General features: G+C 66.9%; 53 protein-coding genes (2 of these 53 running past the window's edge). 29 read left to right on the top strand and 24 right to left on the bottom strand.

Features of this window, described 5'->3' with window-relative positions; translation table 11 throughout:
- Together CR918_RS17295 and CR918_RS17290 are read left to right on the top strand one after the other, a co-directional pair.
- Positions 1-265, top strand: partial view of a roadblock/LC7 domain-containing protein gene (locus CR918_RS17295; protein WP_032976421.1) — the 3' portion only. It extends 152 nt beyond the left edge of the window; 265 of the gene's 417 nt are visible here — the last part of the coding sequence; its start codon lies off the left edge, out of view; it ends in the stop codon at positions 263-265.
- A gap of 52 nt (positions 266-317) precedes the next feature.
- Entirely contained in the window at positions 318-677 is a 360-nt protein-coding gene (locus CR918_RS17290) for a hypothetical protein (RefSeq protein ID WP_025878601.1), read from the top strand.
- Between the two features lie 63 nt (positions 678-740).
- Here the strand turns inward: CR918_RS17290 and CR918_RS17285 are convergent, their stop codons facing one another.
- Positions 741-1,487: a KilA-N domain-containing protein gene (locus CR918_RS17285; protein WP_025878602.1), complete on the bottom strand. Its 747-nt coding sequence runs from the start codon at positions 1,485-1,487 to the stop codon at positions 741-743.
- A gap of 177 nt (positions 1,488-1,664) precedes the next feature.
- On the opposite strand from CR918_RS17285, the gene aceK reads away from it, so the two are divergent.
- The 3 genes from aceK to CR918_RS17270 all read left to right on the top strand — a co-directional run bounded on the left by aceK (position 1,665) and on the right by CR918_RS17270 (position 5,309).
- A complete protein-coding gene (aceK, locus tag CR918_RS17280; RefSeq protein ID WP_099843915.1) occupies positions 1,665-3,395 on the top strand; it encodes a bifunctional isocitrate dehydrogenase kinase/phosphatase in 1,731 nt (576 codons plus the stop codon).
- A gap of 62 nt (positions 3,396-3,457) precedes the next feature.
- Complete coding sequence (locus tag CR918_RS17275) at positions 3,458-4,351, top strand: energy transducer TonB (RefSeq protein WP_099843913.1); 894 nt, start codon at positions 3,458-3,460, stop codon at positions 4,349-4,351.
- 82 nt (positions 4,352-4,433) lie between these two features.
- On the top strand, positions 4,434-5,309 hold the full coding sequence (locus CR918_RS17270) for an energy transducer TonB (RefSeq protein WP_312308373.1): 876 nt from the start codon (positions 4,434-4,436) through the stop codon (positions 5,307-5,309).
- Positions 5,310-5,367: 58 nt separating this feature from the next.
- Here CR918_RS17270 and CR918_RS17265 read toward each other — a convergent pair whose 3' ends face one another.
- The 3 genes from CR918_RS17265 to trxA all read right to left on the bottom strand — a co-directional run bounded on the left by CR918_RS17265 (position 5,368) and on the right by trxA (position 9,505).
- Complete coding sequence (locus CR918_RS17265) at positions 5,368-6,942, bottom strand: sensor domain-containing diguanylate cyclase (protein ID WP_099843909.1); 1,575 nt, start codon at positions 6,940-6,942, stop codon at positions 5,368-5,370.
- Between the two features lie 223 nt (positions 6,943-7,165).
- Entirely contained in the window at positions 7,166-8,947 is a 1,782-nt protein-coding gene (rho, locus tag CR918_RS17260) for a transcription termination factor Rho (protein WP_099843907.1), read from the bottom strand.
- A 228-nt stretch (positions 8,948-9,175) separates the two neighbouring features.
- Positions 9,176-9,505, bottom strand: a complete 330-nt coding sequence (gene trxA / locus CR918_RS17255) for a thioredoxin (RefSeq protein ID WP_025878607.1) — start codon at positions 9,503-9,505, stop codon at positions 9,176-9,178.
- Positions 9,506-10,017: 512 nt separating this feature from the next.
- Between trxA and rhlB the strand changes: the two genes are divergently transcribed.
- From rhlB to rpoH, 6 genes are all read left to right on the top strand, one after another.
- Positions 10,018-11,748 carry an ATP-dependent RNA helicase RhlB gene (gene rhlB / locus CR918_RS17250; protein WP_025878608.1) on the top strand — a complete coding sequence of 577 codons (1,731 nt, stop codon included), beginning with the start codon at positions 10,018-10,020 and terminating at the stop codon, positions 11,746-11,748.
- Between the two features lie 126 nt (positions 11,749-11,874).
- Positions 11,875-12,561 (top strand): cell division ATP-binding protein FtsE, encoded by a 687-nt coding sequence (ftsE, locus tag CR918_RS17245; RefSeq protein WP_025878609.1) that lies wholly within the window; start codon positions 11,875-11,877, stop codon positions 12,559-12,561.
- Between the two features lie 2 nt (positions 12,562-12,563).
- Positions 12,564-13,511, top strand: a complete 948-nt coding sequence (ftsX, locus tag CR918_RS17240; RefSeq protein ID WP_025878610.1) for a permease-like cell division protein FtsX — start codon at positions 12,564-12,566, stop codon at positions 13,509-13,511.
- A gap of 7 nt (positions 13,512-13,518) precedes the next feature.
- On the top strand, positions 13,519-14,361 hold the full coding sequence (locus tag CR918_RS17235; protein ID WP_025878611.1) for a response regulator: 843 nt from the start codon (positions 13,519-13,521) through the stop codon (positions 14,359-14,361).
- 9 nt (positions 14,362-14,370) lie between these two features.
- Positions 14,371-15,096 carry a uracil-DNA glycosylase gene (gene ung, locus CR918_RS17230; RefSeq protein WP_033832381.1) on the top strand — a complete coding sequence of 242 codons (726 nt, stop codon included), beginning with the start codon at positions 14,371-14,373 and terminating at the stop codon, positions 15,094-15,096.
- 254 nt (positions 15,097-15,350) lie between these two features.
- Complete coding sequence (rpoH, locus tag CR918_RS17225) at positions 15,351-16,226, top strand: RNA polymerase sigma factor RpoH (protein ID WP_025878613.1); 876 nt, start codon at positions 15,351-15,353, stop codon at positions 16,224-16,226.
- 129 nt (positions 16,227-16,355) lie between these two features.
- Here rpoH and purD read toward each other — a convergent pair whose 3' ends face one another.
- From purD to purH, 3 genes are read right to left on the bottom strand one after another with little or no spacing between them, the layout of a single operon-like run.
- The gene (gene purD / locus CR918_RS17220) at positions 16,356-17,639 is read right to left on the bottom strand and encodes a phosphoribosylamine--glycine ligase (RefSeq protein ID WP_099843905.1); all 1,284 of its coding nucleotides are present in this window, start codon (positions 17,637-17,639) and stop codon (positions 16,356-16,358) included.
- Between the two features lie 58 nt (positions 17,640-17,697).
- Entirely contained in the window at positions 17,698-18,576 is an 879-nt protein-coding gene (locus tag CR918_RS17215) for a hypothetical protein (RefSeq protein WP_099843903.1), read from the bottom strand.
- A 17-nt stretch (positions 18,577-18,593) separates the two neighbouring features.
- Complete coding sequence (gene purH, locus CR918_RS17210) at positions 18,594-20,177, bottom strand: bifunctional phosphoribosylaminoimidazolecarboxamide formyltransferase/IMP cyclohydrolase (protein ID WP_025878616.1); 1,584 nt, start codon at positions 20,175-20,177, stop codon at positions 18,594-18,596.
- A 213-nt stretch (positions 20,178-20,390) separates the two neighbouring features.
- Between purH and CR918_RS17205 the strand changes: the two genes are divergently transcribed.
- The 6 genes from CR918_RS17205 to CR918_RS17180 are packed head-to-tail and all read left to right on the top strand — an operon-like array spanning position 20,391 to position 26,201.
- Positions 20,391-21,011 (top strand): CDP-alcohol phosphatidyltransferase family protein, encoded by a 621-nt coding sequence (locus tag CR918_RS17205; protein ID WP_099843901.1) that lies wholly within the window; start codon positions 20,391-20,393, stop codon positions 21,009-21,011.
- Positions 21,012-21,050: 39 nt separating this feature from the next.
- Positions 21,051-22,802 carry a bifunctional alpha/beta hydrolase/class I SAM-dependent methyltransferase gene (locus tag CR918_RS17200; protein ID WP_099843899.1) on the top strand — a complete coding sequence of 584 codons (1,752 nt, stop codon included), beginning with the start codon at positions 21,051-21,053 and terminating at the stop codon, positions 22,800-22,802.
- Entirely contained in the window at positions 22,802-24,136 is a 1,335-nt protein-coding gene (locus CR918_RS17195; protein ID WP_099843897.1) for a phosphatase PAP2/dual specificity phosphatase family protein, read from the top strand. The genes CR918_RS17200 and CR918_RS17195 overlap by 1 nt, the downstream gene beginning before the upstream one ends.
- Complete coding sequence (locus CR918_RS17190) at positions 24,133-24,570, top strand: hypothetical protein (RefSeq protein ID WP_099843895.1); 438 nt, start codon at positions 24,133-24,135, stop codon at positions 24,568-24,570. Before CR918_RS17195 ends, CR918_RS17190 begins: the two co-directional genes overlap by 4 nt.
- Positions 24,571-24,582: 12 nt before the next feature.
- Entirely contained in the window at positions 24,583-25,212 is a 630-nt protein-coding gene (locus CR918_RS17185; RefSeq protein WP_025878621.1) for a lysophospholipid acyltransferase family protein, read from the top strand.
- A complete protein-coding gene (locus CR918_RS17180; RefSeq protein WP_033832372.1) occupies positions 25,209-26,201 on the top strand; it encodes a phosphatidate cytidylyltransferase in 993 nt (330 codons plus the stop codon). Before CR918_RS17185 ends, CR918_RS17180 begins: the two co-directional genes overlap by 4 nt.
- Positions 26,202-26,325: 124 nt before the next feature.
- Here CR918_RS17180 and fis read toward each other — a convergent pair whose 3' ends face one another.
- The 3 genes from fis to prmA all read right to left on the bottom strand — a co-directional run bounded on the left by fis (position 26,326) and on the right by prmA (position 28,429).
- Positions 26,326-26,601 (bottom strand): DNA-binding transcriptional regulator Fis, encoded by a 276-nt coding sequence (gene fis / locus CR918_RS17175; RefSeq protein WP_006397198.1) that lies wholly within the window; start codon positions 26,599-26,601, stop codon positions 26,326-26,328.
- A 115-nt stretch (positions 26,602-26,716) separates the two neighbouring features.
- Positions 26,717-27,466: a DUF3426 domain-containing protein gene (locus CR918_RS17170; protein WP_099843893.1), complete on the bottom strand. Its 750-nt coding sequence runs from the start codon at positions 27,464-27,466 to the stop codon at positions 26,717-26,719.
- Between the two features lie 42 nt (positions 27,467-27,508).
- Positions 27,509-28,429, bottom strand: a complete 921-nt coding sequence (gene prmA / locus CR918_RS17165; protein WP_059065374.1) for a 50S ribosomal protein L11 methyltransferase — start codon at positions 28,427-28,429, stop codon at positions 27,509-27,511.
- Between the two features lie 150 nt (positions 28,430-28,579).
- On the opposite strand from prmA, the gene CR918_RS17160 reads away from it, so the two are divergent.
- Together CR918_RS17160 and CR918_RS17155 are read left to right on the top strand one after the other, a co-directional pair.
- Complete coding sequence (locus tag CR918_RS17160; protein WP_025878625.1) at positions 28,580-29,545, top strand: hypothetical protein; 966 nt, start codon at positions 28,580-28,582, stop codon at positions 29,543-29,545.
- A complete protein-coding gene (locus CR918_RS17155) occupies positions 29,542-29,916 on the top strand; it encodes a hypothetical protein (protein ID WP_025878626.1) in 375 nt (124 codons plus the stop codon). Before CR918_RS17160 ends, CR918_RS17155 begins: the two co-directional genes overlap by 4 nt.
- Positions 29,917-30,060: 144 nt before the next feature.
- On the opposite strand, the gene accC is transcribed toward CR918_RS17155, so the two are convergent.
- From accC to aroQ, 4 genes are read right to left on the bottom strand one after another with little or no spacing between them, the layout of a single operon-like run.
- Positions 30,061-31,428: an acetyl-CoA carboxylase biotin carboxylase subunit gene (accC, locus tag CR918_RS17150; RefSeq protein ID WP_025878627.1), complete on the bottom strand. Its 1,368-nt coding sequence runs from the start codon at positions 31,426-31,428 to the stop codon at positions 30,061-30,063.
- A gap of 12 nt (positions 31,429-31,440) precedes the next feature.
- Entirely contained in the window at positions 31,441-31,932 is a 492-nt protein-coding gene (accB, locus tag CR918_RS17145) for an acetyl-CoA carboxylase biotin carboxyl carrier protein (protein ID WP_025878628.1), read from the bottom strand.
- A 54-nt stretch (positions 31,933-31,986) separates the two neighbouring features.
- The gene (locus CR918_RS17140; RefSeq protein WP_059065320.1) at positions 31,987-32,409 is read right to left on the bottom strand and encodes a lysozyme inhibitor LprI family protein; all 423 of its coding nucleotides are present in this window, start codon (positions 32,407-32,409) and stop codon (positions 31,987-31,989) included.
- Positions 32,406-32,858 (bottom strand): type II 3-dehydroquinate dehydratase, encoded by a 453-nt coding sequence (aroQ, locus tag CR918_RS17135; RefSeq protein WP_025878630.1) that lies wholly within the window; start codon positions 32,856-32,858, stop codon positions 32,406-32,408. Before aroQ ends, CR918_RS17140 begins: the two co-directional genes overlap by 4 nt.
- 268 nt (positions 32,859-33,126) lie before the next feature.
- Here aroQ and CR918_RS17130 point away from each other — a divergent pair, with 268 nt between their 5' ends.
- Together CR918_RS17130 and CR918_RS17125 are read left to right on the top strand one after the other, a co-directional pair.
- Entirely contained in the window at positions 33,127-34,467 is a 1,341-nt protein-coding gene (locus CR918_RS17130) for an acetamidase/formamidase family protein (RefSeq protein WP_207759529.1), read from the top strand.
- 46 nt (positions 34,468-34,513) lie between these two features.
- Complete coding sequence (locus tag CR918_RS17125) at positions 34,514-35,341, top strand: isocitrate lyase/PEP mutase family protein (protein ID WP_207759528.1); 828 nt, start codon at positions 34,514-34,516, stop codon at positions 35,339-35,341.
- Positions 35,342-35,352: 11 nt separating this feature from the next.
- On the opposite strand, the gene CR918_RS17120 is transcribed toward CR918_RS17125, so the two are convergent.
- Complete coding sequence (locus CR918_RS17120) at positions 35,353-35,754, bottom strand: response regulator (RefSeq protein ID WP_025878633.1); 402 nt, start codon at positions 35,752-35,754, stop codon at positions 35,353-35,355.
- A gap of 190 nt (positions 35,755-35,944) precedes the next feature.
- Between CR918_RS17120 and CR918_RS17115 the strand changes: the two genes are divergently transcribed.
- Positions 35,945-36,541: an NAD(P)H-dependent oxidoreductase gene (locus CR918_RS17115; RefSeq protein WP_099843890.1), complete on the top strand. Its 597-nt coding sequence runs from the start codon at positions 35,945-35,947 to the stop codon at positions 36,539-36,541.
- Positions 36,542-36,589: 48 nt separating this feature from the next.
- A complete protein-coding gene (locus tag CR918_RS17110) occupies positions 36,590-37,153 on the top strand; it encodes a TetR/AcrR family transcriptional regulator (protein WP_099844414.1) in 564 nt (187 codons plus the stop codon).
- 19 nt (positions 37,154-37,172) lie between these two features.
- Here CR918_RS17110 and CR918_RS17105 read toward each other — a convergent pair whose 3' ends face one another.
- Positions 37,173-37,706, bottom strand: a complete 534-nt coding sequence (locus tag CR918_RS17105; RefSeq protein WP_099843888.1) for a hypothetical protein — start codon at positions 37,704-37,706, stop codon at positions 37,173-37,175.
- A gap of 69 nt (positions 37,707-37,775) precedes the next feature.
- Positions 37,776-38,582 carry a D-alanyl-D-alanine carboxypeptidase family protein gene (locus tag CR918_RS17100; RefSeq protein ID WP_099843886.1) on the bottom strand — a complete coding sequence of 269 codons (807 nt, stop codon included), beginning with the start codon at positions 38,580-38,582 and terminating at the stop codon, positions 37,776-37,778.
- A gap of 84 nt (positions 38,583-38,666) precedes the next feature.
- Between CR918_RS17100 and CR918_RS17095 the strand changes: the two genes are divergently transcribed.
- Together CR918_RS17095 and CR918_RS17085 are read left to right on the top strand one after the other, a co-directional pair.
- Complete coding sequence (locus tag CR918_RS17095) at positions 38,667-39,221, top strand: GIY-YIG nuclease family protein (protein WP_025878638.1); 555 nt, start codon at positions 38,667-38,669, stop codon at positions 39,219-39,221.
- A gap of 243 nt (positions 39,222-39,464) precedes the next feature.
- Positions 39,465-40,367, top strand: a complete 903-nt coding sequence (locus CR918_RS17085; RefSeq protein WP_025878639.1) for a LysR substrate-binding domain-containing protein — start codon at positions 39,465-39,467, stop codon at positions 40,365-40,367.
- Between the two features lie 36 nt (positions 40,368-40,403).
- Here CR918_RS17085 and CR918_RS17080 read toward each other — a convergent pair whose 3' ends face one another.
- Positions 40,404-41,120, bottom strand: a complete 717-nt coding sequence (locus CR918_RS17080) for a transporter substrate-binding domain-containing protein (protein WP_099843882.1) — start codon at positions 41,118-41,120, stop codon at positions 40,404-40,406.
- 113 nt (positions 41,121-41,233) lie between these two features.
- On the opposite strand from CR918_RS17080, the gene CR918_RS17075 reads away from it, so the two are divergent.
- A complete protein-coding gene (locus CR918_RS17075; protein ID WP_099843880.1) occupies positions 41,234-41,605 on the top strand; it encodes a VOC family protein in 372 nt (123 codons plus the stop codon).
- Positions 41,606-41,637: 32 nt separating this feature from the next.
- Here CR918_RS17075 and CR918_RS17070 read toward each other — a convergent pair whose 3' ends face one another.
- On the bottom strand, positions 41,638-42,471 hold the full coding sequence (locus CR918_RS17070) for an arylamine N-acetyltransferase family protein (RefSeq protein ID WP_099844412.1): 834 nt from the start codon (positions 42,469-42,471) through the stop codon (positions 41,638-41,640).
- A 202-nt stretch (positions 42,472-42,673) separates the two neighbouring features.
- Here CR918_RS17070 and CR918_RS17065 point away from each other — a divergent pair, with 202 nt between their 5' ends.
- Positions 42,674-45,211 carry a methyl-accepting chemotaxis protein gene (locus CR918_RS17065; RefSeq protein WP_099843879.1) on the top strand — a complete coding sequence of 846 codons (2,538 nt, stop codon included), beginning with the start codon at positions 42,674-42,676 and terminating at the stop codon, positions 45,209-45,211.
- An 86-nt stretch (positions 45,212-45,297) separates the two neighbouring features.
- On the opposite strand, the gene CR918_RS17060 is transcribed toward CR918_RS17065, so the two are convergent.
- The 5 genes from CR918_RS17060 to CR918_RS17035 form a co-directional block, all read right to left on the bottom strand.
- Positions 45,298-47,823 (bottom strand): PepSY domain-containing protein, encoded by a 2,526-nt coding sequence (locus CR918_RS17060; protein ID WP_099843877.1) that lies wholly within the window; start codon positions 47,821-47,823, stop codon positions 45,298-45,300.
- Positions 47,824-48,513: 690 nt separating this feature from the next.
- Positions 48,514-49,074 carry a TlpA family protein disulfide reductase gene (locus CR918_RS17050; RefSeq protein WP_099843875.1) on the bottom strand — a complete coding sequence of 187 codons (561 nt, stop codon included), beginning with the start codon at positions 49,072-49,074 and terminating at the stop codon, positions 48,514-48,516.
- Complete coding sequence (locus CR918_RS17045) at positions 49,071-51,461, bottom strand: protein-disulfide reductase DsbD domain-containing protein (RefSeq protein ID WP_099843873.1); 2,391 nt, start codon at positions 51,459-51,461, stop codon at positions 49,071-49,073. Before CR918_RS17045 ends, CR918_RS17050 begins: the two co-directional genes overlap by 4 nt.
- A complete protein-coding gene (cutA, locus tag CR918_RS17040) occupies positions 51,458-51,796 on the bottom strand; it encodes a divalent-cation tolerance protein CutA (RefSeq protein ID WP_025878647.1) in 339 nt (112 codons plus the stop codon). Before cutA ends, CR918_RS17045 begins: the two co-directional genes overlap by 4 nt.
- 68 nt (positions 51,797-51,864) lie before the next feature.
- Positions 51,865-53,655: an endonuclease gene (locus tag CR918_RS17035; protein ID WP_099843871.1), complete on the bottom strand. Its 1,791-nt coding sequence runs from the start codon at positions 53,653-53,655 to the stop codon at positions 51,865-51,867.
- 352 nt (positions 53,656-54,007) lie between these two features.
- Between CR918_RS17035 and CR918_RS17030 the strand changes: the two genes are divergently transcribed.
- Positions 54,008-54,295 carry a co-chaperone GroES gene (locus CR918_RS17030; RefSeq protein WP_025878649.1) on the top strand — a complete coding sequence of 96 codons (288 nt, stop codon included), beginning with the start codon at positions 54,008-54,010 and terminating at the stop codon, positions 54,293-54,295.
- Between the two features lie 82 nt (positions 54,296-54,377).
- Positions 54,378-55,703, top strand: the 5' portion of a protein-coding gene (gene groL / locus CR918_RS17025) for a chaperonin GroEL (RefSeq protein WP_025878650.1). It continues 324 nt past the right edge of the window; 1,326 of the gene's 1,650 nt are visible here — the first part of the coding sequence; the start codon lies at positions 54,378-54,380; its stop codon lies off the right edge, out of view.

Raw genomic sequence — 55,703 nt, 5'->3', positions numbered from 1 at the left:
GGGGCGTGGCGAACGCCTGGCGGCGATGACCAGCGCGATGCTGGCCCTGGCTGCAGCAGTGGGGCGCGAACTGGCACTGGGCGATCTGCAGACGCTGATGCTGGAGGCCGCCGGCGGCAAGGTACTGATGCTGGCCATCCAGGCCGAGGGGCGAGCGCCGCTGCTGCTGATGGCGGCCTGCGACCAGCGCAGCGTGATCGGCCAGGTGCTGTGGCAGAGCAGGGAATGTGGCCAGGCGATCCTGGCCGAACTCAGCGGATCGTGAGCCCGGCCGCAGGGGAACGAGGGGCTCGAACCAACATTGAGAGGGGTGCAACGTGGCTGGATTGAATGATTCGTTGACTGCACTGATGGGTATCGATGGCGCGCAGGCCGTGGCGCTGGTCGACTACGAAAGCGGCATGCTGCTGGGCGAGGCCGGTTCGGGCATGGACATGGAAGTGGCGGCGGCCGGCAACACCGAAGTGATCCGCGCGAAGATGAAAACCGCCGCCTCGCTCAACCTCAACGATGGCATCGAGGACATCCTGATCTCGCTCGGCAAGGCGTATCACATCATGCGCCCGGTGGCGAAGAAGAAGGGCCTGTTCTTCTACATCGTGCTGGACCGGACCAAGTCCAACCTCGCCCTGGCGCGGCGCAAGGTGCAGGACGTGGAGGCCGAACTGGCGATCTGAGCCGGCTCGGTGGGACCGATCCCTGGTGCTGCACGGCAGCCCAGGGATCGGTCCGCTGTGATGTCATGTCGAAGGCAGCAGAAGCGTGCGTACGAACGTCAGCGCCTGCCTGTCGCGCGCAGCAAAGTATCTGGGCGCATGCAGTGGGAGCCAGGTTTCGTTGAAGTGCCGGCGAAAGTCTTCGTAGAGCTCGTTCGGATAGAGCTTTGCCTGCACGTTGCGGCCGTCTGGATAGCTGTGCTCATAGGTGTCGAAGGTGTTGGGATCGATGCCCTTGTGATCGCGCAGCCACTTGCAGAACAGCCGGCCCTCGGAGATGTCCGGCACCAGCTCCTGCGGCAGCGTATAGCCCGCCTGCTCCAGTGGCGCGATCAGGTTCAGGGTCAGCTCGTTCAACATCGAGAAATGCGTGTAGGGCACTTTCGATCGGTTCTGCATGTAGCGTTCGATGTGGGCGGGCATGACGGCGTTCGCCCGGCCCTGCTGCCATTCCACCACCCATTGCGACACCTTCACCGCGAATTTTCGCGACAACCATTGGCCGAGATTGATGGCCAGGTAAGGGTGGATCCAGGTGCCCTGCATCGCCGCATTGCCCCCGGACACCACATGGATGAGCTGGTCCTCCGGGAGGCCGGTCTGCAGGGTCAGCTCCTCGATGAACTCACCGGTGGATTTCAGCGACCGATAGTCCGACCAGCGCTTGCCCACTGACTGGCAGAGCGCCGTCGCGCTGATGTAGCCGTCGCGTACCCGTTGCGGGATTACGTTGCCTTCCTCCATGCGTGGGATCAGGGTCATTTGCTGCATGCGTCACCTCATGCCGTTATGGGCCTGAAAGAGTAGGCAATGCAGTCGCCCGGGGTCTGTAGGAATGGTTGCGTTTGTCTGGTTCTCTGAGGCAGCAGCAGCCGAGCGTGGCTCGGCGCTACACAAGCTACCCCACGCCAGCGTATGGTGAGATCGGTTTCCCCGGATACGTCGTGCATGTCCGATCCTGTCACTGCAACCGAACTGGCACCGCGCATCGCCGAGGCCATCCGCGATGGTTTCGAGCAGTATCACGCCCGCTTTGCCGCGATCACGGCGCGTGCCCGGCTGCGTTTCCAGCAGCGCGACTGGGCGGCGGCGCGCCACGATGCGGTGGAGCGCATCGCCCTGTACGACCAGTGCATCGCCGAGCAGATGGATGCGCTGCGGCGGCTGGCCGGTCACGCCATCAGCGAACGCGCGCTGTGGCTGCAGGTGCACGCGCACTTCAGTGCCCTGCTGCAGGGCCTGATCGACGCCGAGCTCTACAAGACCTTCTACAACACGCTGTCGCGGCGGCTGTTCGCCATCCGCGGTGTGGATCCGGAAGTGGAGTTCATCGCCTTCGATGTCGAGCCCTCCGATGCGATCACCCATCCGGTGGCGCGCCACACCTACGCGGTCTCGCCGACGCGGCCGGTAGAGGCACTGCAACGGGTGCTGGCCGACTACCGCTTCGATGTTCCGTATGCGCACCAGTTGCGCTGTGCCGCCGCCATCGCCGTGCGCCTGCAGGACGATCTGGCGCACTGGGGCGACACGCCGGTACGCAGCATCGAGCTGCTAGATACCGTGTTCTACCGCGAGCGCCGCGCCTATCTGGTCGGGCGCGTGTTCGGTGAACACCGTTTCTCGCCGTGCGTGATCGCGCTGGTCAATGACGACCAGGGCCTGCGCGCCGATGCCGTGCTGACCCGGCGTCGCGATGTTGCCCATCTGTTCGGCGTGTCGCGCAGCTACTTCCAGGCTGACCTGGGTACGGTTGGCGATGCGGTGGTGTTTCTGCGCAGCCTGCTGCCGGGCAAGCCGATCGACGAGATCTATACCGTGCTCGGACGCGCCAAACAGGGCAAGACCGAGCGCTACCGGACGTTCTTCCGCCACTTCAATGAACACCCGAACGAGCGTCTGGCGCATGCCGAAGGCACGCCGGGCATGGTCATGGCGGTGTTCACCCTGCCCAGCTACCCGCTGGTGTTCAAGCTGATCCGTGATCGTTTCGCTTGGCCCAAGACGATGTCGCGTCAGCAGGTGGAGGAAAAGTACGCCCTGGTGTTCAACCTCGACCGTGTCGGTCGCCTGCTTGACGCACAGCCCTACCGGCATCTGCGTTTCCCGCGCGAACGCTTCGCCCCGGTGCTGCTGGACGAGCTGCTGCAGCAGTGCGCGCAGAGCGTGCGCGTGGATGGCGACGAGGTGGAGATCGCGTTGTGCTACGTGCAGCGTCGCTTCCGGCCATTGAATCTCTATCTGCGCGAACAGGCTGGCGAGGCCGTGCGCGCAGCGGTACTCGACTACGCGCAGGCGATCACCGACATGGCGCGCAACAACATCTTCCCCGGTGACATGCTGCCGAAGAACTTCGGCGTGTCGCGCCACGGCCGTGCCGTGTTCTACGACTACGACGAGTTGTGCCTGGTCAGCGACTGCGTATTCCGGGCCTGGCCCAAGCCAAGCTCTCCGGAAGAAGCGATGGCCGATGAGCCCTGGTTCCATGTCGGTCCGCGCGATGTTTTCCCCGAGCGGTTCGGGCCGTTCATGGGCTTGCCGGCGCAGGAACTGGCAGCGGTGCGCGAGCACTATCGTCATCTGTTCGATCCTGCCTGGTGGCAGGGGCTGCAGGCGCGCTTTGCGGCGGGCGATTATCCGGACACGCCACCGTATTCGGCTGCGCAGCGGTTGGCGTGATTGGCCGCGCCGACGGCGAGGAACTCGGGTAATCTCGGCACTTTCATCACCAAGGATCGGCAATGATGCGTTCTCCCCTGTTTCTCGCCTTCGCGCTTGCGATCGGCTCGGCTGGCGCCCTGCCCAGCACCGATGCGGCAGCGCAGAGCACACGCGCGGTGCGTGCCACCGCCGAAGCCAGCATGGTCTTGACCGGCAACATCGATGTCGCTGCAGATGGCGCGGTCAGTGGCCTTGTGCTGGACCAGCAGGCGTCTATCGCACCGGCCATCGCCGCGTTCGTGGATGGCACGATCCGCAGGTGGCAGTTTGAACCTACCCTGGTGGACGGAAAGCCCGTGGCGAAACATGCACCGTTGCGCGTACGTCTGCTGGGCAGGCCCGGCGCCGATGGCAGCACGGAAGTGCGCATGACCAGCGTGGATTTCAGCGAGTATGACGACAAGGCCACCGACGCAGTGACCGGAAACCAGATGAGGCCTCCGCGCTATCCGGAGGCGGCATTCCGCGCCGGCGCACAGGGCGAGGTGATGCTGCTGGTCAAGGTCGAGCGTGATGGTGCGGTTGCCGACGTCATCGCCGAACAGGTGAACATGGGCGTGGTGGCACCCGAGCACGCGATGCAGAAGATGCGCGACATGCTGGCCAAGGCCAGCATCAGCGAGGCCCGCAAGTGGACGTTCACTCCGCCGACCTCCGGCGGGGACAAAGGCCTGGCGTTCTGGACCGTGCGCGTGCCGGTCACCTTCGCGCTGAGCGACAAGGGCAGCAAGCAACCCCCCACTCCTTACGGCCGCTGGCAGGCCTACATTCCCGGCCCACGCCAGCAGGCCCCGTGGCGCACCACCGACGATGCCGCGCAGGTCGGTACCGACCTGTTGCCGGCCGGTGGCGTCTACATGGTCGATAGCGCTACCCGCGGGCTGCGTCTGTTGACTCCGCTTGCCGAGCAATGATGCCGGTCAACCGCCCCCGCGTTTCATCGGCCCCTGCCCGGGGGGCAGACTTCATCAACTTCATGCACAAGGAGTGGCTGTGATGCGTTCTTCTCTTTTCCTGGCACTGGCCCTTGCGGTGTCGGGCGGTGTCGTCCTGATCGATACCGCCGATGCGCAGACCGCGCGCGAGGTACGCAGGCAGGCCGAGGCCAGCATGACCCTCAGCGGCGTCATCGACATCGGCCGCGAAGGCCAGGTTGAAGGGTTCCAGCTCGATCGTCGCGAGAAGATCGACGTGGGTATTGCCGATTTCGTGGACAAGGCCGTGCAGGGCTGGCGTTTCGACCCGGTGCTGGTCAATGGCGCGCCCGTGCAGGCACGCACTGCGGTGCGCCTGCGGCTGATGGCCGACAATGCTGCCGAGGGCACCATGCGGGTCCGCCTGGTCGATGCCAATTTCAGCAAGGTGGATGGCGAGCGTGAGGTCGGTACCGACAGGGTGACCAGCAATGCACTGCGGGGACCGGATTACCCACCGCAGGCGGTGACCATGCAGGGAGAGGGCACGGTCATGCTGATGGTCAAGGTCGGCCGCGATGGCAGGGTGGCCGATGTGATCGCCGAGCAGACCAATCTGACCGTGATTGGCACCGCGCGCGCGATGAACCAGCTGCGCGATATCCTGGCCAAGGCCAGCGTCAATAGCGCCAAGCGTTGGACGTTCAACCCGCCCACTACCGGCGAGGACAAGGATCGCGATTTCTGGACCGTGCGCGTGCCGGTGCGCTTCGCCTTCCAGGATTCGCGTGAGCGTTACGGCCGCTGGACCGCGTACATTCCCGGCCCGCGCCAGCAGGCACCGTGGAAGACCGGCGAGGAAACCCTGGTCGCCGGAAGCGATCTGCTGCCCGAAGGCGGTGTGTACATGGTGGGTCGTGCGCAGGAAGGCCCGCGCCTGCTCACCCCGCTGGGCTGATGCGTCATTGCGGGATGCGCCGGGCCTGCCCCGGCGCATCCCGCTTGAATCGATGTGCTCAATCGGCGTGCGGGTACACCACCACCCGGTTGCGGCCCTGTTCCTTGGCCAGGTACAGGGCCTTGTCGGCCAAGCGCAGTGCCTGTTCCGGATCGGTATGGAAGCTGGGGAAGTGGGCCACTCCCAGTGACACGGTGATGGTGCCCACCGGAGCAAACGGTTCGTCGGCGATGGCCTGGCGCAGGCGCTCGCCGGTCTGCCGGGCCGCTTCGATGCCAACGCCCGGCAACAGCACCAGGAACTCCTCGCCACCGGCGCGGCACAGCACGTCGGTCTCGCGCGAATGGCGGCGCATCTGTTCGGCGATATGCACGATGGCCGCATCACCGACGTCGTGACCGTGGCTGTCGTTGATCGACTTGAAGCGGTCGATATCCAGCGTCAGGATCGCAAACGGCAGGCCCTGCGCCTGCAGCGCTTCGAGCGCCTGCTGCAGCCCGCGACGGTTGAGCAGGCCGGTCAGCGGATCGGTACGGCTGGCGCGGTTGAGCGTGCCGATCCGGTCCTGCAGCGCATTGAAGCTGTACAGCACGGCCTGTTTCAGCTGCGCCACTTCGAAGTACCAGGCACGGATGCCATTGACGTGGCTGATCGCATTGCCAGTGTCTTCGCCGTCCTGCACGTTGCGCGCCAGCTGCCACAGCGGCAGCGAAATGCGGCGGGCGAACCACCAGGTGATCAGCAGCGACAGCACGCCCAGCGGAATGGCATTCCAGATCACCGCCGACATCAGGCGTGACAGCGGCTGCAGCGTCGCCTCGGTCGGGCGCTGCGCGACGATGCCCCAGCCGGTTGCCGGCACGGGCGCGTAACCGGCCAGCATCGCCACCTGGTGGTTGTTGCGCACCTGCTGCGCACCGCGCTGGCCGCGCATCACTTCTTTCACCGCCGGGTTGTTCAACGCGTAGGTGCCCACTTCCTTGGGGTTGTTGTGATAGATCAGGCGGCCATGGCGGTCCACCACGTACAGGTAGGAACCATCGCGGTAGTAGTGCGTACCCAGCAGGGTGTTGAGTGCACTGCGCTGGCGCAGGTACAGGGTGCCGCTCACATAGCCCCGGTACTGGCCGCTGCGGTCGAATACCGGGTGCGAGATCGAGATCAGCAGCTTGCCGGTGGCCGACTGGTAGGGATCGCTGATCATCGGCTGGCGCCGTTCCAACGCTGCCTTGTTGCCAGCGCTGCGCAGGATCTCGCCCTGCAGCTGCAGGCTCTGCGGCGAGGTCGCGATCACCCGCCCGTCGTTGGCCACCACCAGCGAGGAGTTGAAGCTGCTGGACTGCAGCTGCAGGCGACGGGCCTCATCCTGCGCCTGGGCCGGATCCATGTCGCTGTCGCCAAGCCGGGTGGCGGCATAGGCCAGCTGCTGCTGCGCGGCCAGCAGGAAGTTCTGCGTGGTCTCGGCCAGCTTGGTGGCGTACACGCGGTTGGCTTCCAGGGTGTTGCCCACCAGCTGGTCGCGCTGCACGCGATAGCTGGCAAGCAGCGTATTGGCCAGGGCAATGACGGCGCTGAGCAGGGCCAGGGCAAGGATCAGCTTGCCCAGGTTGAGCCGGGGAGACAGTGTGCGCATGCGGTTGAAGGATCGGGCAGGGCTGGACCCGCCGGATCCTCCGGATGGGGCAACAGCGGGAATCGGCGGCCCGGCCAGCACGGCCGGGGCGGAGAGTCAGGCATTTGTCCCGCAGATTATCGCCAAATCACCGGGCCGCGAAGTGAAGCCGTTTGTCCTGCCGCCATCCCAAGAAAAAGCCCCGCACTGCGGGGCCTTTCCGTATTCCATCAATGCCGCGCGATCAGCGCTTCATCGAACCGAAGAACTCGTCGTTGGACTTGGTGTTCTTCATCTTGTCGAGCAGGAATTCCATCGCCGTCATTTCATCCATCGGATGCAGCAGCTTGCGCAGGATCCAGATCTTCTGCAGCAGCTCCGGCTCGATCAGCAGGTCTTCGCGACGGGTGCCCGAACGGTTGATGTCGATGGCCGGGAACACGCGCTTTTCAGCGATGCGACGGCTCAGGTGCACTTCGCTGTTGCCGGTGCCCTTGAACTCTTCGTAGATCACCTCGTCCATCTTCGAGCCGGTATCGACCAGCGCGGTGGCGATGATGGTCAGGCTGCCGCCTTCTTCCACGTTGCGCGCGGCACCGAAGAAGCGCTTGGGGCGATGCAGGGCGTTGGCGTCCACACCACCGGTCAGCACCTTGCCCGAGCTCGGCACGACGTTGTTGTAGGCTCGCGCCAGGCGGGTGATCGAGTCGAGCAGGATCACCACGTCCTTCTTGTGCTCGACCAGGCGCTTGGCACGCTCGATGACCATTTCGGCCACCTGCACGTGGCGCGCGGCCGGTTCGTCGAAGGTCGAGCTGATGACCTCGCCGCGCACGGTGCGCTGCATTTCGGTCACTTCTTCCGGGCGCTCGTCGATCAGCAGCACGATCAGGTGCACGTCCGGATGGTTGGTGGTGATGGCCGTGGCCACCTGCTGCATCATCATCGTCTTGCCGGCCTTCGGCTGGGACACGATGAGCGAGCGCTGGCCCTTGCCCTGCGGTGCCATCAGGTCGAGGATGCGGCCGGTGATGTCTTCCGACGAACCGTTGCCGCGCTCCAGGGTGAAGCGGCGACGCGGGAACAGGGGGGTCAGGTTCTCGAACAGCACCTTGTTCTTCGACGCTTCCAGCGGCTCACCGTTGATGGTGTCCACGATCGACAGCGCGAAGTAGCGCTCGCCGTCCTTCGGGAAGCGGATGCGGCCGGACAGGTGGTCGCCGGTACGCAGGTTGAAGCGGCGGATCTGGCTGGGCGAAATGTAGGTGTCGTCCGGGCCGGCCAGGTAGCTGGCCTCGGCCGCGCGCAGGAAGCCGAAGCCGTCCGGCAGGATTTCCAGCACGCCGTCGGCGGCGACGCCGTCGCCGTGGCGGGTCAGCACCTTCAGCAGCGCGAAGATCACGTCCTGCTTGCGGGCACGGGCCACGCCTTCGGAAATCTGCAGCTGCTCGGCGATCTCCAGCAGCTTCTGGGCCGGCATGCGCTTGAGGTCGCTCAGCGAATAGACCGGGAAGCCTTCGGGGACGTTGGCGTGCGGACGCGGTACGAACGGCTGCTGTTCGCCGTTGTCGTTGGGCATGCCGTCGTCGCGGAAGCGACCGCCGTTGCCACCACCGCCACCACCGCCGCCACCATTGCGATCACGGTCGCGGCGGTTGCGGAAACGGTCACGGCGGTTGCCTTGGCCTTGCTGGCCCTGCTGGCCGCCCTGGTTGTAGGGGTTCTGGTTCTGGCCACCGCCCTGGTTGTTCTGCTGCGACTGCCGCGGCTGGCCGGATTCGCGGCCCTCGCCACCTTCGCCGCCGCCACTGCTGGCAGGGGCCTCGGCGGCGGGTGCGCTCGGCGCGGAAGGCGCTGCGGCCGGTGCCGGCGCATCGGGCGCGGCTGCCAGCGGCAGGGCAGGCTGCGCAGGGGCGGCGCTGGTTTCGGCGGCGGCCGGAGCGGCAGCCTTGGTTACGCGGGCTTTGCGCACGCGCTTTTCGGCGGGCGCATCAGCGCTACCGGTTTCGGGAGTGTTATCGGACAAGAGCGTTATTCCTCGCTTGAAGGTGCGAGCGCCCGGCTGGGGCGGCGAACATTGGGAATGGGTCTGGAAGAAACTGCGTCCAGAAGATGCGGCACGCGAACGCGGCCGGATGTGCCGACACTATCATCGGCCTGCGGCGCCACGCAAGGGTCGCCGGATACGGTATTCAGTCAGGCGCCGGGGCGCCTGCCCGGCAGCCGTCGAAAACGGCTGCCGGAAAGCGCGGGATCAGGCCAGGGCCTTGTCCAGCAGGCCGGCCAGCTGGGCCTTGCCAACGGCACCGATCTGCTCGCCCACCTTCTCGCCGTCCTTGAAGACGACCAGGTAGGGAATCGAACGCACGTGGTACTTGGCGGCCAGGGCGCGGTTGTTGTCCACGTTGACCTTGGCGATCTTGGCGCGGCCCTGGTAGGCATCGGCCAGTTCATCCAGCGCCGGGGCGATCATCTTGCACGGGCCACACCACTCGGCCCAGAAATCGACCAGCACCGGTTCCTTGGAATTCAGTACGGCGCTATCAAAGTCGGCATCGCCGACGTGTACAACCTTGTCGCTCATCTTGGTTTCTCGTCTTGGATTGCACCCGGCCAGGCCGGAGGTGGGTGAACTGGGCCATGCCCGGTGGCGTGACCCTCGTCGTTGCCTCGCGGCGGACTGCCACGGTGCGTTCGGCGGGATGCCTGGACGCTCACGGCCGGCAGTGTACCCCTATCGCAGGGCAGGGACAGATGCTGGCTGGAACCCAGCGTATCGTGATCGGTGCTGAGCCCGGTATGTGTCCGATGTCACTGTCCATGGCTGAAATGGGGGTGCTGGCGCGGTAGGCCATAGGAGCCCGCGCCGCTGTTCAAGCGCGGTACTGCGGGGTGAAGAGGTGCGTCTCCGTGAGTCATGAGACGCCCAATTCCGGTTTGCTGGCCCGAGTGCGGTAAACTGGGGCATTGTGCGGCGCGCGGACCCGAGGGGTCCCGGCCAGCCCGACCCGCCGCAGGGGCCGCAGTTTGCGACGGAGCCCCAGACAGATTTCAGTGCCGCCGCCCGCAGGCGCGTGGCCATACCAAGACGGACACATGAGCGACAAACCGCTGACCGATTTGACTTTTTCCTCCTTTGATCTGCATCCGGCCCTGCAGGCCGGTCTTGAAGGAGCCGGATTCACCCGCTGCACGCCCATCCAGGCGCTGACCCTGCCGGTCGCGCTGCCCGGTGGCGACGTCGCCGGCCAGGCCCAGACCGGCACCGGCAAGACGCTGGCCTTCCTGGTCGCTGTCGTGAACCGCCTGCTGACCCGCCCGGCACTGGCCGATCGCAAGCCGGAAGACCCGCGCGCGCTGATCCTGGCCCCCACCCGCGAACTGGCCATCCAGATCCACAAGGATGCGGTCAAGTTCGGTTCGGATCTGGGTTTGCGTTTCGCGCTGGTCTACGGCGGCGTTGACTACGACAAGCAGCGCGAGATCCTGCAGCAGGGCGTGGACGTGATCATCGCCACCCCCGGCCGCCTGATCGACTACGTCAAGCAGCACAAGGTGGTGTCGCTGCACGCCTGCGAGATCTGCGTGCTGGACGAAGCCGACCGCATGTTCGACCTGGGCTTCATCAAGGACATCCGCTTCCTGCTGCGCCGCATGCCCGAGCGCTCCACCCGGCAGACCCTGCTGTTCAGCGCCACCCTGAGCCACCGCGTGCTCGAGCTGGCCTATGAGCACATGAACGAGCCGCAGAAGCTGGTGGTCGAAGCCGAGACCATCACCGCCGCGCGCGTGCGCCAGCGCATCTACTTCCCGGCCGACGAAGAGAAGATCCCGTTGCTGCTGGGCCTGCTGTCGCGCAGCGAAGGCGCGCGCACCATGGTCTTCGTCAACACCAAGGTGTTCGTCGAGCGCGTGGCCCGTTCGCTGGAGCGTTCCGGCTACCGCGTCGGCGTGCTGTCCGGTGACGTGCCGCAGAAGAAGCGCGAGAGCCTGCTCAACCGCTTCCAGAAGGGCCAGCTGGAAATCCTGGTGGCCACCGATGTGGCCGCCCGCGGCCTGCATATCGACGGCATCAAGTACGTCTACAACTACGACCTGCCGTTCGACGCCGAAGACTACGTGCACCGCATCGGCCGTACCGCCCGCCTGGGCGAGGAAGGCGATGCCATCAGCTTCGCCTGCGAGCGCTATGCGATGGGCCTGCCGGACATCGAGGCCTACATCGAACAGAAGATCCCGGTCGAAGCGGTCACCAGCGAGATCCTGACGTCGCTGCCGCGCCCTGAGCGTGCCGCCCCGGCACCGGGCGAGGAAGGTGACGAGAACGAAAGCGTCGGCCAGATCTTCCGCGAAGCACGCGAAGCGCGCGCCGCCGAGGAAGAGCGTCGTGGCGGCGGCCGTAGTGGCGGTCGTTCCGGCAGTGGTGCTGGCGCTGGGCGTGGTGGCCGCGATGGCGAGCGCAGCGGCGAACGCCGTCCGCGTGGCCCGCGCAAGCCGCGTGTGGAAGGTGAGCAGGTTGCTGCCGCCGCAGTCGAGGGTGCAGTGACCGCTGAAGCTGCCGCCGTGCAGGCCCCGCGTCCGCCGCGCGCTGAAGCTGCGCCGGAAGGTGCGGTGGACGGCGAGCGCAAGCCGCGCAAGCGTCGTCGTCGTCGCCACGGCCGTCCGGTCGAGGGCGCCGAAGGTGTGGCAAGCAACGCCGGCAACGGCGCCAGCCCGGTTACCCCGGTGCAGGTGGTGGCCAAGCCGGTGCGTACCAGCGCCGATGCCGGCGACTCGTTCCTGACCCGTATCGGCCGCAAGATCCGCCGGATGCTGTCCGGCAATTAAGCCGGTAGCGCCGGGCCACGCCCGGCGAGCGCAGCGGCCTCCGTCCGGGGCCGCGATGCCGGAAGGTTTTCGCCGGGCATGGCCCGGCGCTACCGATCTGTCGCGCCGGTCCTGCATAATCGGGGCATGAGTGTCCTGCGCTTCGACAATGTCAGCAAACAGTACGCCGGTGGCCACGAAGCCCTGACCGATGTCAGCTTCGAGGTCGCGCCGGGCGAAATGCTGTTCGTCACCGGTCACTCCGGGGCGGGCAAGAGCACCCTGCTCAAGTTGATCCACCTCGACGAGCGGCCCAGCCGCGGCGCGGTGATGTTCGACGAGCGCAACCTGCTGAAGGTCCGCGGCGGTGATGTGCCGCGGCATCGGCGCGCGGTCGGCGCGGTCTACCAGGACCACCGCCTGCTGATGGACCGCTCCATCGCCGAGAACGTGGCCCTGCCGCTGATCCTGCGCGGAACCCGCCGTGGCGACATCAACAAGCGCGTGCGTTCTGTGCTCGAGCGCATGGGCCTTGGCCACCGCGAGAAGGCGCTGCCCTCGCAGCTGTCGGCCGGTGAGCAGCAGCGCGTCGGCATCGCCCGGGCCATCGTCGGCGAGCCCAAGCTGCTGGTGGCCGACGAGCCGACCGGCAACCTCGATCCCACCCTGGCGGCCGAGATCATGTCCCTGTTCGCCGAGCTGCCTGCGCGCGGCACCAGCGTGCTGGTGGTCAGCCATGACCTGCCGCTGCTGCGCCACATGCGCAAGCGCGTGCTGATCCTCGACCACGGCCGGCTGGTGGACGACATCTCGCCGCAGGATCTGGCGGAGTAACCATGGCCAAGAACGAAAACACCGAAGCTGCTGCGCCGTCGCGCCTGGGCGTGTGGTTCCAGCACCACGTGCACAGCGTGGTGTTCAGCCTCGGCCGTGCCTGCCGCAAGCCGTGGGCGACGCTGCTGACCGTGATGGTCATGGCGCTGGCCCTGGCGCTGCCGCTGGGCCTGTCGATCGCGCTGGACAACCTCAAGCAGTTTGCCGGCAGCGTGCAGCAGTCGCGCGACATCAATGTCTTCCTGAAGGCGGACGTCGACGGCCCGGGTGCGCTGCGCCTGGCCGGGGAGCTGCGCGACCGCCCGGACGTGGCCAGTGTCACCGTGCGCACGCCGGAGCAGGGCCTGGAGGAACTGCGCCAGGCCGGCCTCGGCGAAGCCATCGACGCACTCAACGACAACCCGTTGCCCTCGTTGCTGGTGGTCACCCCCGGCCAGGGCCAGGACGATGCACGGCTGGCACGCGCGCTGGAAAGCCTGCCCGGTGCCGACCTGGTGCAGCACGACGCCCTGTGGCGGCAGCGCCTGGATGCCTGGCTCGCGTTTGGTGCGCGGCTGGTGCAGGTGCTGTCGGTGCTGCTCGGCGCCGGTGCCGCGCTGGTGGTCGGCAACACCGTGCGCCTGGACATCCAGGCCCGCCGCGAGGAAATCGGCGTGCTGCAGCTGCTCGGCGCCAGCGATGGTTTCATCCGCCGCCCGTTCCTGTACCTGGGCGCCTGGTATGGCCTGGGCGCCGGTGCGGTCGCGCTGGGCCTGATCGGCATTGCCGGTGCCGCCCTGCGCGCGCCGCTGGCCGAGCTGTCGCGCAGCTACGGCAGCCCGTTCGTGCTGCATGGCCTGGACCTGCTGCATGGCAGCCTGGTGCTGCTTGGCACCTTGTTGCTGGGCTGGCTGGGTGCATGGCTGGTGACCGGCCACTTCCTCCGCCAGACCCGCCCGACCGACACCTGAGACCGGCATGCAACCGCAAGCGCTGAAGCACCTTGAAGGGCCCGCGACGCGGGTGATGGTGGTTGACGGCTCCAAGCTGGTGCGCAAGCTGATCGCCGACGTCCTGCAGCGCGATCTGCCGGGCGTGGAGGTGATCGGCTGCGACAGCATCGAAGACGCACAGCATGCGCTGGCGCAGGGGCCGGTCGATCTGGTCACCACCTCGTTGACCCTGCGCGATGGCGACGGCCTGGCGCTGGCGCGGATGGTGCGCGAAGCGGCAGGGCAGGCCTATGTGCCGGTGATCGTGGTCTCCGGCGACGCCCAGCAGCACCTGGAGCAGCGCCGCTTCACCGAGTACGTCACCGACTACTTCGACAAATCGCTGGGCCACGAGGCCCTGGCGACCTTCGTGCGCGGCTACGTGCAGCCGCAGACCATTCCCGGCGCGACCATCCTCTACATCGAGGACAGCCGGGTGGTGGCCGAGGCGACCAAGCGCATGCTCGAGCGCCAGCAGCTCAACGTGATGCATGTGGTCAGCGCCGAAGAAGCGTTTACCCTGCTCACCGCCGAATCGCTCGGGCGCAGCCGCCATCGCATCGATCTGGTGCTGACCGATGTGACCCTGAAGGGAGAGCTGAGCGGCCGCGACGTGGTGCAGCGCGTGCGCGTGGACTTCGGCTACGGCAAGCGCCGCCTGCCGGTGCTGGTGATGACCGGCGATGGCAATCCGCACAACCAGACCGGCCTGCTGCAGGCCGGCGCCAACGATCTGGTGCTGAAGCCGATCGAAGAGCGCCTGCTGATCACCAAGGTGCTGTTCCAGCTGCGGCTGGCCCGGTTGAATGATGGACCCCTGTTGCGATGACGTGTTGCGATGATCGATGAAGTAGTGGACACCCCGGCGATCCAGCTGGAACCGAGCTGGAAGCAGCGTGTGGGTGATTACCTGCTGCAGCCGCAGATGCGCGAGCTGTCCAGCTTCCTGCGGCAGCGCAAGGCCAGCGGTGCGGCGGTGTTTCCGCCTGGACCGCAGATCTTCGCCGCCTTCGATGCGACCCCGTTCGATCAGGTGAAAGTGGTCATCCTCGGCCAGGACCCGTACCACGGCCGTGGGCAGGCCCATGGCCTGAGTTTCTCGGTGCAGCCGGGCGTGCCGGTGCCGCCGTCGTTGTTGAACATCTACAAGGAAATCGAGGGTGACCTCGGTATTGCCCGCCCGGACCACGGCTGCCTGATTCCCTGGGCGCAGCGCGGCGTGCTGCTGCTCAACGCGGTGCTGACGGTGGAAGAGGGCAAGGCCGGTGCGCACCAGGGGCGCGGGTGGGAAGGCTTCACCGACCACGTGGTGGACGTGTTGAACCGTGAGCGCGAGGGCCTGGTGTTCATGCTCTGGGGTGCCTACGCGCAGCAGAAGGGCAAGGTGATCGATACCGGCCGCCACCGCGTGCTGAAAGCCCCGCATCCCTCGCCGCTGTCGGCCCACCGCGGCTTCCTCGGCTGCCGTCATTTCTCGATGGCCAACGAGTACCTGCAGCGCCGTGGCCAGGCGCCGATCGACTGGTCGCTGCCGCCGCGGGCGACGCTGGCGCCATCGGGCTGAACGGCGAACAACACTGCCCCCTGTTGAATGGGCGAAACCGCCGCCTGTTCAGCTGCCTTTGACCCGGAATAGCCGGGCTTTCCGGGCTAGTGGGTTGAATTCCAAGGGATTGTGTATCCCGAAAAGCGCGCTCGCCACTGTCATCAAATCGCGTTACGGTAGGGTTCTGTTTGGGACCAGTGTTTCATCAGTGGAATGCTGGAACTTTTTCCTCCTTTAGCAGTCCAAATCCCAGACTGCTAAGATGGGTGCCTATGAGCCAGAACACCTCTACTGCCCTTGTGGCAAACAATCTGCCGATTCCCAGTGCGCTCGGTTCGCTGGACGCCTATATCGGTGCCGTGCACCAGATTCCGGTGCTGTCGGTCGATAACGAACAGGACCTGGCCCGTCGCTTCCGCGACGGCAACGATCTGGACGCTGCCCGTGAGCTGGTGCATTCGCACCTGCGCTTCGTGGTGCACGTGGCCCGCGGTTACAACGGCTACGGCCTTGCGCTGGGCGACCTGATCCAGGAAGGCAACATCGGCCTGATGAAGGCGGTCAAGCGCTTCGACCCCGACATGGGCGTGCGCCTGGTGTCCTTCGCCGTGCATTGGATCCGTGCCGAGATGCACGAGTTCATCCTGAAGAACTGGCGCATCGTGAAGGTCGCCACGACCAAGGCGCAGCGCAAGCTGTTCTTCAACCTGCGCAAGTCGAAGAAGCGCCTGGGCTGGATGAACGCCGCCGAAGTCAGCGCCGTGGCCAAGGACCTGAACGTGTCCGAGCGCGAGGTGCTGGAAATGGAATCGCGCCTGTCCGGTCGCGATATCGGTTTCGATGCCCCCACCGATGAAGACAACGACCACGCGCCGCCGTCGCCGGCTGCGTATCTGGTGGCCAATGACGAAGATCCGTCGATGGCCTACGAGCGCGAGGACAGCGAAGACAACCAGATGCAGCTGCTGCGCGAAGGCCTGGCGGAACTGGATGCGCGTTCGCGCGACATCATCCGCCGCCGTTGGCTGGATGCGGACAGCAAGGTGACGCTGCAGGAGCTGGCGGACGAGTACGGCGTATCGGCCGAGCGTATCCGCCAGGTTGAAGCGAACGCGCTGAAGAAGATGAAGGCGCTGTTCACCGCATAAGGCGGCGAAGCGTTTGAGTAATGGAAAGGCCCGGCATTGCCGGGCCTTTTTTTTCCTGCTGGATCCACGCATGGCGTGGATCTACGTCGCGACCCAGTAGATCCACGCCACGCGTGGATCAGCGCGGTCTCAGATTTCCCGCGCGATCGCCCGCCAGCCGATGTCGGTGCGGTGGAACTCGTTGGCCCAGGTCACCTTCGCCACGCCCGCGTACGCGTTCGCCTGCGCCTCGCGCACGCTGTCGCCCAGCGCCGCCACGCACAGCACGCGGCCACCGGCGCTGAGCACCTGACCCTGCGCATCCAGCGTCGTTCCTGCATGGAACACCTTGGCCGTTGCCGGCACATCATCCAGGCCGGAGATCACCTCGCCGGTAATCGGCGATTCCGGGTACGGCTTGGCTGCCAGCACCACGCCGAGCGACGGGCGCGGATCCCATTGCGCGTCCACCTGGTCCAGGCGGCCATCGATCGCCGCGTCCACCAGGTCGACCAGATCCGACTGCAGGCGCAGCATCACCGGCTGGGTTTCCGGGTCGCCGAAGCGCACGTTGAACTCGATCACCTTCGGCGCGCCGCTGGCATCGATCATCAGGCCGGCGTAGAGGAAGCCAGTGAACGGGATGCCGTCGGCGATCATGCCCTGCACGGTCGGGTTCACCACCTCGCGCATCACGCGGGCGTGCACGTCCGGGGTGACCACCGGGGCCGGCGAGTACGCACCCATGCCGCCGGTGTTCGGGCCGGTGTCGCCGTCGCCGACGCGCTTGTGATCCTGCGAGGTGGCCATCGGCAGTGCATGCACGCCATCGACCATCGAAATGAAGCTGGCTTCCTCGCCGTCGAGGAATTCCTCGATCACCACGCGTGCGCCGGCATCGCCGAAGGCGTTACCCGAGAGCATGTCGCGCACTGCGTCTTCAGCCTCGGCCAGGGTCATGGCCACGATCACGCCCTTGCCGGCGGCCAGACCGTCGGCCTTGACCACGATCGGTGCGCCCTTCTCGCGCAGGTAGGCCAGTGCCGGCTCGATATCGGTGTGCACCGAATAGAACGCGGTGGGAATGTTGTGGCGCGCCAGGAAATCCTTGGCGTAGGCCTTGCTGCCTTCCAGCTGCGCGGCCGCCGCCGTCGGCCCGAAGATGCGCAGGCCGGCAGCGCGGAAGCGGTCGACCACGCCGGCCACCAGCGGCACTTCCGGGCCGACCACGGTCAGCGCCACGCCTTCGGCCTGGGCCAGGGCGAGCAGGCCATCGATGTCGGTGACCTTCACCGCGACGTTGCGGCACTTGTCTTCGTTGGCGCTGCCGGCATTGCCGGGCGCCACGAGCACTTCAGTGACACGGGAGGACTGGGCCAGCTTCCATGCCAGGGCGTGTTCGCGGCCGCCAGAGCCGATGACAAGTACGTTCATCACGAGATTCCAGATTGCGTGGGAAGGGAAGTTCCAGGTCCCCGGCGGTGCGTGTGCGTCATTCGCAGCCTTCGCGTTGCAGCGATTCGGGGAAGGAGTAGGTCCAGGACTTCGGGTCCAGGGTGAAGCGATGTTCCTGACGCACCCGCTTGCCGCCGCAGGTGTTGCCGGATTCCTCGATCAGCAGTGGCCAGATGCGCGCACTGCGGTCGCTGTCGTCGAAACGCAGTGCGAAATCGATGCTGAAGCGGCGGGTGCGGCAGTCTTCGGCGGTATCGGGGTCGGCGGCCGCGTCGACGTTCTCGCATTCGTACTGGGCGTCGTTGTCGATGTGGCTGCGCACGTTGCCGGTGCTGGTCAGGCCTTTCGGGCCCGGCAGGACCAGGGTCTGCGAGAGCAGCGAGAAGCCCTGGCCGAACCAGCCATCCTCGACGCGGAAGCCGTAGAAATCGCTGCCGGCGCGGATGATGCTGGCGGTGCCGGGCTGGCCACCACTGCCGAAGCGCTCGCCGGTCAGTTCGCTGGTTACCCCGAAGCCATCGCCCTTGGGCTGCAGCACGAAGAACTCGATCGTTCCCGGGTCGATATGCGCGCCATCGACCAGCGCACCGCACACCGCCAGTAGTTGTTGCCAGCTGTCACCGGTCACCACCGGTTGCTCGGCGCAGACCTGCCAGTCGATCGCGCGCGTTTCATCGTCCTGGGTCCAGCTGCCGCGCCATTGGCCGGAAAGCTTGGCGTCCTTGCCGTAACGCCCGGTCAGGAAGGCCTGCAGCCGCGCGGTGCGACTGACATGCGCTGCCGGTTCGCTGGCGGCGGGCTTTGCCGCATCTGCCTGGGGGGCAGATGCGGGCTCGGCGGCCGGCTTGCAGCCGGCCAGCAGGGCCGTGCCAGCGAAGGCGAGCACGGCAAGCGGTTTCAAAGAGACTGCAGACATCCGTGTCGCTCCAGGTATCAGTGGCGGAAGTGGCGAACGCCGGTGAACACCATGGCCAGGCCATGTTCATCGGCGGCAGCGATGACTTCAGCATCGCGCATCGAACCGCCCGGCTGGATCACCGCCTTGATGCCGGCGGCGGCAGCGGCGTCGATGCCGTCGCGGAACGGGAAGAACGCATCGGAGGCCATCACCGACCCTTCGACCACCAGGTTCGCGTCGGCGGCCTTGATGCCGGCGATGCGAGCCGAGTAGACGCGGCTCATCTGGCCGGCACCCACGCCGATGGTGCGGTTGTCCTTGGCGTAGACGATTGCGTTGGACTTCACGAACTTGGCGACCTTCCAGGCGAACAGCAGGTCGGTGAACTGCTTGTCGGTCGGTGCCAGCTTGCTGACCACCTTCAGTTCGTCGCGGGTCATGCCGCGGTTGTCCGACGACTGCAGCAGCAGGCCCGAGCCCACGCGCTTGTTGTCGAAGTTGTTCAGGCCATCGCCGTGCGGGATGCGCAGCACGCGCACGTTGGCCTTCTTCTGCGCGTATTCCAGCGCGGCCGGTTCGTAGTCCGGCGCAATCAGGACTTCAACGAACTGGCGGTCCAGGATCACCTGCGCGGTGGCTGCATCGAGCGGCTTGTTGAAGGCGATGATGCCGCCGAAGGCGCTGGTCGGGTCGGTGGCGTAGGCCAGCTCGTAGGCATCGCCGTTGCCGGCGCCAACGGCCACGCCGCACGGGTTGGCATGCTTGACGATGACACAGGCCGGCGCGTCGAACTGGCGCACGCATTCCCAGGCTGCATCGGCATCGGCCAGGTTGTTGTAGCTCAGCTCCTTGCCCTGCAGCTGCTGGAAGGTGGCCAGCGTGCCCGGCACCGGATGCAGGTCGCGATAGAACGCGCCGCTCTGGTGCGGGTTTTCGCCGTAGCGCAGGTCCATCACCTTCACGAAGGTGGAATTCATCTGCGCCGGGTATTCGGCGCGCACCGGCACGGCGGCGTCGGTGGCGGTGACGGCCGACAGGTAGTTGCTGATCGCCGCGTCGTACTGGGCAACGCGGTTGAATGCGGCCACCGAGAAGGCGAAACGGGTGCCGGCCGACAGCTGGCCGTCGTTGGCATCCAGCGAGGCCAGCAGTTCGGCGTACTGCGACGGGTCGGTGGCCACCGCCACGCGGGCGAAGTTCTTGGCCGCCGAGCGCAGCATCGCCGGGCCGCCGATGTCGATGTTCTCCACCGCGTCGGCCAGGGTGCAGTCCGCCTTGGCAGTGACCGATTCGAACGGGTACAGGTTCAGCACCAGCAGGTCGATGGCACCGATGCCGTGTTCGGCCATCACCGCGTCGTCCAGGCCGGAGCGGCCCAGCAGGCCGCCATGCACCATCGGATGCAGGGTCTTGACCCGGCCATCCATCATTTCCGGGAAGCCGGTGACCTCGGCGACGTCCTTCACGGCCAGGCCCGCATCGCGGATCGCCTTGGCGGTACCGCCGGTGGACAGCAGCTCCACGCCGCGTGCAGCCAGCGCGGTGGCCAGCTCGACCAGGCCGGTCTTGTCGGAAACGGAGAGGAGGGCCCGGCGGACGGGCAACAGATCAGCAGTCATGGGGACAGGGCAATCGGCAGCGGAGCGGGGCCGATATTGTAGGCGGTGGGGGCCGGTGGCGGGCGCTGGTGGGGGAAATTGGCCGGTGCAGACTCCCGTCCTGGTCCGCTCGGCAGCACCTGCATGGGCCGGCATTGGGCGCAATTCGATACGTGGCGCTGTCGCAATCAGGTAGGCTGTGCCCGCACTGCCAAGGATTAGCGGGTTCAGATCGTGTCGATCTATGCATTGAAAGGACGTTTCCAGGACCTGCTGCGTCCGGCCGTACACGGCCTGTACCGCATGGGGATCACCGCCAACACGGTGACCGTGGCTGCGGCCGTGGTCTCGCTGCTGGTGGCCGCTGCGGTGTGGTGCTGCGCTCCCACCCAGCCGCTGCTGTATCTGGCCCTGCCGCTGTGGATGCTGCTGCGCATGGCCCTCAACGCCGTCGACGGCATGCTGGCCCGCGAATTCGGCCAGCAATCGCGGCTGGGCGCCTATCTGAACGAGTTGTGCGATGTGATCGCCGACGCGGCGCTGTACCTGAGCCTGCTCAGCGTACCGGGCGTGCGCCCCGAGGCACTGTGGCTGCTGGCCTGGGCCGCCGCGCTGAGCGAGTACGCCGGCGTGCTGGGCCTGATGGTCGGCGCCAGCCGCCGCTATGACGGCCCGATGGGCAAGAGCGACCGTGCGTTCGTGATCGGCGTGCTGGGCCTGCTGCTGGCGTTTGGCTGGGCAGGCGCGACCGTGGTCAGCGCGGTCGCCGCACTGGCCGCACTGCTGTGTGGGATGACGGTGGTCCGTCGCGTACGCCAGGGATTGAAGGAAGCCGCGGCGATATCGCAGCGGTAAGCACAACACGATTACACGCCCTATCCATACGGAGATTGCATGCGTCAGGCGCAGGAACGGGAATTCCACAGCTTCGACCAGGTGCCGCTGTTCTACCGGTACTGGCCGAGCACCACGGCAACCACGCCGGCCAAGGCCATCGTGCTGCTGCATCGCGGCCATGAACACTCCGGCCGGGTCACCCATCTGGTCGACGAGCTGGACCTGCCCGACACCGCGTTCTTCGCGTGGGATGCGCGCGGCAATGGTCGCTCGCCCGGCACGCGCGGCGACGCACCGGGCTTCCCGGCGCTGGTGCGCGACCTGGACAGCTTCATCGCCCACCTCAGTGCCGAGCATGGCATCGCGGTGGAGGACATCGTGGTGATCGCGCAGAGCGTGGGCGCGGTGGTTGCCGCCACCTGGGTGCATGACTATGCGCCGCGGCTGCGCGCGCTGGTGATGGCTTCGCCGGCATTCAAGGTGAAGCTGTACGTGCCGTTCGCACGCGCTGGACTGGCGCTGATGCAGAAACTGCGCGGCAACTTCTTCGTCAACAGCTACGTCAAGCCGCAGTGGCTGACCCACGACCCGGCACGGGTGGAAAGCTACCGCACCGATCCGCTGATCACCCGGCCGATCTCGGTGCGCGTGCTGCTGGGCCTGTACGAAGCGGCCGACCGCATCGTGGCCGACGCGCAGGCGATCAGCGTGCCGGTGCAGTTGCTGGTATCGGGCTCGGACTTCGTGGTGCACCGTGGCCCGCAGGACCGCTTCTACGAACGCCTGTCCAGCCCGATCAAGGAGCGCGTGCACCTGCCGGGCTTCTTCCACGACACCCTCGGCGAGCGCGACCGTGCGCCGGCGCTGGCGCGTATCCGCAGCTTCATCCAGGCACGCTTTGCCGAACCGCTGCAGGAGCTGTCGCGGCGCGATGCGCATCGGCATGGCCCGACCTTCGAGGAATCGGAGATCCTGTCGTGGCCACCGGAGCGCAACAGCCTGGCCGACCTGCGTTGGCGCGTGGTGCGCGGTGGCCTGCGTTTCGGCGGCACGCTGTCGGAGGGCATCGCGCTGGGCCTGCAGACCGGTTTCGATTCGGGCAGCACGCTGGACTACATCTACCGTGATGAGGCGCGGGGCAAGGGCCCGCTGGGCCGGATGGTCGACCGCAACTATCTGGATGCGATCGGTTGGCGCGGCATCCGCGTGCGCGGCAAGCACCTGCAGGAACTGCTGCGCGATGCCGCCCAGCGACTGCGCGGGCAGGGCGCGCCGGTGCGCGTACTGGACGTGGCGGCCGGCCATGGCCGTTACGTGCTGGAAGCACTCGGCCAGGGCGAACAGCGTGCCGACCGTATCGTGCTGCGCGATTTCAGCGATCTGAACGTAACGCAGGGCAAAGCCTTGATCGAGCGCCTCGGCGCGGCCGACATCGCCCGCTTCGAACAGGGCGATGCGTTCGATCCGGCGCAGCTGGCAGCAGTGGAACCGGCGCCGACGCTGGCGGTGGTGTCCGGCCTGTACGAACTGTTCCCGGACAACGATGCGGTGCTGCGTTCGCTGCAGGGCATCGCTGCGACGGTGCCGGTGGGCGGTTACCTGGCCTATACCGGGCAGCCGTGGCATCCGCAGCTGGAGTTCATCGCGCGTGCGTTGACCAGCCATCGTGGTGGCGCGGCGTGGGTGATGCGCCGCCGTACCCAGCACGAGATGGACGAACTGGTGCGCCTGGCCGGCTTCCAGAAGGTGGCCCAGCGCATCGATGACTTCGGCATCTTCACCGTATCGCTGGCACGACGGATCGCGTGATGGCGACGCTGGCGGCAACCGCATCATCCAGCGAGGCGCGCCCCTGGCGGCGCGCCCTGCTGTGGCTGGCCCTGCTCGGTCCATTCTTCTTCGCCAGCTATGGCTTCGCCAACTGGATGGCCGGCCGCCATGCCCAGCTGCCGGTGATGGCATTTGCCTGGGAGGCGCGGATTCCGTTCGTGCCGTGGACGATCGTGCCGTACTGGTCGATCGACCTGTTCTATGCGATCTCGTTCTTCCTGTGCCGGCGCCGGCTGGAGTTGGACCGGCACGCGCTGCGCCTGCTCAGCGCGCAGGTGATCGCGGTGGCGTGCTTCCTGTTGTGGCCGTTGCGCTTCAGCTTCGAACGGCCGGAAATCGGCGGTGTGTTCGGCTGGTTGTTCGACGTGCTGCTGGGCTTCGACAAGCCATTCAACCAGGCGCCGTCGCTGCATATCGTGCTGCTGATCGTGCTGTGGGTGAAGTTCGCGCAGTACCTGCACGGGGTCTGGCGGCTGGTGCTGCATGTGTGGGCGCTGCTGATCGGCATTTCGGTGCTGACCACGTTCCAGCATCACTTCATCGACATTCCCACCGGGCTGCTGGCTGGCTGGTTGTGCGTGTGGCTGTGGCCGGAGCAGGGCACGCCGCCGTTGCGTGCCTGGCAGGCTGCCGGTGACCCGAGGCGTTGGCGGCTGGCCGCGTTGTATGTGTTGGGTGCCGGCCTGCTGCTGGTGCCGGTGGTGATGCTGCGCGGCACCGCATTGTGGCTGCTGTGGCCCGTGGTGTCGTTGCTGCTGGTGTCGCTGGCCTATGCCGGGCTGGGCACAGCGGTGTTCCAGAAGCGCGCCGATGGCCGGTTGACGATGGCCGCGCGCTGGCTGCTGGCACCGTACCTGGGTGCGGCGTGGATCAACTCGCGGTTGTGGACGCGCCGTGCGCCGCAGCCGGTGCCGGTCGTCGACGCTGTCTGGCTGGGGCGCCTGCCAGGTGCCGCACTGCCGGCACCGCTGGTGGGCGTGGTCGACACCTGTGCGGAGCTGTCCTGCCGCGCGCCGGGGGCAGCGTACGCCAGCGTGCCGATGCTGGACCTGGCGGTGCCTTCGGCGGCGCAGCTGCGCGCCGCGGCAGATGCCATTGAACGCCTGCGCGGCCATGGCCCCGTCCTGGTCTGCTGTGCGCTGGGGTACTCACGTAGCGCGGCCAGCGTGGCGACCTGGTTGCTGCGCACCGGCCGTGCGCGCGATGTCGCTGACGCGGTGTCGATCGTGCGTGGCGCGCGGCCGTCGATCGTGCTGCATGACGTTCATCTACAGGTGATCGCGGCCGCTGCCGCGCAGGAGACCATTGCATGAGCGCCGTGCCCGATCTGCCGATGATGCATCTGCTGCTGCGGCAGGGGCGAGTGCCTGCCGCGTTGTCGCTGGGCCTGCTGCTGGTGGCCCTGTTGTTGCTGGGCATCGAGCCTGGGCTGGCGATGTTCGCCGCTGGCCTGCTGCTGCTGAGCCTGGTGGCAGGTGTTGTGCAGGCGTACTACGCGGTGCGGGTGCAGTTGGACGCCAGCCTGCTGCGTCTGCTGCAGCAGGAGGGCCTGCAGGGTGAAGTCGCGGCACAACGCGTGGACCAGGCGCTGCACACCGCTGGCCTGCGCAGGCTGGACGCACAGGCGCCGACGCGTGGCTGGGATGCGCGCTGGACCGGCATGCGGCGTCTGCTGATGCGCCAGTACGCCGCCACGCTGCTGCAGTTCGCTGCCCTGCTGCTGGCCGTGCTGTGGCCGCAGACCTGACCGGAGGTGCCGATGTTTGCTGAACTGATCGCCCGCGCCTGCAGCGCGGCCATCCATGTAGTGACCGGCGCACGCGCGCTGTGGGTTGGCTGCGCGCCGTCCAGCGAGCACCGCGTGTACTACGGCAACCATGCCAGTCATGGTGATTTCGTGCTGATCTGGTCGTCGATGCCGCCGGCGCTGCGGCGCCAGGTGCGGCCGGTCGCCGCCGCCGAGTACTGGCAGCGCGACGGTCTGCGTCGTTACCTGATCGACGCGGTATTCAATGGCGTGCTGGTGGAGCGCGAGGCCGGCAACCGCCATCAGGATCCGCTGCAGGTGCTGCGTGACGCGGTGGACGAGGGCTGTTCGTTGATCCTGTTTCCGGAAGGCACGCGCAACATCGGTGATGAGCCGCTGCTGCCGTTCAAGAGCGGTATCTACCACCTCGCCCGGCAACGCCCGGAGCTGGAGTTCGTGCCGGTGTGGATCGACAACCTCAAGCGGGTGATGCCGAAAGGGCGTTTCCTGCCGCTGCCGTTGCTGTGCACGGCAACCTTCGGTACGCCGCTGCGGCTGCAGGCCGATGAGGACAAGGCGGCGTTCCTGGCACGCAGCCGGCAGGCGCTGCTGGCCCTGGCCCCGAACGGAGGCCGTGCATGAGCTTCATGATCGATGTGTCCGGTGATCTTGCCGCACGCAGTGTGGGCCAGCAGACAGGGCTGCTGTTCGCGGGCGTAGGCGCGGTGCTGGTGCTGGCCACGCTGGTGTCCGAAACCCTGCGCTGGCGCCAGCGTGGACAGCCCAGCGCGGTGATCGCCAACCTGGTCTCGCGCATCCGCGCGTGGTGGGTGATGGCCATCGTGGTCGGGCTGGCGCTGTTCTTCGGGCGCGCCGGAGTGATCGTGCTGTTCGCCATCATCTCGCTGTTCGCACTGCGCGAATTCATCACCCTGGCGCCAACACGATCAGGTGACTACTACGCGTTGCTGGCCGCGTTCTACATCGTGCTGCCGTGGCAGTACTACCTGGTCTGGATCGACTGGTATGGCATGTACACGCTGTTGATCCCGGTGTACGCGTTCCTGTTCCTGCCGATCCTGGCCACCATCGGTGGTGACACCACCCACTACCTGGAGCGCACGTCGAAGGTGCAGTGGGGCTTGATGATCTGCGTGTTCTGCATCTCGCATGTGCCGCTGCTGCTGAACCTGCGCGTGCCGGGCTACGATCCGGCGCGCAACGTGCTGCTGTTCGCCTTCCTGGTGATCGTGGTGCAGTCGTCGGACGTGCTGCAGTACATCTGGGGCAAGCTGCTGGGCAAGCACCTGATCGCGCCGAAGCTGTCGCCGTCGAAGACGGTGGAAGGCTTCGTCGGCGGCGTGCTCTGTGCCAGCGCGTTGGGCGCCGCGCTCTGGTGGATCACCCCGTTCACGCCGCTGCAGGCGTTCGGCCTGTCGCTGCTGATCAATCTGATGGGGTTCTGGGGCGGCCTGGTGATGTCGGCGATCAAGCGCGACCGCGGCATCAAGGACTGGGGCAACATGATCGAGGGCCATGGCGGCATGCTCGATCGGCTGGATTCAGTGTGCTTCGCCGCGCCGGTGTTCTTCCACGTGGTGCGTTACTACTGGAAGGCGGGAGGTGGTTGACCCTGGTCGATGCCGTGGTAGCGCCGGGCCATGCCCGGCGAGCACGAAGTGCGGCAGATCACCATGCCGCCGGGCATGGCCCGGCGCTACCGGATGGGGTGTTCCGCGGTAGACGCATCCGCGCTTACGCGCTGATGCCGTATTCCTTCAGCTTCTTGCGCAGGGTGGCGCGGTGGATGCCCAGCATCGCCGCTGCGCGGCTCTGGTTGCCTTCGCAGTGGTTGAGCACTTCCACGAACAGTGGAATCTCCATCTCGCGCAGCACGATCTCGTAGACATCGTCCGCATCGCAGCCATCGAGGTCGCGCAGGTAACGGCGCACGGACTGGGCCACATGTTCGCGCAGCGGTGGCCGGGCAGCGCCACGACTGTTGTCAGGACGAGAAAGGACAGCGTTCAAGGGGGTTCCCGATCTGGTTGGTCCATGCACGCGGGGCGCCGGACCGGATGAGGTGATGGCGGTCAGTCTAGCGCGAGCGTGCCCGACCTGCCACGGCCGGACGGTCAGGCCCAGGTCAAAGGAACTCGAAGGTGAATGCGACCGTGGATGCGGCAGGCTCCTGCACGCGGAAGGCGATGCGTGCGCTCTGGCCCGGTTCCAGAGGGGCCGCACCCGGGTTTTCGCCGAGGTACTGCGCTGGTGCGAACACGCCGGTGCCGATCACACGACCATCGGCATCGGACAGCGACAGGCGCAGGTCCGGCCATGCCTGCGGCCAGCGCGCGTCGTTGCGGATGCTGGCCTGGATCTGCAGCACGCCGGGCTGGGCCGGCAACGGGCGGATTTCACGGCTGGTCATGGTCAATGCAGTGGGCTCGCGCCAAGCGGGCAGCTCGCAGCGCAGCACGTTGCACAGCGCGCCGATCCACGGCCGGGTACCGGCCTCGGCGGCCAGCCGTGCACGATCGGCAAGCACGCTCTGCAGCAACAGCAGCAGCGCCAGCGCGGTCACCAGCAGCCAATGCCAGCGAGGGGTGGGCAGCGCCCGCGGGCGCACGCCGAGGAAGCTGGGCGCATCGGCGGCGGTGGCAACGATGCCGGGTTTGGCGGTGAAGTCCGGCTCGATGATTGGATCAGCGGCGGCCGCCGGTTCTGTTTCGGTTGCCGCCACGATGTCCGTTGCCGGGTCGATGTCCTCGATCACCGGCGCTGCATCGGTCGGCACCGGTTCGCGCGGTTCGGTGGCTTCAGGCGTGGCATCGCGTCCCGGCGCGGTGCGCAGGAACGTGGCCAGGGGACGGCGCGGTGGGTTCGGCTCGGACATGCTCAGGGCGCGGGCTCGGATCCAGCGGTCATTCAACCACGATCAGGCGCGGCGTACGCCGGTGATGCGCATCCAGTCGCCATCCTGGGTGGCCTGCAGGTCGTCGAACCACGCCGCATAGCGCTGCAGCAGTTCGTCTTCCTGGCCATGCAGGATGCCCGACAGGGCGATGCGACCACCGCTGGCGACACGGGCGGCCAGCAGTTCGGCCAGTGCATCCAGCGCGGAGGCCAGGATGTTGGCGACCACGATCGGGTAGGTGGCGACCGGTTCGTCCTGCGGCAGGTACACCTGCATGCGTGCCTGTTCGCCGTTGCGTTCGGCATTGTCGGCGGTGGCGATCAACGCCTGCGGGTCGTTGTCCACGCCGATGGCCTGGGCGGCACCGAGCTTCAGCGCGGCCAGGGCGAGAATGCCCGAGCCACAGCCGAAGTCGAGCACGCGCTGGCCCTGCAGCTGGCCATCAACGGCCAACTGGTCCAGCCAGCGCAGGCACAGCGCGGTGGTCGGGTGGGTGCCCGAGCCGAAGGCCAGGCCCGGGTCGAGGCGCACGATGGCGGCGTCGGCGGCCTGCGCGGCTTCCGGCAGCTCGTGGTTCCACGGCACGATCCAGGTACGGCTGCCGAAGTCCATCGGCTGGAACTGGTCCAGCCACGCGCGCTCCCAGTCTTCGTCTTCCACGGCGCGGAAGCTGCCGTTGCTCCAGTCCAGCTCCGGATCGAAGGCTTCCAGCGCGGCCAGCAGCAGCAAGGCATTGCTGTCGGCCGGGAACAGCGCGCTGAGCACCAGGGTGTCCCACAGCGGGGTCTCGCCCACGCCGGGTTCGAGGATGGCCTGTTCGTTGCTGGTGTCGGCTTCGGCATCAAGCAGGGTCACCGCCAGCGCGCCCACATCCTCCAGCGCATTCTCATAGCGGGGCTGGGTGGCTTCGGTGCAACGCAGGGTCAGTTCCAGGAACGGCATGGCGGTGAGGGCAATCGCGGGAAAGGGGGCCATGCTAGACCATCGCGGCGTCTCCGTATGCCTTGAGATGAACGAAGCCGGTTCAGACAGGCCTCACGGGCCTTGCTAAACTCGGCGCTTTCCTGTGCGCCGTACCACCGAACGTTGCCGATGGCTTTCGCCCCGACCCTGAAAACCTGGTTGCTCGTCCTGCCGGCCGTGGCCGTGCTGGGTGTGGCCGGTTATCGGGCCAACGGCCACAGCCGGGCCATGGACGCGCATGTCGACGTGCCGCTGGCCGCCCAGGCCAGCGATGCACAGGGCGCGCTGGCACCGGTGATGCCCGAAGCGCTGGCACGCCGCCTCGCGGCTTTCGAACGTGGCACCGCGCTGCCGTCGGGCCTGCCGCTGGATATCCGCGCCGACATCGAAAGTGCCACCGATCTGTACGCCTACGCGCAGCGCCTGCGCGTGCAGGCCGACCAGGGCAACCACGAGGCGCGCTGGATGCTCAGCCGGGTCTACGACTACTGCGCGCAGTACGCCGTTGACCCGGGCGGCTACCGGCTGGATAACAACGTGCTTTCCGGCCTCGGCCTGAGTGCGGCGCCGGAGATGGTGGAGGCGCGCGAACGGGTGGCGCAGCGTTGCGGTGGCTTCGTGCCCGGCGACAAGCTGGGCCCGGCACTGGTGATCGGCGAGCGTCGTCGTGCGGCCCAGCAGGGCAACTTGGCGGCCGAAGCGGCGTTGTTTGCCGAAGGTGAGCCACTGCAGGACAGCGAGCAGTACCGCCGCGACCTGGTTGAACGCGTACGTACCTCGCGCGATCCGGAGGCGTACATGGCGATCGCGCCGGGCATGGGATTGCGTGCGGCGGGCGACAAGGCATTGACCGGCATGGTGGCCGGTGAACAGCTGAGTGAACTGGCATGGCGGGTTGCGGCCTGCGAACTCGGTCTTCCCTGTGGAGCCGACAGCGTGCTGGTCAACAGTTTTTGTGCGAATGGAGGGATCTGTTCGCCGGATGGAACGCAGGACTTCCGTGAATTTGTGTATGACGCCGCGGTTTCGCGGCAAGGTGCGGGGAAAATGAAGGAATGGATCAAGCGATTGATTGGCACGAGGGACGGGCGATGAACTACCGTCGATTCCTGCATGGGGCCAAGTTCTGGTTCTGGGTGGTGTTGTTCGTGGCCTATTCGGCCGGTGCGGTAGGCCTGCTGATGATCGACACCTACGAGGACCGCTACCGGCGTCTATCGAAGGTGGAGCTGACCTCGGTGAAGACACAGGAAGACGTGCGTCGTGCCGGTGCCAGCCAGGTTGCCGCCGTTTACCGTGCGCAGAGCGGCGTGCCGTTCTCGTCGTTGCCGGCCGGCAGCACCTTCCAGGTGGTGTGGCCCGATGGGTCCAGCGAGACCATGGTGATCGTCGATCCGACCTCGCCGAACGGCGTGCGTCCACTGGCGAACTCGCAGATTCCCGCGACCGCGGCCGACGCGCGCTGACGCCACGCCGGTAGCGCCGGGCCATGCCCGGCGGGTGGGCGGTGGCGATGGAAGGCCGCCGGGCATGGCCCGGCGCTACCGTAAAAACGCAAAAAGGGCGGGGAAAACCCCGCCCTTTTCATGTGCAGCGACTGCAGTTGCCGATCAGGTCAACGCGATCGGCTTGCTCTTGCGCTCGGCAAGGCGCTTTTCCAGGTAATGGATGTTCTGGCCACCGGCCTGGAAGCCCTTGTCACGCATGATCCGCTGCTGCAGGGCGATGTTGGTCTTGATGCCATCGACCACCATCTCGCTCAGCGCCACCCGCATGCGGGCAATGGCGGTCTCGCGGTCCGGACCGTGCACGATCAGCTTGCCGATCATCGAGTCGTAGTTCGACGGCACGCGGTAGCCACTGTAGATGTGGGTATCGACGCGCACGCCGGGACCACCCGGTGCGTGGAAGCCGGTGATGGTGCCCGGGCTCGGCACGAAGGTTTCGGCGTCTTCGGCGTTGATGCGGCACTCGATCGCATGGCCGGTCAGCACCACATCGCTCTGCTTGATCGACAGCTTCTGGCCGGCAGCGATCTTCAGCTGTTCGGCGACCAGATCGATACCGGTGACCATCTCGGTGACCGGATGCTCCACCTGGATGCGGGTGTTCATTTCGATGAAGTAGAAGCGGCCGTCTTCGTACAGGAACTCGAAGGTGCCGGCGCCGCGGTAGCCGATGCGGATGCAGGCTTCCACGCACACCTTGCCGATCTGCTCGCGCTGCTCGGCGGTGATGCCCGGTGCCGGTGCTTCCTCGACCACCTTCTGGTGACGACGCTGCATCGAGCAGTCGCGCTCGCCGAGGTGGATGGCGTTGCCCTGGCCGTCGGCCAGCACCTGGATCTCCACGTGGCGCGGGTTCTCCAGGAACTTCTCCATGTAGACCTCGCCATTGCCGAACGCGGCCTTGGCCTCGCTCTTGGTGGTTTCGATGGAGGTCTTCAGGGAAGCTTCGGCGTGCACCACGCGCATGCCGCGGCCACCGCCGCCGCCGGCCGCCTTGATGATGACCGGGTAGCCGATCTCACGGGCGATCTTGGTGTTGGCGACGATGTCGTCGCCGAGCGGGCCGCCAGAACCGGGCACGCACGGCACACCGGCCGACTTCATGGCACGGATCGCTTCGACCTTGTCGCCCATCAGGCGGATGGTGTCTGCCTTCGGGCCGATGAAGATGAAGCCGGACTCTTCCACGCGCTCGGCGAAGTTGGCGTTCTCGGACAGGAAGCCATAACCGGGGTGGATGGCTTGGGCGTCGGTGACCTCGGCCGCGGCGATCAACGCCGGGATGTTGAGGTAGCTTTCCGCCGATGCCGCCGGGCCGATGCAGACCGATTCATCGGCCATGGCCACGTGCTTGAGATTGCGGTCGACCGTGGAGTGCACGGCCACCGTGCGGATGCCCAGGGTGTTGCACGCGCGCAGGATGCGCAGCGCGATTTCCCCTCGGTTGGCGATGACGACTTTGTCGAGCATGGCAGCCGCCCCTTAGCCGATCACGAACAGCGGCTGGTCGAATTCCACCGGCTGGCCGTTCTCGCCGAGGATGGCGACGATGGTGCCCGACGCATCGGCTTCGATCGGGTTGAACATCTTCATCGCTTCGATGATGGCCAGGGTCTCGCCGGCCTTGACCTGCTGGCCGATGCTGACGAACGCCGGCTTGTCCGGTGCGGACGAGGCATAGAAGGTGCCGACCATCGGCGAGCGCAGCACGTGGCCTTCCGGCAGCGCGTTGCCCGGCTTGGCGGTGCCGCCGGTGGAGGCTTCGGTCGGCGACTGCATCGGCATGGCCGGGGTGGCCGGCTGGGCGGCGGCCGGAGCGGCCATCATCATCTGCGGCGGGGCCTGCATCATGCCGTAGCCGGACACCGGAGCGCGCGACAGGCGCACCGACTCTTCGCCTTCCTTGATTTCGATTTCAGCCAGGTTCGACTCTTCCAGCAGGTCGATCAGCTTCTTGATTTTGCGGAGATCCATGGTGGCCTCTTTGCTCTTTGATGTCAGTGTGGTGGGAAGCGCGTTGCGCTCGGGTCAAAGCAGTTCGTAGAAGTCGCGCAGCTGCCGGGTGCGGTCGCGCGCGAGGGTGATCAGGCAGCGCATCTGCGCGCCGTTGCGCGCGGTGCCGTCGGAGTTGAGGGCGTACACCGCTTGGCAGTCGTGGTCGCGCAGCTGCATCCATGCGCGCTGGGCCAGCACCAGTTCCTGTTCGGCGTTGCCGCAGTAGCTGCAGGTGCCGCCGTTGGCCGGCGTGCGCAGCTGCCTGCGTGCCTGGGCGTAGACGGTGTTGAGTTCGACGTCGGCGGCCGCTGCCACGTCCGAGGCGCACAGGTCGCTCTCCATCGTGGTGGTCGGATGCGCGCAGTCGATGCCCTCGTCCTTGCGGTCGAACGCGCTGGCAGCGCCGCACAGGCCGGCCCACAGCACAACGCTGGCGAGGACGCGCGACAGGTTCATGATGCGGCGGCGGCCTGCACGCGCGCCAATGCCGCGTCCATCGCATAGCGGTAGCTGTCGGCACCGAAGCCACACACCACGCCCACCGCCTTGTCGCTGAAATAGCTGTGCTGGCGGAAGGGCTCGCGGGTATGCGGGTTGGACAGGTGGATCTCGATGAACGGCACCGCCACCGCCGCCAGCGCATCGCGCAGGGCAACCGAGGTATGGGTGAAGGCGGCCGGGTTGATCAGGATGAAGGCGGTTCCGTCGGTGCGTGCGGCCTGTACACGATCCACCAGGACGTGCTCGGCGTTGGACTGCAGGCTCTCCAGCGCATGACCTGCGGCAGCGGCCTGGGCGGCCAGCGCCTGGTCGATGTCGGCCAGCGTGGTGTGGCCGTAGACCTCCGGCTCGCGGCTGCCGAGCAGGTTGAGGTTGGGGCCATGCAGGACCAGCAGCTTCGCCATGGGATCCGATTGACGGGAAAGGGCGGCAGTCTGGCGGAAGCTGAGGATGCTGTCCAGTTCGGCGAAATTAGTGGTGTTTAAAGCGATCGTTTGAAAGGGCCGTGCGCCGCATGGCTGCTCACTATAGACAGTGGAAACTGCGCGTGCCGACCATCCCCCCTGCCGGAAGACTGCGGCCGGGCCGCATTACGTTCGACACTGCGGAGGTTGCCAGGGTGTTCCTACACTGGGTCAACCCGCCATGTCGGCGCTCCTGGATGCTCGCGCCGTGCCCACCCCCATGCGATTGCCTGCAGTGCTGCTGGCGCTGCTGCCCTTGAATGCGCTGGCTGCCGAACAATGGATCGTTGCCACCGACCTGTGGGGCAGCAGGAACTACCAGACCCTGCAGGTGGACGTGCAGGACGGGCGTATCGCCGGCCGTCTGGACGCCGACCCGGTCACCGGCACCCTGGGTGCCGGGCAGATGGTATTCACCGCAACCGACAGCCAGGGCCAGCGCTACCAGTTCGACGGGCGCATTGACGGGGCGCGGATGCAGGGACAGAGCGATCAGCCGGACACCAACAACCGCGAGGCGCGTGCCGTCCACGCCTTCAGCGCCTGGAAAGTACCTGCGCGGGTTTCGACCGCACCTCAGCGCCATGTGTTCACGCCGACCGACTATTCCAATACCTTCAGCGCCGACCGTGCGCCGGTGCTGGTGATCTGGCCGGGGGACTCGGTACAGACCCGCACGCTGGACTCCGGCGGCGTCGACGAGAAGGGCGTCACCCGCGCGCTGTTCGGCAATCCACAGGTCGGGCCGTTTTTCGTGGTCGGTGCCGAACCCGGCGACACGCTGGCGATCACGCTTACCTCGTTGAAGCTCAACCGTGACTATGCCGACAGCCTGGATGGCCTGGTGGGACGCTTGAAGACGCCGCGGGTGGCTGCCGAAGCCACCGGGCTGGGCAAGCCGGTGCGCTGGCAGCTGGACCGCAGCAGGGGCGTCGCCCGTCCGCAGGGCGCAGGTGGTGGCCTGCGGCATTTCGAAGTGCCGGTGAAGCCGATGCTCGGCGGCCTGGCGCTGGCCCCCGGCTTCGGCTACCCGCCTTTTTCCACCGGCGATACCGGTGACTTCGGCGGCAACATGGACTTCAACGCCGTGGTCGAAGGCAATACGGTCTACCTGCCCGTGCAGCAGCCTGGCGCCCTGATGTACCTGGGTGATGGCCACGCACTCCAGGGCGATGGCGAAACCACCCAGTGGGCGCTGGAGACATCGCTGGATGTGGTGGTGAAGGTCGAGCTGCTGAAGCAGCATGCGATCGCAACGCCGCGGGTGGAATCGGCAACGCAGATCATGACCCTGGGCCAGGGCGGCTCCAGCGATGATGCGCTGCGCATCGCCACCTCGGGCATGCTGCAGTGGCTGCGCCAGGCCTATGGGTTGACACTGTCCGAGGCGACCCAGGTGCTGGGCGTGGCGGTGCAGTACCAGGTGGCCAACCTGGCCGGGCGCAGTGTGGGCGTGGCGGCGAAGCTGGACAAGGCACTGTTGCAAGGGCTGCAGTTGCAGACGACAACGCAGCCGGGCCGCGCCGCCGTGAAGCCCGCTGCCAGATGACCACTGCGCGGGCAGCAACCGGGGAAAACGTATCCACCAGGAGTCCGTGATGAGTGCCGACGCCATCCGAAACCGCCGCGCTGCCTTCAGGGCGCTTCATGCATCCGGTTGCTTCCTGCTGCCCAATCCATGGGACGTGGGCAGTGCGGTGGCGCTGGCGCGGCTGGGTGCCCAGGCACTGGCTACCACCAGTTCCGGCCATGCCTGGGCCCACGGGCAGCCTGACGGGGCGATGGGCCGCAGCGAGATCCTCGCTCATCTGCAGGCGATGGTGGCGGCGACCGATCTACCGGTGAACGCCGACTTCGAAGATGGTTTTGGCCGCAGCCCGGAGGCGGTGCACGAGAGCGTGTCGATGGCGATCGCTACCGGTGTGGCTGGCCTGTCGATCGAGGATTCCAGCGGCGATGCGGACCATCCGCTGCGCAGCATCGAAGACAGCGTGGCCCGGCTGCAGGCCGCGCGCCGTGCCATTGATGAAAGCGGGCACGACGTGATGCTGGTGGGGCGCGCGGAGAACTTCTTCGTCGGGCGACCCGATCTGGACGATACATTGGCTCGCATCCGCGCCTATGCGCAGGCGGGTGCCGACTGTCTGTATGCGCCCGGCATCCGGACCGCAGAGCAGATCCGCGCCGTGGTGGAGGCCGCCGGTGGCAAGCCGGTCAACCTGCTGATCGGTGCGCCCGGCGTGATGACGCTGCAGCAGGCCGCCAGTCTGGGCGTGCGCCGGGTCAGTGTCGGCGGTGCGCTGGCCCGCAGCGCGTGGTCCGGCTTTCTCGACGCCTCCCGGCAGATGCTTGCCAGTGGATCATTCGATGCGCTGCCGGCCACCCCGTCCGGTGCCGAGCTCAACGGGTTGTTCAAGCCGTAGGTGCGTGCAGGCTAGTGCGGCGGCGTCGGCGGGGCGGCCGTCCTGCCGAGCGCTTCGCGCACCGCGCGCTGCAGGCCCTGCACATGGAACGGTTTGGCCAGGAAGGGCGCGCGCCGATGCCGGACCGGCACCAGCTGGTCGTATACCGCTGAAGCAAAAAGATAGGGGATGCCCAGTTCGAGCAGCCGATCGGCCACAGGGAATACCACGCCATCACGAAGTTCCACGTCCAGCACGGCGCCATCGAAGTGGCCACTGTCGAGCATGCCCAATGCCTCGAAGACGCTGTTGGCGTGGGCGATTTCGTTGCCTTCGTCGGTCAGGGCCTGTTCCATCAGATCAGCCAGATCGAGCTGGTCTTCCACAAGGAGCAGGCGGGGTAGCGGTGCGGGTCGTTCGTTGTTGCTCTGCATGGTGTGTAGTCGTGCGAATGCTGCGTTGGTCCGGCAAGCATCCGCTTACCGGCATCAAGGCCGTGGCAGCCCGGTGTGGCTGTGATGTGCACAACAGCGACCGCAGCGCGCAACAGCATTCCACCGATGATGCTGGTGCTGGCTGCAATCGTAGTTACCATTGGTAACTAATGAACAGCAGAGCCCCATCATGCATACCCATATTGTCGTGGCACATCCTGAACCGGCCTCGCTCACCCACGCCGTCGCTGCGCGGATCGGTGAGGCCATCGTCAACGCCGATGCCGACAATACGGTCACCTCGGTGGATCTGATGGCCGAAGGCTTCGATCCACGTTTCAATGCCCAGGACCACGCGTTCTTCCGCAGGACCACGACGCTGCCGGCCGATGTCGCCGCCGAGCACGCCCGGCTGGATGCGGCCGATGCGCTGGTGCTGGTCTACCCGCTCTACTGGTGGTCGTTCCCGGCGCTGCTGAAGGGATGGATCGACCGCGTCTTCACCCAGGGCTGGGCCTATGACGAAGGTGCCGACGGCAAGGTGGAAAAAAAGCTGCAGCGGCTGCAGGTGCATCTGGTCGGGCTGGGCGGCGCGGGCCAGCAGATGATCGACCGGCGTGGCTATGGCGCGGCGATGAAGACCCAGATCGAGCAGGGTATCTTCGACTACTGCGGGGCGCCGGTGCTGTCCTCCACGCTGCTGCTGGACGCCGACAGCGGCATGGCCGAAGCGCATCTGCAGACGGCAGTGGACATCGGACGTAAGATCGGAACCCCCGCGCCCTGACGATCTCCCTTGCCTTCCAGACCTGCCGCGCCCGAGCCCCGTCGCCGCCTGACCCGTGAACAGCGCGCCCGGCAGCTGCTGGACGTGGCGTGGGCGCTGGTTGGCGAAGAGGGCACCGATGCGCTGACCCTGGCCCGCCTGGCCGAGGCGGCCGGTGTCACCAAGCCGCTGGCCTACGACCACTTCGAAACACGCAACGGTCTGCTGGCCGCGCTGTATGCCGACTATGACCATAAGCAGACCGTGGTCTTCGACGACCGCATCGGCAGTGCGAAGGCGCGGCTGAAGGATCGCGCGCATGCCATCGCCTCGGGCTACATCGATTGTGTGCTGTCGCAGGGCAGCGAGATCCAGGACATTCTCGCCGCGTTGGCCGGGTCACCGGAACTGCGTGCGGTACGCCGTTGCTATCAGCAGGATTTCATCGACAAGTGCGCGCAGTGGCTGGGCCCGTTCGCAGTAGGCGAGGCCGTGCCGGCTACCGGGCTGTGGGCCATTCTCGGTGCCGCCGAAACCCTGTCTGAAGCGGTTGCGGCCGGTGCGGTGGAACACACGGCCGCCGAGGCCGAGCTGGAGCGCGTGATCGTCGCCATCGTCAAGCGTGGCAGCTGAATCGTGTGGGCGAAGCGGCCTAGAGTTGCTCGACGCTGACTGATGGCAGTGGCACGTCACGCGGCAGGTCCGGCAACAGCTGTCGCAGCAGCTCCGGCATTGCCTGCATGGCGGCACCATCGATGTAGCGCCACTGCGTACCACCGACCTGCCGGATGGCGACCATGAAGGTGAGGCTTTTCACTGTCTGTGCGTCGATGGTGAATACCGTGGTCCGCGGCACGAAGCAGACTTCTTCGTCGCCGGCAGCGTAGGTGCGGGTCGGTTCGCCGACCTCATCGCTGATGACCTTCAGGCCCATGTCGCCGAGTGCCTTCATCGCATCGCGCGCGGCTTTCGCATACGCCGCGTCGCCGCCGGCAAAACGCTTCACGCTCGGATGCGTGCGCTCGATCATGGCATCGGTATCGCCACGCGCGAAGGTGGAGAGCAGAGAACGCACATCCTGCTGCAGCGCGTCGGTCTCGGCAGGGCTGAGTTCGCCGGCATGGGTGATTGCAGCGGCGAACATGCAGGACAGCGCAAGCATCCAGCACAACAGGCGTCGATCCATCGGTGGGGGTACTCCTTCGGGCGCTGGACTATAGAGCGCATTGCCCGTGGTGTCTGCCCTGCCTGCCGGTCACGCGGGTTGGACGCCGGCCATTCCGGCGCTTCCGGCGCTGGCGAAGCCTGCATCAAGCTGCGCACGCACCTGCTCATCGCGCGACGCACGGGAATCAGCACCCAGCACCACGGTGATCAGGCGCAGTGGCAGCGCGTGCCCAGCGCACCTGCGACGGGCGGTGGCTGCCAGGCAGAAGCCTGCAGCCTGTGTGTAACCGGTCTTCAAACCATCCACGCCGTCTTCGCCCAGCAGCGCGTTCTGGTTGGCCTTGTGCAGGGTGTGGTGCACGAAGCTGCGCTGTGCGGTGATCGCCAGCAGATCGGGGTGGCGGCCAAGCACCTGCGCGGCCAATATCGCCATGTCGCGTGCGGTCGACAGATGCCCCGGGGTAGTGATGCCGGACACGGAAATGAAGTGCGTATCGTGCAGGCCCAGCGCTCGCGCGTGGTCGTTCATGTGCTGCGCGAACGCCGCCTGTGATCCGGCCAGGTGACGGGCCAGGGCGAGCGCGGCATCGTTGCCGGAGACTACCATCAGGCCCTCCAGCAGTCTGCCGAGGACGATGCTTTCGCCGGGCACCAGGCCCATCCGTGTTTCATCGTCGGCCACCTCGTACACGTCGCGCGGGTCGATGGTGATCATGTCCGACCACGAACCGCCCGACTGCGCGAGCAGGTCGTAGGCGGTGTAGGCGGTCATCAGCTTGGTCAGCGAGGCCGGTGGTCGTCGCAGATCCGCGTGCTGCTGCTGCAGGATGTCGAGCGAGACGGCATCGATCGTGATCGATGACACGGGCGGGCGAGGGGCGTGCAATGAAGACATGGTCGCGCAAGCGTAGCCGGAAGTACGCATGCCGTGGGCATTGCCTGCACATCCTGCGAATACCCGCCACGCGATCCTGTGGAAATGGATTCCGACATCCGCATCGATGGCCGCGTGTTCGCCTATGTCTTTCCCTGTGCCTGGGAGGACTACGCGAAGATCGGCTTCTCGCGCGATCCGCTGGGCCGGATCAGTGCGCTGCATCGGCGCTGGTTCGAGTTCTTCGATCTGGAAGCAGGCGCGCTGGTCGAGGCGGAATCAGAGCGGGATGCGCGTGACCTGGAACTGCAGTTGCGCCGGCCCTTCAAGCTGCATCGTGCGCCGGCACCGATGACGGTGCAGGACAAGGCCGGTGGGCACACCGAGTGGGTGCGTGGGGCCAACGCTGCATTGGCCGAGGCTGTGCAAGCGCTGGCGCAGCAGGGCTATCACACCTATCCGCTGCGGCTGTGGCTGCGGGCTGCGATGGTCCAGCGCCTGGACCGGCTGCATGACTGGGCCGCAGTGCAGGTGCCGGAAGAGGAAAGCCTGCGTTCGCCCGTCGGCGTGGCCGCACTGCGCGACGCCATCGATGCGTATCGCGCGCTCGCTATCGATCCGCAGCCGTGGTTGCCCGAGCACCTGCAGCGCGGGTGGTGACACTGCCCCGGGCGGCCGGGGTGTTGCCCGGACGGGGTGCCCGGTGTGCATCGGGCGCTGCGGGAACGGGGCTGGCGAGGCGCTGGGCCAGGGCAACGTTGGTCACATGACCCTGCAGGAACAACAGACCGCTGAAGATGTTCATGATCGTGCCTCCACTTGAGTGGAATGCACGATACGGGCAGCATGGCGGTGCAAAAAGCGACATTTCCGCAAGGTCGACTTGAGAGGAATTCAAGGCTTATGTCCCGCCCACCGCTGCATGCCCTGCAGGGCTTCGTCGCTGCCGCACGCCTGGGCAACCTGTCCCGCGCCGCCGCGTCGATGAACCTGACGGTCAGTGCGCTCAGCCATCAGATGCGCCAGCTCGAGGAACGCCTGGGCCAGCCGCTGCTGATACGGCAGGCACGCGGTGTGGCCTTGACCCTGGAAGGGCAGCGCCTGCTGGATCAGGTGGGCCCTCATCTGGATGCGATCAACGAAGCCTTCCAGCCCTACGCCGCGCGACCGGAGCATGTGCTCACCCTCAGCGCCGTGCCGTCGATGGCCAGCGCCTGGCTGGTGCCACGCCTGGGCAACTTCGTGGCGGCGCATCCGCAGATCGAAATCAATCTGCAGTCGAGCGAGCGACTGATCGACTTCGACCGGCAGCTGCAGTTCGATGCAGCGCTGCGGCTGGGCAGCGGACAATGGCCGGGGCTGGTGGTGGAACCGTTGTTCGACGAATGGCTGCTGCCCATGGCCAGCCCGGCACTGATCGAGCGCATGGGCGGCATCGGCCACCTGCCGTTGGCACAGTGGCCGCTGCTGGGAGACCCCGACGGCGCGTGGGGCGCATGGTTCGCGCTGACCGGGCAGCGCCCGCCGGCGCGGTACGTGGCGGTGCTGGATGATTCCGAAGCCCACCATCGCGCCGCACTGGACGGCGTCGGTGTTGCCCTGGGACGGGTGACGCGGGCGCGGCTGCTGCTGGATTCCGGCCAGTTGGTTGCGTTGTCGGACCGGCGCCTGAAAACCGCATGGCCGCATTGGCTGGTGTATCCGCAGCGCTCGGTGCGGCACCGTGGTTTCCTCGCCTTCCGCGAATGGTTGCACGCCCAGGCGGCCGAGCATGTGCGGCACATGCAGGCCGCAGACGCGGGGTAGCGCCACGCGGGCAGGCGCGACGCCATGGAGTGCGCGTCACCGCAACAGCGTGACTGCCTGCCCGGCACGCGCGAAGGCCTCGCCCAGCAGCGGCCCGGCCTTGATCGCCTGCACTTCCGCGAACAGTGCCTGCAACGCCGCTACGGGTCGAGAGATGGGCGCGGCAACCGCCTGCTGGATGACGGTGAAGCGATCGGCCAGCACGCGATGGCCGGGATGTGCCTGCGCCCAGGCCAGCAGGGGCTGGCGTACGCCGGCCGCTGCATCCAGCCGCTGCTGGTCGAACAGGGTGATGGCCGCGGCCGAGGTGTCGGCACGTTCAATCGTCGCGTGCCGCAGCTCACGGCTGAGGAACAGATCGTAGGCGGCGCCGCGTCCCACCGCGATACGCAGCCCGTTGCGATCAAGGTCTGCAACCCGTTGCGCTGGACTGTCATCGCGCACCAGATAGGTGCCTTCGATCTCCACATACGGCGCGCTGAAGGCAATGCGGTCGGCACGTGCCGGGTCCACCGCCAGGAAGGCCAGATCCCATGCATCGTCGCTCGCCGCTGCAACCACCGATGCGGCCGCGTCGTGGCAACTGAAGCATGCATGCACACCCAGCCGCTGTGCCAGCGCAGTGGCCAGTTCCACCGACGGCCCACGCGGTGAATTGGCGTCGCCCTGGGCCAGCACCGGGTTGCCCAGGTTGATGGCAACGCGCAGGTGGCCCAACGGGGCCAGGGCATGACGGTGATCGGCCAGGGACATGGGCGCTTCCAGTACGGTGGCAGGCTGTCCAGCATGCCAGTCGGGGCCGTATCGTGCAGTGCACAGGGCTGCGATGCTGCCTTTCATCCATCTGCACGCCGAGCACGATCACCATGAATCCCATCCTGCATGTTGAAGTTCCGGTCGCCGATCTCGAACGCGCCGTGATGTTCTACGAGCACTGGCTGCAGGTACGCATCGAAGCGCCGATCGACCTGCATGACTGCCGGATGGCCTACCTGTCGTTCAACGACGACGCCGCAGGTGCCAGCATGGCGCTGGTGCACGGCGCCGACTACGTGCCGTCGGAGCACGGCCCGCGCATCTACCTGGGCGTGGACGATGTGGACCGGAGCCTGCAGCGTGCCCTGCAGGCCGGCGCGGTGCTGTGCTTTGGCCCGGCCGTCGCCGGTGGCTGGCGGGTGGCCGAGATCCGCGACAGCGAGGGCAACCGGATTGCCTTGCAGGCACCCGTCAACCCATAGCGGCAAGGACGGCAGCCGAGCATGGCGCGGCGCTACACGGACGTGGCCTGTGATCGCTGCAGCCAGTCGGCGATGGCCGGATCCAACCGCGGATCGTCGGGAAGGCGCATGCCGAAGCCCTGCTGCAGGACCTCGCGCACGTCCTGCACATCCCGCAGCGGGCGCTTGGCCGGCGCCTGGCCCGGGCGGTATTCGGTGTAGTTGCCGCTGCCGATGGTGCGTCGCCAATCCGGCCCGGTCAGTGATGCACGCAGCTGGCCGGGAAAGCTCGACTGCGGATGCGTGCACACGTACCAGTTGCCTACCTCGTTGTCGATCGGCGCCGGTGGCTGCAGGTCGAAGCGGTACAGCGCCCGCCAGTCATCCCCCGCCTCGGCGGCGAGCATGAAGTCGCCATCATCCAGCGTCCGCACGCGGTAACGCTCGTGCGGTGTGTCCTGCACTGCGGTCTCGTGCAGGCGCAGCGGTACGGTCGGGGTCAGGCTGCCGAAGCCGGTATCGACCAGCCAATCCTCTTCCTGCAGACGCACCCGCAGGAGCAGATGCGTACGCGCAGTCAGCTCGCCCTCGGTGGCCGACAGCAGCACGCGTGCACTCAGTGGCTGCGCATCGAAGCCCAAGACCTGCAGCAGCGCCAGGAACGCGCCATTGAGTTCGAAACAGTAACCGCCGCGCTGCGCGTGCAGCAGCTTGTGCTGGACGCTGTCCAGGTCGATTGCCACCGCGTCGCGCAGCAGGCTGGTCAGGGTCTCGAACGGCAGCAGGGCGTTGTGGCGCTGCTGCAGCAGGGTCAGCCCGGCCAGGGTGAGAGGGGGTGGGGCATCCAGCTGCAGGCGCTGCAGGTAGCGGGGGACGTCGATGGGCATGGCAGGCATCACGGGCAGGGGCCTCCACTGTGATACCGCAACCGGGGTTGAGGTCAAGCGCATCCCGCCGGTGTCATCCCCCGGTCGCCTACGGCCGGTACAACAGCGACAACTGCCCGCCACTCGTGGCTGGAATCAATCCGGGGCTAAAGTTCTGCTGCAACCGGTCGATACAGGTGCGTCCTTCCGCCTGGAGTCTGTCATGTCGGCCGTCGTTCCCCACCTTCGGTCCTTGCGTAGCCGCGTTGCCGGGTTGCGTTCCCGTTTCCCTGGCGTGCTGCGCTGGTTGCAGCCCCATCGGCTGAGCGTCGCCGACAAGCTCAAGGCGACCCTGCTGGTCTGCAGCCTGGGCCTGGTGGCCATCGCCGCCGTCCATGCCTGGACCAGCCATTCGAGCAGGCAGGCGGCGCGCGATCAGGCCAGCTACCAGCACGGCAGTGACCGCGTCGCTTCGCTGGCAGCGCGGGTGGCCGAGGCCCGGCGCCTGCAGACCCAGTATGCGCGAAGTTTCGACGATGCCGACCGCAGCCAGTTGCTGGCCACGCAACGGATGTTGAAGCAGGATCTGCAGGCGTTGCGTGCAATGCCGATGGATGCGGGTCGGCGCAAGGTCCTGCAGGCGATGACTGAAGCCGTCGACGCATTCTCACAGGGCATCGCCGCGTTGTTCGAGCGGGTGGATGAGATGGGGCGCGGCGACGCAGGCCTGGCCGCGCAGCTGCAGCAGTCCGCCGACGCACTGCAGACACAGGTGGACGCGCTGGAGCGACCTGCGCTTTCCCTGCATGTGCAGCGGATGCGGCGCCAGGAAGCGCTGCTGCTGCTCGATGGCGATTCCACCCACGCCGATCGTGCCAGCGAAGAAAAGCTGCCCTTCGATCTGGCATTGGCGGACCTGCCAGCCGAGGTGCAGGAGCACGTGCGAACGGGCATGGAGGCCTACCAGGCCGCGCTGCTGGGCTATACCGCCGCGCGTGTCGGCCTGGACGTGGAAGCACAGTCGCTGCTCGAGACGGCGGCAGCCGTGGGCCCGGCACTGGCCGCATTCCAGCAGGCGCAAAGTGTGGCCCTGGCCCAGGCGCAGCTTCGTCAGCAGTCGGGCGCACGGATGGCCAGCGTGCTGTTCGTGACCACTCTGCTGCTGGTGGCCGGTGTACTGATCACCAGCCTGGTGCTGGTCGTCCGCGCGGTGCGTCGACCGATCCAGGACACCCTGCGTTTCGCTGGCGATATCGCCGATGATCGGCTCGACACCACGCTGCGCGTGCATAACGCCAACGATGAGATCGGCCAGCTTGCGCAGTGCCTGGTCGACATGCAGCAACGCCTGCGTGCGCGGATCGAAACCGAGCGCGCGGTTGCGCGCGGCAACACGCGCGTGCGGCAGGCGCTGGACAGCGCGCAGACCGGCTTGATGGTGGTCGACGCGGAAGGGCAGGTGGCCTACGCCAATCCAGCGCTGCTGCAGCTGCTGGATCTTCCTGCAGAGACGTTGCTTGGCAGCGACGCGGTCCGCCTGCACCCGGTACTGGCGGGGCTGATTGGTGTCCGTCAGCGCGAAGAGCGCGAGATCGGCCACGCCGGCACCCGCTACCAGCTGATCGCCAACGCCATCGTCGAGGACGACCACTTCCTCGGCGTGGCAGTGGAATGGCGCAGCCGCGCGCTGGAGACACTGCTGGAAACCGAAGTGGCGGCGCTGGTCGACGCGGCGGCGCATGGCGAGCTGCAGGGGCGCATCGTACTGGAGGGCAAGCAGGGCTTCGTGCGCACGCTGTCGACCAGCATCAATCGCCTGCTGTCCACCTTCGAGACCAACCTCGGCGATCTGCAGGCACTGCTGGCCGCACTGGCACGCGGCGACCTGAGCGTGCGCCTGGAGGGCGACCTGCAGGGCGTGTTCGCCCGCATGCGTGACGATGCCAACGCCACCGTCGCGCAGCTGGGCCACATCGTCACCCGCATCCAGCAGGCCACCGTCCGCCTGGATGTGGGGGTGGGTGAAATCGTTGCCGGCCATCACGATCTTTCCCAGCGCACGGAACAGCAGGCCGCCAACCTGGAAGAAACCGCTGCGTCGATGCATGAACTGACCGATACCGTAGGCCGCAACGCCGATGCGACGGAGCGCGCCGATGGACTGGTACGTGAGGCCGCCCGGGTTGCCGAGCGCGGCGGCACTGCGGTCGGCCAGGTGGTGGCCACCATGCAGGGCATCAGCAACGCATCGCGGCGCATCGGCGACATCATCCAGCTGATCGATGGCATCGCTTTCCAGACCAATATCCTTGCCCTCAACGCGGCAGTGGAGGCCGCGCGTGCAGGCGAGCAGGGCCGAAGCTTCGCGGTGGTGGCGGCCGAAGTGCGCTTGCTGGCCCAGCGCAGTGCCGATGCGGCCAAGCAGATCAAGGGGCTGATCGAGGATTCGGTGACGCGGGTCGACCAGGGCAGTACGCAGGCCGAGCAGGCGGGTACGACGATGGACGAGATCGTCAGCAGCGTGCAGCAGTTGGCCGGCCTGCTGGCCGGTATCCGCAGTGCCTCGCACGACCAGCATGCGGGCATTGCCCAGGTAAACCAGACCGTCGTACAGATGGAGGCCAGCACGCAGCGCAATGCGAGCCTGGTGGAAGAGGCCGGCGCGTCGACTGCGCAGATGCAGACCCAGGTGCGTGCGCTGGCCGAAGCGGTGGCCGCGTTCCGGCTGCAGCCCGAGCGCCGGTCACGGGCGGCGGCGTGATGGCCTGATCGCCTTCGCCAGGCATGGCCCGGCGCTACCGTTGAATCCCATGACGGGTAGCGCCGGGCCATGCCCGGCGAACGGATTCAATACACGTCGCGCCGGTAGCGCCCGTTCTCCAGCAGCAGTTCCACCCTTTCATCGCCCAGTGCCTCGCGCAGCACCTGGTCCACGCCTTCGGCCATGCCGTGCAGCGATCCACACACATGGATCACTGCACCTCGTGCCAACCACGCCTGCAGTTCATCTGTCGCAGCGCGCAATCGATGCTGTACGTAGCTGCCATCGTCCACATCACGCGAATAGGCCTGATCCAAGCGCAGCAGATGCCCGTCAGCCTGCCACTGGATGATCTCGTCGGCGAACAGGAAATCGTGCGCGCGCTGACGCTCGCCGAACAGCAGCCAGTGACCGTGCTCGCCCTGGTGCGCGGCTTCGCGCAGCAGGCTGCGCAGGCCGGCGATGCCCGTGCCGTTGCCGATCAGCAGCATCGGGGCGCCCGGCTGCCGATGGAAGCCCGGGTTGCGATGCACGCGGGCCGCTATCGCACCGTCCAGCGGCGCATGCAGGGCCAGCCAGCCCGAGCCCAGTCCTGCGCGGCCTGCTGCGTCGTGGACCAACCGCACCACCAGCTCCACTTCGCCATCGGCGGCGCATGAGGCGATCGAGTACTCACGCCCAGGCAGTGACGGCAGGCCCGACAACCACAGGCCTGCATCCTGCACCTGCAACGCACGGCCGGGTTCGGGCAGCACGCGTTCGCTGGCCAGTTCCAGCAGGGTCTTCGCAGCGCCATCGATCAGCTGTGGCTGCTGGGGATCCAGGCCATGCGCGCGCAGTACCGCGCTGGCATGCATCGCGTCGTGGCGGGGCGCGATGTGCAGGATGTCGCCGGCCTGCCAATCGACATCGGCCGGCGGTGCCAGGCGGATCTTCCAGATCTGGCCGCCGACGCTGCCAGCGTTGAGCAGGGTGCGGCCGAGCAGGCGCCAGCCGTGCATCACTGTGGCGGCCGGCAACACGCTGTCGTCGGTGCCGATGCCAGTCAGTGCGGTCAGCTGCAGCTGCCACTGGCGCAGCGCCCCCACCGAAGCAGCATCGACGTCGATGCGGGCGAACAAGGGTTGCGCGCCCGAGCGCGTCAACCAGTCGTCGATCTGCACGCCGAACCCGCAAAACTGCGCGTACTGGTGATCACCCAGCGCGAGCATGCCGTAACGCAGCCCGGAAAGGTCCGGAAGCTGTGCCAGCAACTGGCGCGCGCTGCGCCGTGCGTTGTCCGGTGGTTCGCCATCACCGAAGGTGCTGAGCACGAACAGTGCTTGCGTGGAGGCCTGCAGCTGCGTGGCAGCTACGCGCGCAAGCGGCAGTACCTGCACTCCGTGGCCGGCGGCCTGCAGCTGTGCCGCCGCACGCCAGGCCAACTGCTCGGCCAGGCCGCTCTGGCTGGCATGGACCACCAGCCACGGCGTGCCCGCGGCATGGGGTGTTGCTGCCGGCACGGTCTGCCGCAGCGCGCGGGCGGCACGCTGGCTGCGGCGGCGGTCCAGGTACAACAGCCAGCCGGTAACGAAGAACAAGCACATGCCCAGGCTGCTGAGCATCACCACGATGCGCCCGGGCATGCCGAAGAAGCTGCCCGAGTGCAGGGCGAACATGCTGGTGGTGAGCTGGCCGCCGGCACCCTGGCGCGCATAGGGGCGCGCGTCGAGGACCACGCCGGTGGCCGGGTCGAGCTGCAGCAGGTCATGCGCGCGGTCGTGATGGCCGCCCCGTTGTGCGGGATCTGCCGACATCACCCGAACGTTGAGCGCTTGACCGGGCTTCTCCGGCAGGCGCAGGTCGATGAAGCCCTGGCGCACGCCGGGCAGTGCATACAGCGTGGCCTCGACCTTGTGCAGATCCAGAGGCAGATCCGTGGCGACCTTGTGCTTGGCGGGGGGCGCGACACCCAGCAGCTGGGTCAGCCCGTTGCGATACCAGTCGAACGACCACCACAACCCGGTCAGTGCGCTCATCAGGTAGATCAGCAGCACCCAGGTGCCGATCACCGAATGCAGGCTCCACAGGAAGCCTCGGCCCTTGCGCGCCCATTCCACCGCCAGCCAGCTGCGCCAGTGCCACCAGCGGCGTGGCCAGCGCAGGTACAGCCCGGACAGGGTGAAGAACAACAGCGCGATCGCACAGCTGCCGGTGATCCACGAGCCGCGTTCACCGGCGACCATGTGGCGGTGCAGGTCCTCGACGAAATCGAAGAAGGCCTGTCCACGCAGCGCGCTGAAGCGCTCGCCGCTGTAGGGATCGAAATAGACCCAGTGGTCCTTGCCGCCGGCAAAGCGTGCCACCGATGGCCGCTGGCCGCTGGCATCCACCCGCAGGCGCTGCAGCGGCCGCTCGCTGCCTGCCTGCAGCAACGGCACCAGCTCGCTCAGGGCGAGCGGCTGCTGGTTGTCGGCATGGTGCTCGGCGATCTCGGCGAAGCCGGGATTGGCCGCGCGCAGCAGTTCATCCTCGAACGACAGGACTGCACCGCTCAGGCCCATCACGGCCAGGATGGCACCCGCGCTGATGCCCAGCAGCCAGTGCAGTTGGAAGAGGACGTTCTTGAACATCGGGATCGAGGGCCGTCGAGGCTGCCGCCCGCATCCTGCGCAACAGCAAATGAGAATTAATCTCGTAATTCTCCGGGGCGCGGGCCGCTGCGGTCAAGGAGGGTTTGCCGGCAGGGCTGCGCCCTGCACCCGCCGTAGTGCCGGCCGCTGGCCGGCAACCTCAACAGCAACCTCAACAGCAACAGCAACAGCCGAAGCTGGTTTCCTGAGGGTAGGCGGGGTGGGTCCGGTTGCGGGGGACGCCGTAAACCCATCCATGGGGGCTTGGCCGCGGCATCCATGCCGCGGACACCCCCGCAACCGGACCCACCCCGCCTTCGACAGTTTTCCGCGATCTGTCGGGAAGGCATGGCCTGCTCTTGGTGGGTGTCGACCTTGGTCGACAGGTAGATGTAGATCCACGCCACGCGTGGATGCTTTTCGATCAATTGTCGAAATACTCGAATTCGATGGAGTCATCCACGCATGGCGTGGACCTACCAGATCGCGGGAAACTGTCAGAGGTGGGGCGGTGTCGGAGTGCGGGGTGTCCGCGGCATGGATGCCGCGGCCAAGCCTACAAGGACGTACTTGCGGCGTCCCCGCAGTCCGACACCGCCCCGCCATCCCACGGAAGCCCGCTGTAGCTGTAGCGGTTGCTGTTGCTGTTGCTTGAAAGCATCTGCAGGTGCAGGGCGCAGCCCTGCCGACCTACTTCGCCCAGCCTTCGATTTCGCCGTGCGCGAACGGTCCGAGCTTGGCCTTCACCATCCGTCCCTGTGCGTCGAACAACACGCTGTAGGGCAGCAGACCCCGCGCGTTGCCCAACTGCACGCTGGCATCGCGTGGGCCGGGGGTATCGAGCACGATGGGATAGTCCACCGGCACTCGCTGCAGGAAATCACGCACGCCGTCCGGCGTATCCAGTGCCAGGCCCAACACCTGCACGCCGTGTGCGCCCTGGCCCTCGGCAAAGCGGGCCAGTTCGGGCATCTCTTCCACGCAGGGGCCGCACCAGCTGGCCCACACATTGACCAGCAATGGCCGGCCCTTGAAGCGTTCGCGGATATCCAGCGCGTGACCTTCAGCATCGGCAAGCACCAGCGCCGGCAGCGGATCACCGGGCCGCAGCATCGGCAGCGCCGGCGGCGATACCGCAACAGGCGCTGCAGTTTCCGTCGCCGGCTCCGGCGCCAGCCGGTTGCCGGCCCATAGGCCAAGACCGGCAGCCAGCACTGCTGTCCACAGCAGCGCTGGCCGTTGCCACTTCATCGCGCGGTGCGCAGTAGTGCTTCTTCCACCAGCGCCTGCGTCAGCAGGGTCGGCAGCACCGTCGGCGGGGCGCCGGGGCCGTACACCACGTACAGCGGCACGCCCACGGCCTTGTGCTCATCCAGGAACGCGGTGATCTGCGGGTCCACATTGGTGTAGTCGCCGCGCATGTACACCGCGTTGGTGCGCTTGAGCAGTTCCTTGAACTCCGGGCGCGACAGCACCGCGCGCTCGTTGGCCTTGCAGCTCACGCACCAGTCGGCGGTCATGTTGACGAACACCACGCGGTTGTCGGCGCGCAGGCGGTCCAGCATCTGCGGCGAATAATCCACCACGTTCTCGCTGCTCGCCTGCGCGGCACGTGACGGCGGTGCCAGCTGGGTCACACCCCACACCGGCACCAGCGCGGCGATCACCAGCAGCACGCCCAGCAGCCCGGCCGCGCGCTGGCTGCGCCAGCGGCTGCGCTCGAACAGCCACAGGCCGCCGGTGAGCAGCAGCAGGCCACCCAGCGCCAGCGCCATGCCATCCACGCCGCGCTGCTTGCCGAGCACCCAAAGCAGCCACAACGCGGCGGCATACATCGGGAAGGCCAGCACGTGCTTGAGGGTTTCCATCCACTGGCCCGGCTTGGGCAGGCGACGGGCCAGCGCCGGCACGAAGCCGATCAGCAGGAACGGCAGGGCCAGGCCCAGACCGAGGAACAGGAACACCAGCATCGCCGCTACCGGCGGTGCAACGAAGGCATAGGCCACCGCCGGGCCGAAGAACGGCCCCACGCAGGCACTGCCGACCACGCAGGCCAGCACGCCGGTGAAGAAATCGCCGGCCGGGCCACTGCGTCGCGCCAGCGACTGGCCGAAGTTGCCGATGCCGCCGCCCATGGTGAACACGCCGGACAGGCTCAGGCCCACCGCGAACATGATGTAGGCCAACGCCGCGACCACGCCGGGATGCTGCAGCTGGAAACCGATGCCGACCGCATTGCCGAGCATGCGCAGGCCGACCATCAGCGCGCCGATCACCGCGAAGGCGACCAGCACGCCCAGCGTGTACCACATGGCATGGCTGCGGGCGCGCTCGGCGCTTTCACCGCTCTGCGCCAGGCTCAGCACTTTCAGCGACAGGATCGGCAGCACGCAGGGCATCAGATTCAGCACCAGGCCACCGCCCAGTGCCAGCAGCAGTACCCACAGCAGCGAGCTGTCGGTTTTCGGTACGCGGCTCGGAGCCTTGGTACGCAGCGCATTGTCCTGCTGCGCGTCGGCGGCGAAGGCATCGCGCGAGCCGTTGCTGGCGTCGGCACCACCCGTGGCGGCCGGTGCGTCGTTGGGCACGGTCGGAAGCAGGCGCAGCGGTGTGCCGTTGGCGCCCTCGCGGGTGCCGGCAGTGGCCGAAGCCGGCAGCGAACGAATCACTTCGTCGCGTGCGGCAGGTGCATCACTGGTGGCGTTGGCCTTGCCGGCGGGGATCGACAACTTCACCCGGCGGGTCATCGGCGGGTAGCAGATGCCATCGGTCTGGCAACCCTGGAAGGTCACCACCAGCGTGCTGTCGACCGCCTCGGCGCGGCTGCGGCGCAGCGGCACCGGCACTTCCACCTGGTTGAAATAGACCGCCACATCACCGAAGTGCTCGTCGCGGTGCGACTGCGCCGCCGGCCAGCGCGGCTTGTCGGCCAGTACCCCGGCGCTGCCTTCCAGCTTCAGCGAGGTGCGGTCGCGATACAGGTAATAGCCCGGTGCCGGGCTGAAGCGCAGCAGCAGGGTGTTGCCATCGCTGGCGATGGCATCGAAGCCGAATGCCTGATCCGACGGCAGCGGCAGTGCCTGGCTGTTGCTGGTGCCCGGCAGTCGCAGGCCACCGCCACTGCCGGCGCCGGCCAGCGGGTTGTTGAATGCACTGGCGCCGGTGGCGCGTGCGGTCGGCAGCGTGGCCGCCGCACCGCCTGCACCGGGCAGGGTCACCTGCACCACGCGCTTCTGCGGCGGGTAGCACACACCAGCATCGGCGCAGCCCTGGTAACGCACTTCCAGGCTGATGGTGCCGGCGGCATCGGTGGGCGCGCCGGGCAGGGTGGCCTGCAGGCGCTCGCGGTAGGTCTCCACCTCACCGAAGAAATCGTCGTGGTGCTTCTTGCCTGCGGGCATCTGCAGCGCAGCGGCGTTGAACGCCGGATCGGCCTTCACCGTGGTGCGGTGGCGATACAGGTAGTAGCCCGGGGCGATCTTGAACTGCAGTTGGATCTGGCCACGCTCGGGCGCGCTGGCGGTCAGCGCGAACGCCTGGTCCACCGGCAGCAGATCCTTCTCATCCAGCGCGAAGGCCGGCAATGAAAGCCACAACAGAGCGCACAAGGCGGCGCCACGCGCAAACAGAGTCTTCAATCAGTGTCCTCCCGGGTCTGTGCCCGGATCCAGTCCAGATACGCCGGCAGGCCGGCCCGGGTTTCGACCGCGATGCACTCCGGGAGTTCATACGGATGCAGTTCGACGATCCGGGCGATGGCTTCATCGACACGGCTTGCGGTGGTCTTCACCAGCAGCTGCAGCTCGGCGTCGGTGGTGACCTCACCCTGCCAGCGGTAGGTCGACTGAGCGCCGTCCAGGCGGGTCACGCAGGCAGCCAGATGCTCGGCGACCAGCGCATGCGCGATGCGCTCGGCACTGGCCCGGTCCGGGCAGGTGGTCAACAGCAGCAGGACGGGATCGACGGTCGACATGACCGTCGAGTATAGGGCCGTCGCCGGGGCAGGTCCCGGCGACGGCAGTGGACCGCAGCGTTGCGCGGTCAGTTGGCCAGCTGGCAGGTGGCCGGCTTGGCCGAGGTGAACAGGCCCGGGGTGGCCCACTCGGGGTGGTCGATGAAGGGGTTGCGGTTGCCCTGGAACGAGTAGATCACGTCATTACGCGCCTGCTCGGCGGCATCTGGCGGATCGGACAGGTGCCAGTCGATCAGGGTCGACAGCAGGCCCATGTAGGCCGGCGAGCTGCTGGTCTTGACGATCTTGCTGCGGTCGTCGGTCAGTTCCAGGTCCGGTTCGGACTGGCCGGTGGCCGCATCCTTGCCACCTTCATAGCGGATGGCCATGTACATCACCGCGCGTGCCATGTCGCCCTTGCGATGGCCCCACACCTCGAAGGTACCGGCATTGCCATCCGGTGTACGTACCCAGTTCGAATTGCCCGGGTAACCACCGCTGCCACCGCCGTGGCCGTTGTTGGCTTCGGTGGCACGCTCGCCGCAGTTGGCATCGCACTTGCCGAACGGCTTGTTGCCGCGGTCGGCATTCCACTGTGCGTCGGTCAGGTACAGCATGTGGGTATCGGTGTAGGGCGCGTACGGCAGGCCCTTGTCACCGGTGGTGCTGGCAAAGCCCAGCGAGTTCGGCCAGGTGTGCTCGCGGTTGTACTTCAGTCCACCGCCACTGCCTGCACGGTCGGTCACCTTGGCGAAGCTGTGGTTGCGGTAGGCATCAAGGATCCGGCCACTGTTGTTCGGATCTTCGTCGGCGATTTCCAGGATGGTCCAGGTGCTGGTGCCCGAGCCACTGTACGGATACGCGGTGTGGCCCTTGATGGTGGCGTGCAGCGAGCAGCGCAGCTGGCTGGGGCTGCTGGTGTTGACCTTCGAGTAGTAACCGGCCGGTCCGCCGGGATTGCCCGGGTCCGGATTGCCGGTGGTGGTGGCCACGGTGAAGGCGATGCGGCTGTCGGTCGCGGGGCGGGCACCCTGCGCATCGGTGATGCGTGCGGCACGGATGTCGAAGCGGCAGGCTTCACCGGCGACCAGCGCGGTGTTGGTCGACAGCTTCACGCTCTTGCCGCTGGCCGGCCAGGTCAGCGGCACGCTGCCCGAAGTGCCGCAGGTCAGTGCGAAGGCGCCGCTGGCGAGGTTGACCGTTTCGCTGAATACCACTTCCAGGTCGGCGGCGGCAGGGAAGGTGCTGCTGCCCTGTGCCGGCGTGGTGGTGGACACCGACGGCGGCGTGTTCGGGCCCGGGGTGCCACCGCCACTGAAGGTCTGGTTGTTGTTGCAGCTGCCGAAGGTCTGCCTGGCCGATTCGGCCCAGGTGAAGTGCGCGTACTGGCTGCCGCTGCCGGTCAGCTGCAGCGAGGTGCCCGCCGCGGTGCTGTTGGTTTCGGCAACCGGAATGTTCTGGCTGGTCATGCCGGCGGCGGGGCCACCGGAAGCGGTGATCGCGCCCTCGTAGCTGAGGAACTGGACCACCTTGCCGCTGGCGTCGACCAGGGCGATGCCGTCGTTGGCACCGTTCTGCAGGCCGTTGCTGAGGTAGGTGACCACCGCCAGGGTGGCGCTGCCGCAGCTGGCCGCGGTTCCGGCCGGCACCGCGTTGTTGGCGTAGACCGTGGCGGCCGACGGGTTGCTGCCGTTGTAGAGGTACAGGCGGTAGCCGGACAGGTCCTCGCCGGCAGTGGCGACCACTTCGATGGCTTCGCCGACGTCACCGGCAGCGGTGCTGTCGTCGTAGTGCAGTTCGTTGATGAAGACCTCGGCCTGGGCCGGCGCGGCAGCCAGGGCCAGCAGGCAGGCGGCGGCGAGCGGGGACAGCAATCGCATCGACTACTCCTTGTGATTGGGAATGCCGGGCCACCCTAAAGCCGATCCGGTGACACTTTGTCGTAAATGAACGCCAGATATCTGACAGTGCGACGGCGGTCACCAAATGGTGGCCAATTCCCCCTTGGCTTGCCGCGACGCATCCCTATAAAGGCGTCCGCGCAGGGAAGGAGTGCCGCCGGGCCGCCGGGAAAAATTTCGGGGGCGGGCCTTGAAAGGCCTCCGGAGGTCTCCATCTCTGTCGTGCTCCCGACCTGTCGGGCTTTTTCACGCGCGTTGCTGGCAGTCGCCTGGTGCGAGTGCTAACATCGCCGGACTTTTTCAGACCAATCAATAACTTAAGAGGTCCCACATGAGCATCAAGCCGCTGCACGACCGCGTTGTGGTCAAGCCGATCGAAGCCGACGAAGTTTCCGCCGGTGGCATCCTGATCCCGGACTCCGCCAAGGAAAAGTCCACCAAGGGTGAAGTCGTGGCCGTGGGCCCGGGCAAGCCGCTGGACAACGGCAACGTGCGCGCTCCGTCGCTGAAGGTCGGTGACAAGGTTATCTACGGCCAGTACGCCGGCAGCTCGTACAAGAGCGAAGGCGTCGAGTACAAGGTCCTGCGCGAAGACGACGTGCTCGCCGTCATCGGCTGAGCGTCGGCGCGACCTGCTTCATCCCCTGATTCCAACACCCAGCCGCCGGGCATGGCCCGGCGCTACCAATGAGGTAAACGCAATGGCTGCCAAGGATATTCGTTTCGGTGAAGACGCCCGTTCGCGCATGGTGCGCGGCGTCAACGTTCTCGCCAATGCCGTCAAGGCCACCCTGGGCCCGAAGGGCCGCAACGTCGTGCTCGAGAAGAGCTTCGGCGCCCCGACCATCACCAAGGACGGCGTGTCCGTCGCCAAGGAAATCGAACTGGCTGACAAGTTCGAGAACATGGGCGCGCAGATGGTGAAGGAAGTCGCCTCGCGTACCAACGACGACGCCGGCGACGGCACCACCACCGCCACCGTGCTGGCCCAGGCCCTGATCCGCGAAGGCGCCAAGGCCGTTGCTGCCGGCATGAACCCGATGGACCTCAAGCGCGGTATCGACAAGGCCGTCGTGGCTGCCGTCGCCGAGCTGAAGAACATCTCCAAGCCGACCGCTGACGACAAGGCCATTGCCCAGGTCGGCACGATCTCGGCCAACTCGGACGAGTCGATCGGCCAGATCATCGCCAACGCGATGAAGGAAGTCGGCAAGGAAGGCGTGATCACCGTTGAAGAAGGCTCGGGCCTGGACAACGAGCTGGACGTGGTCAAGGGCATGCAGTTCGACCGCGGCTACCTGTCCCCGTACTTCATCAACAACCAGCAGTCGCAGACCGCTGACCTGGATGACCCGTACATCCTGCTGCACGACAAGAAGATCTCCAACGTCCGTGACCTGCTGCCGGTGCTGGAAGGCGTCGCCAAGGCTGGCAAGCCGCTGCTGATCGTTGCCGAGGAAGTCGAAGGCGAAGCGCTGGCGACCCTGGTGGTCAACACCATCCGCGGCATCGTCAAGGTCGTGGCCGTCAAGGCGCCGGGCTTCGGCGACCGTCGCAAGGCGATGCTGGAAGACATGGCCGTGCTGACCGGCGGCACCGTGATCTCCGAGGAAGTCGGCCTGTCGCTGGAAAAGGCCACCATCAAGGACCTGGGCCGCGCCAAGAAGGTGCAGGTCTCCAAGGAAAACACCACCATCATCGATGGCGTGGGTGACAAGGCTGCGGTCGATTCGCGCGTTGCGCAGATCAAGACCCAGATCGAAGACACCTCCTCGGACTACGACCGCGAGAAGCTGCAGGAGCGCGTGGCCAAGCTGGCCGGTGGCGTTGCAGTGATCAAGGTCGGCGCGTCGACCGAAATCGAAATGAAGGAAAAGAAGGATCGCGTCGACGACGCCCTGCACGCGACCCGTGCAGCCGTTGAAGAAGGCGTGGTCCCGGGCGGCGGCGTTGCCCTGGTCCGTGCGGTCTCCGCACTGGCTGGCCTGAAGGGTGCCAACGAAGACCAGAACCACGGCATCCAGATC

Source organism: Stenotrophomonas indicatrix (assembly GCF_002750975.1).
GTDB lineage: Bacteria > Pseudomonadota > Gammaproteobacteria > Xanthomonadales > Xanthomonadaceae > Stenotrophomonas > Stenotrophomonas indicatrix.
The sequence above is the reverse complement of the archived record's forward strand: the minus strand, read 5'-3'. Positions and strand labels throughout refer to the sequence as shown.

What these genes read in the sequence shown, in the direction of transcription:
- CR918_RS17285 (WP_025878602.1), bottom strand. Translation starts at nt 1,487, where the DNA reads ATGCAGCAAATGACCCTGATCCCACGCATGGAGGAAGGCAACGTAATC.
- aceK (WP_099843915.1), top strand. Translation starts at nt 1,665, where the DNA reads ATGTCCGATCCTGTCACTGCAACCGAACTGGCACCGCGCATCGCCGAG.
- CR918_RS17275 (WP_099843913.1), top strand. Translation starts at nt 3,458, where the DNA reads ATGATGCGTTCTCCCCTGTTTCTCGCCTTCGCGCTTGCGATCGGCTCG.
- CR918_RS17270 (WP_312308373.1), top strand. Translation starts at nt 4,434, where the DNA reads ATGCGTTCTTCTCTTTTCCTGGCACTGGCCCTTGCGGTGTCGGGCGGT.
- CR918_RS17265 (WP_099843909.1), bottom strand. Translation starts at nt 6,942, where the DNA reads ATGCGCACACTGTCTCCCCGGCTCAACCTGGGCAAGCTGATCCTTGCC.
- trxA (WP_025878607.1), bottom strand. Translation starts at nt 9,505, where the DNA reads ATGAGCGACAAGGTTGTACACGTCGGCGATGCCGACTTTGATAGCGCC.
- rhlB (WP_025878608.1), top strand. Translation starts at nt 10,018, where the DNA reads ATGAGCGACAAACCGCTGACCGATTTGACTTTTTCCTCCTTTGATCTG.
- ftsE (WP_025878609.1), top strand. Translation starts at nt 11,875, where the DNA reads ATGAGTGTCCTGCGCTTCGACAATGTCAGCAAACAGTACGCCGGTGGC.
- ftsX (WP_025878610.1), top strand. Translation starts at nt 12,564, where the DNA reads ATGGCCAAGAACGAAAACACCGAAGCTGCTGCGCCGTCGCGCCTGGGC.
- CR918_RS17235 (WP_025878611.1), top strand. Translation starts at nt 13,519, where the DNA reads ATGCAACCGCAAGCGCTGAAGCACCTTGAAGGGCCCGCGACGCGGGTG.
- ung (WP_033832381.1), top strand. Translation starts at nt 14,371, where the DNA reads ATGATCGATGAAGTAGTGGACACCCCGGCGATCCAGCTGGAACCGAGC.
- rpoH (WP_025878613.1), top strand. Translation starts at nt 15,351, where the DNA reads ATGAGCCAGAACACCTCTACTGCCCTTGTGGCAAACAATCTGCCGATT.
- purD (WP_099843905.1), bottom strand. Translation starts at nt 17,639, where the DNA reads ATGAACGTACTTGTCATCGGCTCTGGCGGCCGCGAACACGCCCTGGCA.
- CR918_RS17215 (WP_099843903.1), bottom strand. Translation starts at nt 18,576, where the DNA reads ATGTCTGCAGTCTCTTTGAAACCGCTTGCCGTGCTCGCCTTCGCTGGC.
- purH (WP_025878616.1), bottom strand. Translation starts at nt 20,177, where the DNA reads ATGACTGCTGATCTGTTGCCCGTCCGCCGGGCCCTCCTCTCCGTTTCC.
- CR918_RS17200 (WP_099843899.1), top strand. Translation starts at nt 21,051, where the DNA reads ATGCGTCAGGCGCAGGAACGGGAATTCCACAGCTTCGACCAGGTGCCG.
- CR918_RS17195 (WP_099843897.1), top strand. Translation starts at nt 22,802, where the DNA reads ATGGCGACGCTGGCGGCAACCGCATCATCCAGCGAGGCGCGCCCCTGG.
- CR918_RS17190 (WP_099843895.1), top strand. Translation starts at nt 24,133, where the DNA reads ATGAGCGCCGTGCCCGATCTGCCGATGATGCATCTGCTGCTGCGGCAG.
- CR918_RS17185 (WP_025878621.1), top strand. Translation starts at nt 24,583, where the DNA reads ATGTTTGCTGAACTGATCGCCCGCGCCTGCAGCGCGGCCATCCATGTA.
- CR918_RS17180 (WP_033832372.1), top strand. Translation starts at nt 25,209, where the DNA reads ATGAGCTTCATGATCGATGTGTCCGGTGATCTTGCCGCACGCAGTGTG.
- CR918_RS17170 (WP_099843893.1), bottom strand. Translation starts at nt 27,466, where the DNA reads ATGTCCGAGCCGAACCCACCGCGCCGTCCCCTGGCCACGTTCCTGCGC.
- prmA (WP_059065374.1), bottom strand. Translation starts at nt 28,429, where the DNA reads ATGCCGTTCCTGGAACTGACCCTGCGTTGCACCGAAGCCACCCAGCCC.
- CR918_RS17160 (WP_025878625.1), top strand. Translation starts at nt 28,580, where the DNA reads ATGGCTTTCGCCCCGACCCTGAAAACCTGGTTGCTCGTCCTGCCGGCC.
- CR918_RS17155 (WP_025878626.1), top strand. Translation starts at nt 29,542, where the DNA reads ATGAACTACCGTCGATTCCTGCATGGGGCCAAGTTCTGGTTCTGGGTG.
- accC (WP_025878627.1), bottom strand. Translation starts at nt 31,428, where the DNA reads ATGCTCGACAAAGTCGTCATCGCCAACCGAGGGGAAATCGCGCTGCGC.
- accB (WP_025878628.1), bottom strand. Translation starts at nt 31,932, where the DNA reads ATGGATCTCCGCAAAATCAAGAAGCTGATCGACCTGCTGGAAGAGTCG.
- CR918_RS17140 (WP_059065320.1), bottom strand. Translation starts at nt 32,409, where the DNA reads ATGAACCTGTCGCGCGTCCTCGCCAGCGTTGTGCTGTGGGCCGGCCTG.
- aroQ (WP_025878630.1), bottom strand. Translation starts at nt 32,858, where the DNA reads ATGGCGAAGCTGCTGGTCCTGCATGGCCCCAACCTCAACCTGCTCGGC.
- CR918_RS17120 (WP_025878633.1), bottom strand. Translation starts at nt 35,754, where the DNA reads ATGCAGAGCAACAACGAACGACCCGCACCGCTACCCCGCCTGCTCCTT.
- CR918_RS17115 (WP_099843890.1), top strand. Translation starts at nt 35,945, where the DNA reads ATGCATACCCATATTGTCGTGGCACATCCTGAACCGGCCTCGCTCACC.
- CR918_RS17105 (WP_099843888.1), bottom strand. Translation starts at nt 37,706, where the DNA reads ATGGATCGACGCCTGTTGTGCTGGATGCTTGCGCTGTCCTGCATGTTC.
- CR918_RS17100 (WP_099843886.1), bottom strand. Translation starts at nt 38,582, where the DNA reads ATGTCTTCATTGCACGCCCCTCGCCCGCCCGTGTCATCGATCACGATC.
- CR918_RS17095 (WP_025878638.1), top strand. Translation starts at nt 38,667, where the DNA reads ATGGATTCCGACATCCGCATCGATGGCCGCGTGTTCGCCTATGTCTTT.
- CR918_RS17085 (WP_025878639.1), top strand. Translation starts at nt 39,465, where the DNA reads ATGTCCCGCCCACCGCTGCATGCCCTGCAGGGCTTCGTCGCTGCCGCA.
- CR918_RS17080 (WP_099843882.1), bottom strand. Translation starts at nt 41,120, where the DNA reads ATGTCCCTGGCCGATCACCGTCATGCCCTGGCCCCGTTGGGCCACCTG.
- CR918_RS17075 (WP_099843880.1), top strand. Translation starts at nt 41,234, where the DNA reads ATGAATCCCATCCTGCATGTTGAAGTTCCGGTCGCCGATCTCGAACGC.
- CR918_RS17070 (WP_099844412.1), bottom strand. Translation starts at nt 42,471, where the DNA reads ATGCCCATCGACGTCCCCCGCTACCTGCAGCGCCTGCAGCTGGATGCC.
- CR918_RS17065 (WP_099843879.1), top strand. Translation starts at nt 42,674, where the DNA reads ATGTCGGCCGTCGTTCCCCACCTTCGGTCCTTGCGTAGCCGCGTTGCC.
- CR918_RS17060 (WP_099843877.1), bottom strand. Translation starts at nt 47,823, where the DNA reads ATGTTCAAGAACGTCCTCTTCCAACTGCACTGGCTGCTGGGCATCAGC.
- CR918_RS17050 (WP_099843875.1), bottom strand. Translation starts at nt 49,074, where the DNA reads ATGAAGTGGCAACGGCCAGCGCTGCTGTGGACAGCAGTGCTGGCTGCC.
- cutA (WP_025878647.1), bottom strand. Translation starts at nt 51,796, where the DNA reads ATGTCGACCGTCGATCCCGTCCTGCTGCTGTTGACCACCTGCCCGGAC.
- CR918_RS17035 (WP_099843871.1), bottom strand. Translation starts at nt 53,655, where the DNA reads ATGCGATTGCTGTCCCCGCTCGCCGCCGCCTGCCTGCTGGCCCTGGCT.
- CR918_RS17030 (WP_025878649.1), top strand. Translation starts at nt 54,008, where the DNA reads ATGAGCATCAAGCCGCTGCACGACCGCGTTGTGGTCAAGCCGATCGAA.